The organism is Rhizobium sp. 01T417, assembly GCF_056398905.1.
The window spans coordinates 396,595-452,312 of record NZ_JBFTQH010000001.1 but is presented as its reverse complement, the minus strand read 5'-3'; the positions used below and the strand labels follow the sequence as shown (position 1 = coordinate 452,312).

Here is a 55,718-nt window from a genome sequence, read left to right as displayed (position 1 = left end):
GACAGATTGTCGGGAAAGACGCGACAGGCGCAGGGGCATCGAGCTTGTCGTTTGCACACGCCCGCTGGAGCGAAACACTTCCCGACTGGATCGAGTGCCACCTGCTGGCGCTTGAGGCGTTCGGTGGTGCGCCGGCGCTGCTCGTTCCCGACAATGCCAAGGTGGCGGTGATCAAGGCCTGCCATTTTGATCCGCAGGTCAATCGCACCTATGCCGGGATGGCAGCTCACTACGGAAGCKCKGTTCTTCCSACGCGACCACGCCGGCCGCGGGACAAGGCGAAAGTGGAGGCAGCGGTTCGCATTGTCGAGCGCTGGTTGCTTGGCCGAATGCGCCACCGCGTCTTCTACAGCCTTGCCGACGTCAATGCGGCAATCATGGAATTGCTCGCCGATCTCAACGACACCCGTGTTCTGCGTCGTGTCGGGCGCACACGACGGCAATTGTTTGAAGAGATCGACTATCCCGCTCTGCGGYCGCTTGCCGTCGAACGATACRTCTTTGCTGAATGGAAGATACGCCGGGCCGGCCTCGATTATCATGTCGATATCGATAAGCACTATTACTCCGTGCCCTATCGTTTTGCCCGTGAGCAAGTCGAGGCACGCATCACCGCCAATACCATCGAGATCTTCCACAAGGGTGAGCGGATCGCTGCCCACCGACGCTCGAGTGGCAATGGCAAGCACACGACAACACCGGAGCACATGCCGTCATCGCATCGCCGCTTTGCTGACTGGACGATCGAGCGCATCAGCCGCGAGGCGTCGGCAATCGGATCGGACGTCGCATTGCTCTGCGAGCGTATTCTCGCTGATCGGCCGCATCCGGAACAGGGCTACAGGGCCTGCCTGGGCATTATCCGGCTCGTCAAAGCGTTTGAGCGCGAGCGGGTCAATGCGGCCTGCGGCCGGGCGTTGGAAATCGGTGCGCGAACCTATGGCTCGGTGCGCTCCATTCTCGACAATCACCTCGATCGACCGTCGGCGTCATCAGCCGCATCATCATCTGAGCCGATCAATCACTCCAACATCCGCGGCCCCCGCTATTACCACTGAGGAGACGACATATGCTTGCACATCCCACCCTTGATAAATTGAATGCCATGGGCCTGACCGGCATGGCCAAGGCGTTCAACGAACTGMTKRCCAACGGYGAGAGCGAACAACTCTCCCATGCCGAATGGCTSGGGCTGCTGCTCGARCGAGAATGGAGCTCGCGYCACGATCGCAAGCTTGCCGCCCGTCTGCGGTTTGCCAAACTGCGCCACCATGCTGTGCCTGAGGATGTCGATTACCGCAGTGAACGCGGTCTCGATCGGGCGCTGTTCATGAAGCTGATCGGCGGCGACTGGATCGATGCCCACGACAACCTCGCGATCTGCGGGCCATCTGGTGTCGGGAAAAGCTGGTTGGCCTGTGCCCTCGGGCACAAGGCCTGCCGCGACGATCGCTCGGTTCTCTATCAGCGCGTGCCACGGCTGTTTGCCAATCTCGCTCTTGCCCATGGCGACGGCCGCTATGCTAGGCTGCAGCGAACCCTCGGGCACGTCCGAAATCAACGCCGGAAATCTTGACTCGTCACACGAATGAACTGACAACAATCACAGCCAGCAGGACCCCAGCCTCAAGGGGGCGAGATCATCCCGGAATCCGGGGGCGCAATCATCTCGGAACAAAGGGGCGGCTTCATCGGAATCGGCACCCATCGCCACAAGGCGTAATTGTATTCCTCTAACTAACGCCCTTTAATGGAACCTTCTCCATTGGAGGGTTCGTAAATGGTGGAGGTTGTAGGAAAGGGCGTCGTCAGGGCTGCCGCTGCGTGGCGCTTGAAAAAATGGCATATCGCGTTTTGGATGTCCCACCGATGCTACTATTTAGTAGGCCTTGGCGGTGTGCTGTTATCGTCCATCGCCGCGGGATTTCGCGAACCCCCCTATTCTCAGGGGGCTTCGATCGCGTCGGCCTTCCTCTTTGCCTTTATGGGTTTTGTGAAACCTGACAGGATATATTTCAGGTTCGTTCGCGCGTGGCGCATTCTCTCCCTCGCGGTGATCCAGTTTGACGCTGGCCTAATCGACGAAAGTAAACTCGTGAATGCGATCCGTCAGGGCGAGGCGTTGCTTGGTTCCTTTGAGGAGAGCGATCTATCACGAGCCGAGGTAACCCAAGCAAACGTCGGGCAGCCGACTCAGGAACCAGCAGCCCAGTCAGCGATCGGTAAGCTGAGCAAGTGAACGCCAGCCAGCAGGTCTGAGTATTTCGCGTCGTCAAGGATTGGAAGGACACGACCGCCGTTCTTTCTGATAACCGCGGCGACCTGCTGGGGTGTGCTGCCTACGAGTTGAAGGTAGTCTCCCATCGAAAAGGCAGACTTGACACCATCCCGGCGGAATCCAGGGCTGAGGTGTCTCGGCCCGACCGCGTCAGCGGCATTGAACCAGATTGCTCCAAGCCCGGGAGTTTCAAGCCTATCGAATGTCGGTAGCTCGGCGGCGATAAGCGGTGCCAGGTCCTCTACGCTTTCCTTGACATAGTAGAGATCATCCCAGTCGATCCGAGTTAGCTGAGCCTTGGACTTCTTCCCAAGGGGGTTCTCGACCACGGTCGCTTGCCTCATTCGGGCTACACGTGTTCCGTCAATTTCAACCTGCTGTCCTGTATGAAGAGTAACCGCAATCATTGTCCACCTCACAGGTTGGAAAGCGCAAAAATACGCCAGCAAGTTGAGCCGGTCGAGTTACTCGAAATTGGTACTACCGACCAACTCCAGCCGATCAGAAGGCCCGAGAATGAGCAGACCCAGCAAGTACAATGAAGGGACAGCAGCCAAAATTTGCGAGCTGATCGCGGACGGCAGAAGCCTCCGCAGCATCTGCCAGGACGAAGACATGCCGTCAAAGTCGACGGTGTTCAGTTGGCTTGCTGACGAGCAACACGCCGCTTTCCGGACCAAGTACGCACTCGCGCGCGAAGCCCAAGCCGATGTCCTCGTCGACGAGATGGTCGACATCGCCGACGACGGCTCGAACGACTGGATGGAAAAGCGTTTCGGTGAAGAGGCTCGTTGGGTAGAGAACGGCGAGGCGCTGCGTCGCTCGGCCCTGCGAGTCAGCACTCGCCAGTGGGTCGCCGAGAAGCTGAAGCCGAAGAAGTATGGCAGCAAGCTGGCGCTGACAGACGGCGAGGGCGGCCCGCTCAAGATCGAGGTCGTTCGCTTCTCCGATGAGCGATGACTACAGTACGCATTCCGGCGCTTGGATGGCGCCCGCGTGACTACCAGCTTCCGGCGTGGAACGCATGGGAGCAAGGGTGCAAGCGGCAGCTCCTGTTCTGGCATCGTCGAGCTGGCAAGGACGAGATAGACCTACAGAAGCACGCGGTCAGCGCCATGACGCGGCCGGGAACCTACTGGCACATGCTGCCCGAGGCTTCCCAGGCGCGAAAGGCGATCTGGAACGCAGTGAACCCGCATTCGGGAAAACGCCGGATAGAAGAGGCATTTCCGTCCGAAATCATCTCGAACATGAACGACAACGAGATGTTTATCAGGTTCGTGACCGGCTCGACGTTTCAGGTCGTAGGCTCGGACAACTTCAACAGCCTGGTCGGCTCGCCACCGGTCGGCATCACGTTTTCGGAATGGGCGCTGGCGAACCCGAGTGCGTGGGCATTTCTCTCGCCGATCCTTGAGGAAAACGGCGGCTGGGCATCGTTCATCACCACGCCTCGGGGCAACAACCATGCGAAGAGCATGCTCGATGCGGCAAAGCTGGATAAGTGGGACGGTGCATCGAATCCGAAAGGATGGTTCACCCAGGTCCTGACGGCGGCTCAGACGGGCGCTATCAGCGCGGAAGGCATCGAGCGTCAGCGCGGTATCTATGCGGCTCTGTACGGCAAGGAGATAGCCGACCTCCTGATTGAACAGGAGTTTTATTGCTCGTTCGCGGGCGCGATGGTTGGTGCCTATTGGGGCGCTGAAATCGCGGCCGCTGACGTGGATGGCCGGATCAAGCCTGTGCCGATCGACAGCCGCTATCCCGTCCATACAGCATGGGACCTTGGCAAGGCGGTCAATAACCCGATCTGGTGCTTCCAGACGATCCCGGGCGAGCCTGGCCCTCGCATCGTCGATTTTTACAAGCCGGAATCGGAAGACCTTGAAGACTGGTGCCATTGGCTGAACGAGCGTGGTTACCATGGCAACGACTGCGTACCGCATGACGTCATGCACCCTGTGTGGGGGACCAAGCGTACACGGTACGACATCCTAAAGGGTGCAGGGCGCAAGCCTAAGATGGTCGGCATGACCTCAGTTGCCGATGGGATCACAGCCGGCCGGGAGACGATCAAGGTTGCGGTGTTCCACGATGGCGAGGACGAACGCGGGAAGCGCGTTGAGTACGGCATAGACGGTCTGAAGGCTTATCGCAGGGTCTGGGACGACGACAAGAAGACGTTCCTCGCCAATGCCCATAAGGACTGGGCAGAGCATATCGGATCGTCGTTCCGCTATCTCGGCTTGGCCTGGCGCGAGGAGAAGGCAGAGACCGCACCGCCGCCGAAAAAGGATCAGCCGGTCTATCAGGCAACGGCTGGCGGCGTCATCGTCAGTAACATGACGGTCAGGGAACAGATCGACGCGATGATCAGGCGCAAGAAGCGCGCATCGTAGGAACCCGAACTCATCAACGTTTCAGGATGGCTCGCTTAACGGCGGGCCTTTTTCTGATGGAGCCAAAGTGCCCATGAAGAAGCCAAAGACAAACGAGCAGAGCCGCAAACTCCGTGAGGAGGGCGCCGACTGGATCAAGCGTATCAACGCTTCGACCAAGCTCGAAAAGGAATGGCTGGACGACGCCAGCGTTGCGACCAAGGCGTATACCAACGAGGACAAGGCAGAGAGCGACGAGATCGGGCTCGGCACCAAGTACGATTTCAACATTCTCTATGCCAACGTCGAGACTATCGTTCCTGCCGTCATCAACTCGTCGCCGGTACCGGACATCCGCCGCCGCTTTAACGATGCTGATCCTGCTGCCCGTGTTGTTGCGGACCTCATGGAGCGGGCAATATCGGTCCAGATCGACGACAGCCGCCTGCAGGTGGAGCTTGAGGCCGCGGCGCAGGACGCCTTCCTCGCCGGTCGTGGCATCGTTCGTTTGCGCTTCCGCAGCGACATCGTAGGTGGGGAGCCAACCAAAGAGGAAATAACGGATGCAGCCGAACGCGAAGACGGTGCCAGGGATGAGGATCGCGACGGCGAGGGAGTGTCTGATGCTGCTGACCTGTCGGAGGGCCTCGCTGCGGATGAAGGCCTTGGCGCTGAAGCAGGCAATCGTCTTAGGATGGGCGCAAATGGCGGCCCGCCTCTCGAGCGTCTCGAAAACGAGCAGATCACCTTCGAAGCCGTAAGCTGGCGCGATTATCGCCACGGTCCTGCCAAGCGCTGGGACGAGCGCCCGTGGGACGCCTTCCGCTTCGTCATCGCCAAGGAAGACGAGGAAGCCAGCTTCAACGCCGATCTGATTCGAAGCCAGTTCGATGAGCAGGAGAAGAACGCCTGGTCGAAGAGCACGGCGGACATTTGCGGCTGGGAAGTGTGGTGCAAGAAAACCCGCAAGGTGAAGTTCATCGACGACGCCGGCGTGATCCTGAAGGAAATCGATGATCCGTTGGGCCTGAAGGGTTTCTTCCCGATCCCGACGCCGATGCAGCCGATCGAAATCACCGGCCGCCTGAAGCCGGTCAATCCTTTCGCAATCTACCGCAAGCTTGCCGATCAACTCGACACGATCAGCAAGCGCATCGACGTCATCACCAAGGCCATGAAGGTCTGTGGCTGGTATTCCGGCACAAGCAAGAGCCTGGAGGCGGTCCTGACGCTGGACGACAACGAGTTTGCCCCGATCGAGGACGGCGAACTCTATGCCAACAGCCAGGGTGGCATTGCTGGTGCCATGGCATTCTGGCCCGTCGAGAAGTTTATCGCGGTACTACGCGAACTGTATGTTGCCCGTGATCAAACGAAACAGGCCATCTACGAGATAACCGGCATTTCGGACATTGTTCGCGGCGCCTCGGCCGCATCGGAGACAGCCACAGCGCAGAACATCAAGAGCCAGTGGGGCTCTCTGCGCATCCAGAAGATGCAGCGGATGATGGAGCGCTGCGCTCGCGACCTTTTCGTCATGATGTCGGAAATCATTCCGTCGCGGTTCTCGCTGCGCACTCTGGAGGAGATGACCAGCATTCCGCTTCTGCCGACGCTGGAGGATACACCAGAGCAGCGGCAGGAGAAGGCGAACGTGATAAACCTGCTGAAGCGTCCGATCGCGTCTTATTACCGTGTCGATGTGGAGAGCGATTCCACGATCCGGGCAGACCTCACTCGCCAGAAGGCAGAGGTCTCGCAGTTCCTCACTGGTGCCGCGTCGTATTTCGGCGCCGTCGGCCCGCTGGTGAAGGATGGCACGTTGCCGGCCGACGCGGCGCTCGAAATCTTCATTGCGAACGCCCGCATGTTCAACCTTGGGCGGTCGGTCGAAGAGACACTGGAAAATATGGTCTCGCAGGCAAAGGCGAAGGCGCAGCAGCCGACGCAACCCGATCCGGAGGTGGCGAAGGTACAGGCCGACGCACAAGCCAAGGATCAGGCAGACCAGCGCCGCAACGAGACCGAACTCACCAAGGCGAAGATGGACAACGACACGGAATGGAAGAAAGCCATTCTGGACGCGCTCACCAGGATCGAGACGGCCCGCATTCAGGCGCAGACCGACATGGACAGCGCAACGTTGGCCGCCCAGCTCGAACTGGCGCTTGGGCTTGCTCCCCAGCCTCCCGCCCTTCCGCAACCTCAAGGAATCCCGGTAGCAGCATGACCAAGTATGTGAAGCGCAGTGGTCGGTGGGTGGATGCATCCAGCGGCGAACCGATGCTGACTGAAGCCCAGCGCAACGGACCGATCCCGACGCCGACGATTATCTCCGACATCCAGCCCTATCGGAGTCCCGTTGACGGCCGGCCGGTGATGTCGCGCTCCGATCGTCGCGATGACCTTAAGCGGCACGGCTGTGTGGAATACGAGCCATCTCTTAGCCCGACGAAGGGCAAGATCAGGAACAAGCGCTTCGCTGAAAAGCGCGGCCTGACGGTGTCTGAAGAGTACCGGTAACCACCTCCAAAACCGAACAAGGATTGAACCGCAATGAGCGTCGAAGCACTCAATGCGCCGCAGATCGATTCCGCGGCAGTAATCGATACAGGCAATGCAGCCGAAACAGTCAACGATGACGCCGATCTCGGCGCCGTGTTTGACCGCATGGAGCGCGACAACGGCGCTGCCCGCGACAATGGCCGGTTTGCCAGCCCTGATCCGACCAAGGCCAAGGTGGCAGCGAATAACGAACCACTGGAAGGTGGTGGGGGAGAGGATACCGACGCCGTTGATCCTTCGACGCCTTCGGCCGACGTTCCTCTCCCTTCAAGCTGGCGGGGCAAGGAAGAGCTCTGGGGCAAGATCCCGGCGGACCTGAAGGCAGACCTTCGCACGCACCAGGAAGAGCTCCACAAGACGCTTTCGACACAGGGTCAGGCGCTGTCGGCCTACAAGCCGCTCTCTGACGTACTGATGAGCTACAAGGAGTACTTCGGCGGCGAGATGGGCAACTACAAGCCCCATGAGGCTGTCGACTACCTGTTCAACCTGCAACGGCAGATGGACAGGGACCCGATCAACACGTTGATGCAGATCGCCGACACCTACGAACTTCGCGGCGAGCTACAGAAGATGTTTGGCGCAGGCGCTCCGGCAGGCGAGGGCGGCGCACAGAATACCGAGCAAGCGCTCCTGGCTAAGATCAGCCAGTTGGAAGGCACGATCAAGCAGATGGGGGACCCGTCGCGGATCGATGAGCGCATCTCACAGAAATTGAATGAGGAAAAACAATTCGGCGAAGTGGATGGCCTCATAAGCCGCATCTCGAAAGACATGCCGCTCTATGGGGAAATTCCGGAGCCGGATCTCGTGAGCTTCATTCACATGGCGAAGCAGAAGCTTGGCAGTGCCGCCTCCCAGGAGGCCGTACTCAAGCGCGCTTACGACATGGCAATCAACGCAGACCCCGACCTGAGGGGCAAAGCTGCCGCACTGAAAGCTGCCGCAGTCAACGACCCTGCCCAAGTCGCGGCGGCGAAGAGAGCGAACGACACCAACATCCGTTCAACCTCGACCGGCAAAGCCCGACAGCTCACTCAGGAAGAGGAGCTGGGCGCCGTGTACGACAAACTGAAAGGTTAATCTTCGATGGCGACACCATCTTCGATTTTCTCGGAAATGGTCTCGACCACCCTTCGCAACTCCGCGAAGGACGTGGCCGACAACGTTTCCAAGCACAATGCTCTCCTCAATGTCCTGAAGGAGAAGGGCCGTATCATCGACCTTGATGGCGGCTATGAAATCCAGATCCCGCTGGAATACGGCGAGAACGGCACCTACACCCGTTACGGAGGCTTTGACACACTCAACACCGACGCATCGGATATCATCACCTCTGCCAAGTACGACTGGGCCCAGATCGCGCTGCATGTCGTCGCTTCGGGGGCCGAGATCCGCAAGAACTCCGGCCGCTCGCAGATGATCAACCTGGTCAAGACGAAGAAGTCCAACGCCCTCAAGACGGCAGCGAACAACTTCTCGATCGACGCCTATTCAGATGGCTCTCTCGCCAACCAGATCGGCGGCATGGCTCAGATCATCCAGACGAACGGGCAGGGCACGGTCGGCGGTATCGACTCCGCAACGTGGACCTTCTGGCGTAACAAGTTCCGTGAAATCACGGGCTCGAACGCCTACACGAAGGACACCTTCAAGGGCGAAATGAACGCGCTTTGGCTTCCGCTGAACCGCGGCGCCGACAAGCCGGACCTGATCGTCCTCAGCCACGACTTCTATAGCGTCTACGAATCCGGCGAGCAGCAGCTCCAGCGCTACATGGACGAGAAGAAGGCGCAGGCTGGTTTCGTGGGCCTGAAGTACAAGACCGCTGACGTCATCTTCGATGACAACGCAAACTTCACGACCACGGCCGAGAAGGGCTATTTCCTCAACACCGATTACCTCTACGTCGCCCAGCACAAGGAGGCGAAGTGGTCGCAGGACGAGGAGAAGAAGCCCGTCAACCAGGACGCCGTTGTCATCCCGTACTACTGGATGGGCAACATGGTCTGCTCCAACCGTTCGCTGCAGGGTGTCCTGCTCGACGCTGCATAAGGAGAAAATCCCATGACAGCACTTGTAGGCGCACGCCTCAACGACACGTATACCGCTGCCACTCTTGCCGCTTCCGGCAAGGGTTTCGGCCTTGGTGACCGGTACGTCAACAACCTGGGCAACGAGTTTATCTTTGTCCAGGCTTCCGGCGCCATCGCCCAATACGACGTCGTGCAGCTCACGGCGTCATTCGCTGCGGCATCGCTCAACACGGCGGGTGGCCTTCGTGGCAACCTCGTCGCTGTTGCTCAGGTCGCCTTCGCGGCGAACGAATACGGATGGGTTCAGGTCAAGGGCCCATGCACGATGAACGTCAAGGCCTCGTGCGCGGCGAACGTTCGCCTCAACACGACTGCCACGGCCGGCTCTCCGGACGATGACGGCACGGCGACCACGAAGCAGATCCAGGGCGCGTACCTGACGACTGCTAGAGGCGGTACCGACGGCTCTGCCCCCGGCATCCTGAACTACCCGTTCGTCGACGCAACGCTCTAATCCGAGCACTGGGGGCGGCTTTCGGGCCGCCCTTTCCTCATCTCCACCTTCCAAAAAGCGAGACAATCCCATGGCTGATGATCAGCGCCCACTGGTGCGAGTTATTCGCTTCCACCAGACATTCGAACGCGTGCCCGTCAAAGGTGACGAGCTGCGCGATGACGTAGACGCCCGCGGCTTCAAGGTCGACGAGAAGGGCAAGCGCATCATGGAAAGCGTCGAGGTCGATTGGGTGACCTATGCGCCTTCCCATRCTCCCTTGACGGCAGCCACGACCGACCGAGTCCGGCACCTGAAGCCGACCGACGACATGATCCACGGCGAGCAATCGGAAAAGAGCAAGTTCATGCGAGCCCGCTGGGAAGCGATCGAGCCTGCCTACGACGCATGGAAATCGGGTCATGAAATCCCAACCCACGGCATGCCGCTCGCCCATTGGCCAGGTGTCTCGGCTCCGGCTGCCGAAGAGCTGCGCCGATACGGTATCCGGACGGTGGAAGAGGTTCGTGACCTGACGGACGGCCAGCTCGACAAGATCCGGCTTCCGAACATGCGCGACCTTCGCAAGGCGGCCAAGAGCTTCCTCGACAATGTTGCCACCTCATCGATCGCAGAGCGCGAGGTTGAGCGGGACAATGAGGTTGCGGCGCTCAAGGCCTCGCAAGCCGAGCTACAGGAACGCCTCGATGCCGCGATGGCGCTACTGGAAGAGCAGACGAAGCCCAAGGGCGAGATCGACGATCTGCGTGCACAACTCGATGCCAAGGGCGTGAAGTATCACCACAAGGCGGGTATCGACACGCTTCGCGCCCTCCTGGCCGAGGAAGCTGCCTGATGAGCATTCTGTCAGTCGTTCAAAACGTCTGCCTTGCTGTCGGCCTGGACAAGCCGGATATCGTGCTTTCCTCGACCGACCGCGAAATGCAGGAAATGGTCCGTATCGCCAATGAAGTGGCGCAGCGGATCAGAGACGCGGAGTTCGACTGGCAGACCCTCCAGGCAATCAAGACGCTCAATGGTGACGGGGTGACCGAGGCGTTCGATCTTCCCGACGACTATGCCCGCATGCAGACGACTGCTCGGCTTTGGTCTAGCCGCTGGTCATGGGGCCTTGAGCACATCACCAACACGGACGACTGGCTCGAAACGCTGGTCGTCCCAGTTGTTCCGGTCTCAGGGCAATGGACGATCTACGGCGACCAGATCCATATCCTTCCAATGTGCCAGTCATCGGAGACGGTCCGCTTCTTCTACATCAGCAAGAACGTGGTGAAGCCGGCGTCCGGCTCCAGCAAGCCCTTGTTCACGCTCGACGACGACACCTTCCGTCTTTCGGAGCGCGTGCTCGAGCTCGGCATGATCTGGCAGTATCGCTCGCAGAAGGGCGCCGCTTCTGATGATGACGAGACCAACTTCGACCGCGCTCTCTACACAGCGATGAACAACGACATCGGTTCCAAACCGGTTGTCAGCGGCAATTCCCGCAAGCGGGCTCCCGGCGTCAAGCGAGCTTTCCCCTACACGGTCGGTGGTGTCTGATGTTCCAGAAGAAGCAGAAAGCTGTCAGGCGCAAGGCTGCATCACAGTCCTTCACGTTTCAGCCACCAGTGCGTGGCTGGATCGCGAATGAAAGTCTGGCCAATGCCAAACCAGGCGGCGCGCGCGTTCTCGAAAACTGGTTCCCGACCAAGACGAGCGCTCGCCTGCGCGGTGGTTGCCGCAAGTATGCGACGATATCAAACGGTCCGGTTCTCCGGCAGTGGACCTATAAGAGTGGCAACGCAGAGCAGTTCTTCGCTTCTGACGAGACCCACATCTTCAACATTACGACGGTGGTTGACCCGAACGTTATCCCGGCTGCCGCCGTGTCCGGCCTTACCTCCGGGTATTTCTCAACAGCTCAGTTCGGTACGGCTGGCGGCGACTATCTCTCTGCCGTCAACGGCACAGACACGCCGCGCCTCTATGACGGCTCGACATGGACGACACACGCCTTTACCGGCCTCGTGTCTCCTTCGGAGCTTTCCTTTGTCTGGTCATTCGCCAACCGGCTGTTCTATATCCGCAAGAACACGATGTCGGTCTATTACCTGCCGGTTGACAACATCAATGGCGCGCTTTCCGAATTCAGCCTTGCGGGCGTCTTCCAGGAAGGCGGCTCGCTGCTCTGCGGTGGCAAATGGTCGATGGATTCCGGCGACGGCCTTGACGACAAGTGGGTGGTTATCTCCACGGCCGGCGAGGTTGCTGTCTATCAGGGCACGAACCCCGGCAACGCCGCGGATTGGCAGAAGGTCGGCATCTACGAGATTACCCCGCCAATGGGTGCCAATGCCAACATGCAGGCAGGCGGTGATCTGTTGATCGGCACGGAAGACGGCATTGTCCCGATTTCGGAAGCCGTCAACAAGGACGAGGCGGCGCTCTCGCTGTCGGCCATCACACGGAACATTGAGCCCGAGTGGAAAAACGAGGTCGTCGCGCGTCGCACGCTCCCTTGGGAAATCGTGAAGTGGCCAACCAACAACATGATGCTGGTGTCTCTTCCGGTACCAGATGCCGGCATTGCGGCAGCCATGTTCGTCGCCAACCTCGAAACCGGCGCCTGGTGCAAATTCACGGGCTGGGAAACGCGATCAATCGGTCATTACTCTGGCTCTGGCTACTTCGGCACAAATACCGGCACTATTCATCAGATGGAGATCGGCGGCTCTGACGACGGCCTGCCTTATGTCTGCACCTATGTCGGGCTTCCTGACCATCTGCGCACGCCGGGAGCATTCAAGATCATCCATTCGGCCCGCGCCGTGTTTCTCTCGAACGTGCCATTCATCGCCAAGATTTCTGCATCGGTGAACTATCAGGTGACCCTGCCAACGCCCCCGTCGTCCGTGGCGAACTACTCGACCGACGAGTGGGACAGCGGTCTTTGGGATGTCGCTAAGTGGGATAGTGCCGGCGTTGGTTCGATCTCGACGAAGTGGGTTTCGGTCGGCAAGTCCGGATTTATCGTCTCACCGCAGATCCAGATCACTTGCGGTGTAACTCCTTTCCCGCGAACCGAACTCATGGCCTTTGACGTGCTCTGGGAGCGCGGCACGGTGATGAATTGATCACCTGGGCCATCGCCAAGGGCGAAGAGCGGGCGATGCTCGGTCACTGGGTGGCGGATCATATCTGGCCTGGAACTGGGCGCGATTTCGGCAACTGCCAGGGCATGGCGGTGATCGAGCATGAAGCCGTCATAGCAGGCGCCATCTGGCACAACTACGAGCCGGACAGCGGCGTCATCGAGATATCAGCCGCGGCGACCTCCAAGCGCTGGCTTAATCGCGAAACGCTGGGTGTCCTGTTCGGCGTGCCGTTCAAGGAATGGAAGTGCCAGGCGGTCGTGCTGCGTGTCTCCGATCACGACAAGCCGTTGCACCGGATGCTGAAGGCCTACGGCTTTGATCGGTATCGCATCCCGCGTCTGCGGGGCAGGGACGAGGCAGAGAACGTCTTTGTGCTGACAGAAGAGAATTGGGCGTCGAACAAGTTCAATCGAAAGAATGAGGTCCACTGATGGGCAAGCCCAAGGCGCCGGCCGCTCCAGATCCGCAAAAGACCGCTGCAGCCCAAACGGGCACCAATGTTACGACGGCTTTGGCAAATGCCCAGCTCGGCAATGTCAATCAGTATGGTCCAGATGGCTCTGTCACCTATTCGACCAACGGAGGGCAGACGTTCGTCGATCCGACCAGCGGCGCTTCGTATTTCATCCCACAGTATACCCAGACCACGAAGCTTTCGGCGGCGCAGCAGGCGATCAAGGATCAGAACGACAGGGCAAGCCTCAATCTCTCGCAGATTGGCAACAACCAGTCGGCCTTCCTGAAAGGCTATCTGTCCAAGCCGGTTGATCTGTCTAACGAGGCGACCGAGGCCCGTTTGATGGATCTCGGCCGCAAGCGCCTCGATCCGGTCATCGCCCAGCGCGACGAGGATCTTCGTACGCGCTTGGCCAATCAAGGGATCAAAGCCGGTTCGGATGCCTACTATCGCGAGCTGAACCAGCAGGGGCAGACCAACAACGACGCCTACACAAGCCTTCTGCTTAATGGACGCCAGCAGGCTGTGCAGGAAGCCCTCACGCAGCGCAATCAGCCTCTCAATGAAATAACGGCGCTACTGTCCGGCACTCAAGTCGGAATGCCGCAATTCGGCGCATCGACCAATCAGCCGAGCCTGCCCACGGTCGACTATGCCGGTCTGGTCAATCAGAACTACCAGAACCAGCTTGGCGCCTACAACTCGCAGGTAGCCCAGCGGAATAACATCCTCGGCGGCCTCTTCGGAGTTGGAGCCGCCTTTGCTGGCAACCCGGCACTGTCGGACAAGCGGGCCAAGAAGGATATCAAGCCGGTTGGCAAGCTCATGGGCCACAAGCTCTATGAGTACTCCTACAAGGGCAAGCACGACGACGGCCGAAAGCATATCGGCGTCATGGCTCAGGAAGTGGCCCGCCAGCGTCCCGATGCTGTCTCGACCCGTCCTGACGGCCTCAAGCAGGTTCACTACGGCAAGCTTTTCCAGATCGGTGAAAGGATGGCTGCATAAATGGCAACCGGTTTTCTCTTTGGCGGCAATACTGGCGAAACGGCCGAGTCTCTCGCGCGCAAACGCGCTGTGGCCGAGGCATTGCTGGCTAATGCTAACAGCAGCGTTCCCCAGACCATCGGTGACGGCATCGCCTCGATCGGTCAGGCTCTGTCCGGCCGTCTTGGTCTCAATGCCCTGAACAAGAAGGAAGCTGCCGGTCGTGCCGCTGTCAGCGACCGCATCCGGCAGGCTCTTACAGGCGTTGGCGGATCTTCTTCAGCATCGGCGTCGTCTGGCATTCCGATGACGGACGCCGCATCCGAAATCACGGCCGGCAAACCGATCGATATGACCGGCAACCAGGTCTATTCGGATTTTATCAACACGGTGAAGACTGGCGCGGAAGGCCTTCCCGGGGTCACGAACCCATATGGGCTTGCCGCTGTTGCGGCTACAGGCAACGCGGAAAGTGGCTTTTCGCCTGGTAACGTCAATCGGACGTGGAGCGACCCGAGCCAGAGTGGCCAGCCGGGAACGGCAGGCGGCATCATGTCGTGGCGTGGCCCACGCTATTCCGCGCTTGCTGCAACTGGCGACCTTTCGCCTACTGGACAGGCCAAGTTCTTCCTCAAGGAGGATCCGAACCTTATCGCAGCGCTTAACAACGCCAAGAGCTTAGAAGAAGCGCAGGGGCTTATGAACAGTGCTTGGGCGTTCGCAGGCCACGATCAACCGCGCGGTGCCGAGACCAGGCGACGGATGGGCTTCGCGACATCGTACCTGCCGTCGTTTCAGGGCGGCGGTTCGGAGGTTGCGAGCCTTGATCCCAAGTCAGGCATGAGCAGCCCGCAGGCCGCCATTCAGGCCGTTGCGCCCGCTTCCGGTTATGTCGACCCACAGGTGACGACCGCAGCACGTGCACCGGCTCCAGCTCGCAATCAGCAGGTGGCACAGGCTCTGACTGGTCCGGCGCCTTCGTCCGGCCCGATGGGCGTCAATCCGGCGCTGTTCGACATCCTGAATGACCCGTACATCGCCCCCGGTCAGTCTGCGGTCGTTCGGGCTCTAATCGACAACTCCCTGCAGGAACAGCAGGCGGCTCGTGAGCGCGCGGCAAAGCAGGCAGATCCCGCATATCGGCTCGGCCTCGAAAAGAGCCAGCTTGAAGTCGACGCCTTGAAGAACCCGAAGATATCGCCGACTGATCAGGCGCGCATTGATATCGACAAGGACAAGCTCAAATTTGAGCAAGGTAAGCCGACCGAAGTCGGAGGTCGCCTCGTCGGGCCCGATGGGAAGGTGATCTACGAGGCCCCAGGCAAGTGGCAGAAGCTCGACGATGGCAGCTTGTTCAACGAGAGCACCGGCGAATTCCGTATGGCTCCGAAGCCGGAAGGGCAGTCAGGTTTCCGCTTCAAGGGGTCGTCCGTCGAGGCCCAGGCGCTCAATGGCCTAATGGATAGCGGAACACTCACCGAGGACCAGGCGCAGCAGCTCGGCGCGGGCAAGACGGTGAGCGGCCCGAACGGTGAAATCATCTTCATGACGCCGCAGGGCGTGTTCTCCGGCAACCCGAAGGAGGGAACGGCAAAACCGCTTCAGCCTCAGGCACAGCCAGCAGAGCAGCCGTATGTTGACCTGTTTGGCAACGGCGGCGGTGAGCCCGCACCAGCACCGGTTCCTGCGCCTGCCCCTGCCGCACCTCAGGCTACCGAACCGCCACAGCGTCAGGGCATGATCCCTTTGACTTCCCCCAAGGTGACAATCGACGAGAGCAAGGCCGCTGGCTTTGCTGATCGCATGAATGAAGCCGAGGCGCTCATTCACAAATACGGCGCGGCAGGCGCGGGCGTGAAGGACCAATTCGTCAGCGACAACGCCTATATCCCTGACGTTGCAGAAAACTGGCTGATGAGCGACGACTTCCAGAATTTCGCACAGGCGCGGCGCAACTTCATCAACGCCCAGCTTCGTCGTGAATCTGGCGCTGTGATTGGGCCTTCGGAGTTCGAGAACGCTCGAAAGCAGTATTTCCCTGAGCCGGGAGATAACGACGATGTTCTTAAGCAGAAGGCCCAGAACCGGCAGACGGCAATCCAGGCGATGATCCGAGATGCTGGCCCGACCTACGGGAAGGACAAGAAGGCCACATCCGGCGAAATTCCGGACTTTTCGAAGATGAGCGACGAAGAGCTGCAGAGGTACATCAATGGCAAATGACGATGCGGCAATGGAAGCCGCCAAGCAGGAGATGTTCAAGCGCCTCGCTGCAGCGGAGCACAAGCGTCGTCTCGCTCAATCCCATCCGTCGTTCGAGGAAAGCCAGAAGCTCATCGAGCAACAGGACATGCAGGGAGCCAACGGTGCTACTGGCGCGGCTCTGACTAGCGTTGCCGATGGCGTGCCTATTGTAGGACCGATGATGCTCGGGGCTTCCCAGCGAGGCGCTGCTGCGCTTTCGTCGCTGATCGATGGCGAGAGCTACTCGGACAACCTCAAGCAAGCCCAGCGGATCACCGATGAGGCGAACAAGGCGCATCCCGTCATCCACACCGCCGGCGAGGTGACGGGCGCTGTAGGTGGCACCATTCCAATGATTATGGCCGCGCCTGCAGCGTTTGGTGCCGGTGGCGGTGGTATGCTTGTTCGAAGTGGCTTGTCTGCCCTCACTGGTGGTGCGATAGGCGGCACTGACGCTGCAGTTAGGTCTGGCGGGGACGAAAAGGCGACCCGAAATGGCGCTGCCATTGGTCTTGCCCTTGGAGCAGCTGGACCGTTCGTTGCTAACGCCGTTGGCAAAGGCGTGAAGTCGCTGATTGAGGTCGGTAAGAACCGCTTGGCGGCGCGCACGGCCGGCATCGATCCGGAAGCACTGAAGTTCGTTCGGAGAGCTGTTACGGATGATGCGCTTGACCCTGCGATGGTGCAGCAGAGGCTCACCGACATGGGCCCAGAGGCGATGCTCGCGGATCTCGGCCCGAACCTGCAAAAGCAAGCCGGCGCGCTGGCTGCAACACCAGGACGGGGACAGGAGATTGTGCGCAAAGCCCTTCTTGATCGGTCGACAGGCGCGAACGCACGTATCAACACCACCGTAGACGAAAATTTCGGCCGTGCTCCTCTCGTGTCGGCGCTCGATGCTGAAGCGGTCCACAATCAGGGCGCGCTCTCGCCGGCTTACCGGGAGGCTTTCGCGCAGGCGGGGCCGGTCGACGTGTCGCCGATTGCCGACGATCTGACACGCCAGATCCGAACACTGCGCGGCGACCCGCAAAGAGCCCTCCAGCGCGTCCGCACGATGCTCAATCGTTTTGGTACGGAGGAACTCGACAGCAACCCGCAGACGATGTTCCAGACCCGCCAGGCTATCGACGGGATGCTGTCGACGGAAGCCGATCCCAAGGTGATTGCAGCTCTCACCGATGCGCGTCAGATGATCGATGATGGGCTCACCCGCGCTGTTCCGAACATCAAGGAGGCGGATGCGTCCTTTGCCGAGCTTGCCCGCCAGCGTGAAGCGCTGGGCCGGGGACAGCAGATTCTCGACAGCGGCAGGACAGCGCCGCGACCGGCAGAGCTTGCTACCGAGATCGAGCACGGCGCACAGCCGCAGGGAATGCAGATCGGACCTTCGGCGGTGCCCCTCAGGCTTACGCAGGGTGCTCGTGCTGAGATCGATCGTATCGTTGGTACGAACGCGAACGACATCGTTGCCCTGAACCGGCTGATCAAAGGGGAGGGTGACTGGAACCGCGCACGTCTCGCCTCGCTGTTCGGTCAGGAGAAGGCTGACCGCGTCATCACGGTTCTCGAAAACGAGAAGGCTTTTGCCGATACCGCGAATACCGTCACGCGCAACAGCGAGACAGCAGCTCGACAGGCTGCTCAGTCGGAGCTTGGCGGCGCCGGTGTCGGTTTCGGTGCCGAAGAGGCGTTCAAGGCCGGGGGCGTTCGCGGTGCAGCCAGAGCTGTCGCGCTAGATAAAGCAAAGAAGGTTGCGGCGGCCTTGCTCCCGCAGTCGGGAGACCGCGCTCGAGAAAGCTTGGCGAGCACGCTCGTCAACCAGAACCGGGATGCGGTTATTCGGGCCTTGATGGCGACGGGCGGAACTGCGCAGGTTCCAGCGCTAGTGAACCCGGTCGTTAAAGCGCTTCTGCTCGGAGGCGTTCCCGCGGGGGCGCGATGACGGGTCGACCCACATAATCAGGGCGACCAGGCCCATGATGAACAGGGCACCGACGAGGAAGCCATCTACAAAGCCAGGGCCGCCCCAATCGAACAAGGAAAGCAGCACGGACCGGAAGGCATAGAGGATGCCCGCGGTAATCACGATGCATGCGATCTGAACGAAGCGAAGTGCCATTGCCTGCCATCCGTGGTTGAGGCTCGGAAGATAAGCGAAATCGTAAACCAATGAAAGGGCTCCCATCTCGGGGGCCCTTTTCCGTGCGCGAGGATATTCAATGCCAAGAAACGGATCTGGCGTCATGTCGAAGCCGGCCGGCACCACAGCCGTGCCAAATACGACGATCGAGAGCGCCAAATACAACGCCACGATCGATGACATCATTCAGGACCTCAACAATGCCCGCCCGATCACGTCAGGTGGTACTGGGGCGACATCCGTGGCCGCTGCCCAGACAGCACTATCCACGGTCGGGTACAGTGCTCAAACGCTGACGGCTGCACAGCAAGCCCAAGCTCGATCGAATGTCTCTGCGGCACTCAATGGCCAGCTTTATGGCCTGACGCTCAGCAACAACGCGGGCGATGTCACTAACGACATTGACATAGCGGTCGGGGAGGCGGCGAGCACAGAAGCCAGCCCCGTTCTAATGGTCCTCGCATCGACCATGACCAAGCGCACCGATGCTGCCTGGGCTGGAGGTTCCGGCAATGGCGGTTGGCTGGACGGCGCAGCCATGCCCAACGGTACGGGACACGTATTCCTTATACAGCGTTCGGATACGGGTGCGGTCGATGTAGGGCTGTCGGCATCCCTATCGCCTTCGTTGCCCACGAATTACGACCGCAAGCGGCGTGTCGGCTCGATCATGCGTGAGGCTGGGGCCATCGTACTTTTCGAGCAACGAGGGGACAATTTCAGGCGCGGGGCAGTCTCAATCAGAAGCAGCACGGCCGCAGCCGCCGACGTTCTCCTGACGATGCCAGTTCCGGTTGGGATTGAAGTCTTCCCGATCCTTCGAAGTGCGCTCCGCGTCAACACCAGTTCGAACGTCGCGAACTCGATCGGCTCGGGCTACCAGTCATCGGCTGCCTATGTGTACCAGCAGGAGATCGGCACTTCCGCCGCCGGAACAACCGATAGCCAAATGATCCCGCCGGTGTGGGTGACCAATCTGAGCGCTCAGCTCCGCTTCTCCGCATCGATCAACTCCGGCTCAATCATTTCCAACGACCTACAGCTCTATGGTTGGGTCGACACGAGGGGACGTAGCTAATGCCGTACATAGAACGATCCGAGGGCTCGATTGTCGGTCTCTATGCGGAATTGCAGGAAAACTACGCGACAGAGTGGCTTGCCGACGACGATGTCGAGGTGCTTGCGTTTTGCAGTCCCGCTGCTCCACCGGTTACTAGTGTTTCCGCTCGCCAGTTCAAGCTCCAGCTACTGGCCGCCGGCCTTCTCGATCAGGTCGATGCGTGGATAGCAACTCAGTCGAAGGCGGTTCAGATCGCCTACGAGTATTCCGGCACGTTCGTCCGCACAGAGCCGATGATGGCGGCTGGCTTTGCCGCCATGGGTTTCACGGACGAGCAGATCGACGGATTCTTCGTGGCTGCTTCGAAGCTTTAAGGATCGCGCAATTCAATTACAGGAAGACCTGGCAGCCAAACGAAACGACGGCAATGGCCAATGGCATCGTTAGCGCCATAACCACGCTCTGCCAGTTTATTTGATACGCTTCAGCGCGCGATTCCAAGTTCATTCGAGTTACTCCCCACATGAGTTGGAACCTAGCGAAGTCGGGGGCAATGTCGTCTCAAAATAAGTTTCTGGCTGTAACATTCAGCAGCGGGCTCAAGGCGCGACAACCGTAGTTCTAATGGCGGCATTTTGCGCACTTTCGCATTTTCGGGGGCTGAGGCCGCCCCCGTGTGGGAGAGGCGCACTGGCCTTGTTTGGGGTTCCGCATGGCAGTGCGCCTCTCCGCTTGCGGAAGAGTTTGCAAGCTATGCGAAAATATCGCCCCATGGTGAAAGTGCGACGCCACGTTAGCATTAGTACGATTAGATAATTTGGGGGAATTAAGAGGTCCGCAGGGGTTCGCGGACCTCCGAGCATTGTTACAGAGGCCGAATTTGGGCCGCGCCCATAAGAGCACAACCAACCATCCATCGCACGTACTGCAATAGTGGTATCAGAACCTACCGCTAGTAGAAAACTCTAACGGGATAGGCGTAGCGGCCGACCGAGAGTCGAGTGCGGGAACTGCAACACTCACTTTCCGACAAATCTGGAGCTTTCAATGGACCGTACAGCGTTCTTCGCTGCGCTACGCCGTCGCACGTCTGGTGTTTTCGGCACGTCTCTAAGCCAGTCGCAAGTGGACGGCATCAACGGCATTCTCGACGCCTCCGCCACCCATGGGGACGGTCGAGACAAAACGCTCGCGTATGCCCTCGCCACAGCCTACCACGAGACTGGCGCCCGCATGGTCCCGGTCAGGGAGGGCTTCGCGAAGGATGACGCCAGCGCCCGCCGTGTCGTCGCCAAGCGCGAGTATGGCAAGTCAGCGGGGAAATATGGCCATGTCTACTATGGGCGCGGACAGGTGCAGCTAACGTGGCTGAAGAACTACGACACGTCGTCATCCGACGCTGCCTATGATCTCGTCGCCTATCCCGACAAGATGCTCGATCCAGTCATCTCTGCTCGCGTGATGATCAAAGGCCTGCTGGACGGCCGATGGAACGGAGCAGGGAAGGGCATTGCCACCTACCTGCCCACAAACGGCCCTGACGACCTCAAGAACGCACGCCGCACGATCAACGTGACCGACAAGTGGGAACTGATCGGCGGCTACTACACGGCCTTTCTGTCGGCAATCAAAGAGGCTGGCGGCGTTCCTGTCGTCACACCCGCTCCAGCGCCTGCACCAACTCCCAAGCCTGTCGCCACCATCGAACCGCAGCCGGTCGCTAAAGGCAACTGGCTCGACGCTCTTCTCAAGGCACTTTCTGCCATCTTCACGAGGACAGAAGCATGACCGTCTGGATCCGCATTGCTCTGTATATTTTCGCCGGCTGGCTGGCGTCCTCGGGACTGATCAGCGAGAAGGTCGAGGGCATCCTCACGACAGACCCTTCCGTCGCCGACTCCATCAATCTCGCTGTATCCGCGGCCATCGCCGGTTTGTCTGTCGGTTGGTGGAAGCTCGCCAAGCGAATGGGCTGGAAAACCTGATGTTCGGCTTTGGTCTTCTGGATTGGCTCAAGCTTGGCGCAGGAGCCGCGCTAGGGGCATCTCTAGCCTTCTACCCCGCCAAGCTCATCGGACGCAGTGAAGGGCGCGCCGCGATCCAAGCAGAGGCTGCCAAGGAAGCCTTGGACCGCATCGATAACCTGGAGAAGAGCAATGCGAGTTTCCGCAAGCTTTCGGATCGCGACCGTTGTCTTGTTTTCATGCGCGATAGCGGGTTGCCGGACAGCGCCTGCGACTAACGGGGCAGGCTATCAGTTCATCCGGTTCCAGAATGCAGAGGCGGCAAGGGCGGCGTCTCAGGACGTTCTAGCGGGCCCTGCCATCTCGTCAAACAATAAGCAGTGCCGGGCTGATGTCGCCTGCCGGAAGTAAGCAAGGGTCCGACCCTCACAGGCAGATCGGACCCTCCTAGTGCCGCCTCGGGGCATATGAGCGCGGCCGCGGCCGAATAATCGATCGGAGCTCTCCGGTCAATCATGAAACCAGTGCAAGGCATGCGCATTTGAAGGGGCATAGGGGTGGCGGCAGAGGCAAGCGATATGACGGTGCAGATCGAGAAAACGCGGTTCAATCTTTGGCATCTAGGCGGGATAGTCCTCGCAATGATCATGAATGCCGCCACGGCTGGCGGAATCTGGGTGAGCCTGACGAGAGACGTTTCCGATCTGCAGAAACAGGTGTCCGAGACCAGCGACACCCTTCACCAATTCCAGGCTGACCTCAACGCCACAAAGACCCTCCTACCTCCGATCCAGTTCAAGCAGGAGCAACAGGAGCTTATAGGCGCCGAGAACAAAGCGGGGATAGGCGAGACGAACAAGCGGATAGATCGCGTCGTCGAATCCTTCGGGGGTAAGCTGGATACCGTGATCGAGAGCATCAACAAGATTGCAACTCGGGTCGAAGTGTTGGGCAGCAAGCTCGATGACGCCAACAAGACCGACAAGACGGTCTACCGGACGCCGATCGTCAGGCCCTGAAATGAAAACCCCACCTCGGAAGGTGGGGTGTCAACTACCGGAGCTTGGTATCGCGAGGCAGCCCGCCATCCCTCTCGGGGTGGACTTGAGGCGCATTACGGTTTCCCGCAAGCGCGATCACGCAAAGATATGGTTGGTTAAATGTGCTTAGTCAAGGGGCCCAAACCAGCGCGAAAAGCATGGCTTCTCGCACTTTGGTGAGTTCATTCTCTACCAATATGATTTGCAAATACTTTCTCTTACCGGTTGCACGGTCTCGCTCAGTGTAAGGCAATGAGAGTCTTTCAAAGCCCACGGTAGCCATCATGTCCGCCTTCGCCCATTTGAACCTCCCGGCATAGGGAGACGGCGCTTCCATGGGCAGTTCGATTCGCACTTGATAAAGTAAATGATCTTTCGGAGGGGACGCGCTGAGCGGAACGACCGTACAAAGATTGTCCCGGTGGGGCAGACGAGGGGAGACAACCACGGCTAGTCGCTCTTTGACCATTTCCGGGGGACGGAAACCTGTCCTGTAGTCGCAAATGACGATTGTTCCGACCGTCGGAGGAAATTTCAAAGCCAAGTAAGCTGCTCGGGTTGGTTGATCTCAATGAGTCGCGACGTTACTCATCATCGTTAGCGGAAAGCAAGCTGCCCGCTTCGGTGGGCCGAACCGATTCGGAACCCGCATTCACGTGGATATTGGCGGCTTCCGCTGCCGTGATGAACCCGGATGGCGCGACTACCTCGTCGACGCCGACAAGGTCGCACGATGGGCGAGCGGAAGGCACACAGTATTCCGCGCGGATGGTGGCAATCCAAGTGGAACACAGTTGAGAATCGGACTACACGCCGGATTCTATTTGCTTGCTGTTTATAGGAATCCAGATGGCTCCGGGTAAGTTGGTCGGCACTTCGGTCGAGAACAAGATGACTATCCCTACTGATCAATTGGGATGGCCAGGGTCGAACGGAGTCTTGACCGTCTCTGCCATGTTCAGCGATGATCGTTTTGCGGGCAAGGATCGGCACAATGATTCAAGCACGAGGATTTTCGAGTGTAAGGCCCGACTCTCAGATAAGCCTGGCGAGACACGCAACGTCATTGGCAACTTCGGTAAAGAGGATGGATCAACTCACCTGTTGTTCGGCAACCCGTCCGCGAAAATCCAATTAACGGCTCGAACGACAGACATATTCCTTGAGATTAACAGCGCTGGGGAAATCTCTCTAGCAACGGCCGAAATCACTGCGAATCATCCGCTTCACGCGAAGTATCTTTTTGAAGACGCGCTCTCCCCTTGGCTGGATAAAATGAGTTTCACTCATCAGGTTCCAGTTCAGCTCTCGCAGATCGTCATCCGCGATGTCGTAAACGAGGTGCAACACATTTTTTTCGTCTCACCTCCACGCCATTCGTATATCAAGGAAGGCGAGGACCAAATAGAAGAACGCATGATGCCTATCTACGCACTTTATCGTGAGTGCCAGAATGTATCGACGCCGTTCTATAAGGTCTTGAGTCTCTTCAAAATAATGGAAGGGCTGCTAAATCCGTTGCGGTCGGAGGTCCTTCGAGAGCTACGGAGAATGCGTAGAGATCAGACGGTGCCAAAGTCGGTAGTGCCGGACCATCCAGACATTGCTGAGTGGTTGAAGCCTCATATTGGCAAGCCAATCGGCGCTTTTGTTAACGGCTTCCTCACTAACGAATACCGGAACGCAATCGCGCATTTTGAGCTTCGCGATAAAAGTGTGATGAACGTGGGCAGCGCCCAAGCGCGTAGCAAGGCGCTTGACGTCGCGTTTCTAGCGGACCTTTGCGCGCGGATTTTGATCCAAACGCATGAGGCGCTGTTGGCGCGATTAAACGAATCTGGAAACGGCCCTGGTTGAAAGATGTGAAGAAGGGAAGCCTCGGGTTGGGCTTACCGCTGAGGCTCCCTTCTTTTCCTGCCAAGCCGCTCAGCTACCAGAGGACAACGAATGTTCTCCGATCAAGGAGTAGGCTCAGCGGCGTTCCCGGCCTCTAGGTTGTAACGGCTTCAATAATCGCCCGACCCGATAACCTTCTCTTCCCATTTCACCCCGGCTTCGATTTTTTTGCGTTTTGGCACACTAAAATTGCATGCTGTCAAGCGGTGGGCCGAAAGGGAGTTCATCGCTAGCTGCCATGAATTCATCGAATTCCTTTAGGTCTTGAATGCTCGGGGCCGGCAAGTGAGCTATAGCTCGGATCTCATCCGCTATGTCCCGCCGGCTGATATTGTCCAGAATAACCGGGCCCGTCGTCATCTGAAAATCGAGCGCCCCGCAATATGAGTTGATGCGACCGTAGCCAGGGGCGTATGCAATGGCCTTGGGCTTTCCGCTTACCTCGTGCTTCGCAAGCGAAACGCGAATGAACTCCATGCGCTTGAAGGGGATGTGAGTTCGTCGGATGTCCTCTTCAATTGTGCCGATAAGGGCCGGATTGGCGATGATTTCACGCAACTCTCTCGCGCGGGACTCACGCCCGTGATGCATGAAACCTTTACTGTCCTCCAGCGCATTGATCTTCAATTCAAGACCGCCGTTGCGATACCACTTCACTGTTTCAGTCGCCCGTTGGCGCCAAGTCCTCATGAGCTCGTATGCGGCAAATATCCACATTTGAGATTGGGCGGAGACGAACATGGCCAGATCAATTGGGGTTCTGTCCTCCCTCCTGTATCTTTGGAGCAGCTCAGTTTCCTGTTGCATGATGAATTGATCAACGATGGCGAGGTTGGTCACCTGCATGTTAAGGAACATGTCACCACCCAGGAGATGTAACCCTCGCAGTGCCTGCGGGATCTCGTTGAAATCGATCTCGTCGGGATTCCTATAGGGCATCTCACCGTAGTAGTCGCTGTCGTCAATACCTTCTGCTTGCTCGTTCAGGTCGTCATTCACACCAGTTTACCTTTCCATCTGGGGCTAGCGCGAAGCTCATCGCGACAAGTGCCTCACCATCAAGCGCGCGCCCTTGTGCCCACACTTGCACCGCATGAGGCCTGCGAGTTGACCCAGCGTCAATCCCTTCCCAACCTGCCAATGTATTCCCCGTTGATCGATAGGTTTCCGCCTGGCCCGCGCGTTTGTCCCTTGGTGAACAAATTAGAAAAATCCTAAAAACGTGTCTTGACTGGCCGGAGTTAATGCTCACCTGATTCGGCCAGAGGTGGCGGCATGACTGCATACGTAGGTGAACACATCAGCATTAGAGACTGCATCGTCTGCGTCGAGAAGCGCAAGGGCATAACCATGCGCCGGCACGCAACGTTGTCGGATCTGGCGTACAGCCTGCTTTACCGGTGGCCGGAAGAGCACCGGGGCAAGGAGTGGGACCGTGCCAAGACCAAGTGCCTGGAGGCCATGGAAGGCATCCTTGATCCGGAGAAGGCTCGTGCGGCATTCGTAGCCGCTGCAATCGCCGCTGAGATGCTGATGGTCAAGGAAGAGTACATCCAGGTTCGGGGCGAGAAGCGGCCCAAGGCCAAGCGCGGGCAGGGGGCGTCAGCCTCTCCGAACCTCTGATCGGTTCTAGTAGACTGGCCTTCCGTATTGGTCCATGCCCACTCCCAAACCATAGGCATTGGGCTGCACCTGAAGCGAAGGGTCCGGCTGCCGAACGGGCCGGCCATACTCATCCATCCCGACGCCAAGCCCGTACGCGTTCGGTTGGTAATTGCCGCCAGCGCCTGTCATCCGGTGTGGATGGGCCATCCGGTAGGCAAGAGCATCTTGAACGGCGCCGTTTGTGCCTGTGCATGCCGTCAAAGCAGCCAGACTTGCGACTGAGAGTATTGCCTTCATTCCCTGTTTATCGAAGATGCTCATTCTCGGCCCTTAGCCCATTGTATTCGAGCAGCCTATCATAGTACTCCTCAACCCTCTGCATCGCCTCCCTGCCTTCGGCTTCGTAGCCTTGATGTGGTAGTAGCCTCTTAGCCACCCTCGGCCCATGAGCTGACCAGAGCCATTTGCCTTTCATCGGGCCGTGCGGCTGTAGCTGAATCCTCCCAACGTCAATCTCTCCGTCATACCCGGACCAGTCGTTGTCCGTCGGCACGTCGTGTTCGTCGATCTTCGTTCGGCGCCATTTGTATTTGGGTTGGTACGCTGACACGCGCATAGCGCCTCTCCTTGAAGAGGTTGCCGACAGCCGCATGTTGTCGATGATTTTGGTTTCTGCTCCCGCCCGAGCACAAAGACATGTGGCCTTGAGGGCTGGCCGCGTAAAGCTCGGATTCAATCACCTGACCCGGACATGAAACCGCTTCGGCCCCTCAAAAGCCTGAGTTGTTTTCTGCACCATTTCCTATCAAATAAACTGCTCCGGTGAGGATCGCTCAGGCAGAGGGGGAATTCCATGAATGCGCGTTTTCTTGCTGCAACCGTTCTCAGTTTCTCTTCGTGTCTCGACGTTGCATCCGCAGGGGGATGGGGGAATGGTCCGAGCTTCGAACAAATGGAGAAGGATCTCAACCAAGCTCAGAAAAACATCCAGGACGCTGTCAATACGGTCACTCCTTTCGTCAAAGGCGCCGCCCAGGGGATCATTCAAGGCGGCGTTAAACAGATGACAACACCCGGACCAACGAGCATGCCAGCGGACAAGGAGCAGACCGACGAATCTGACGAGGCTGCAGTAGCGAAGGCAGATAGCTCAGGCGATCAAGCGGCGGCTTCTGCCTCTAATGAGCTTCCAAATGAGGGGCGTGCAACAACCTTCTTTGGAGCATTTGGCGAAGCGTTTGGCAAAAGTGCGGGCGCCTGGATAACGTTCGGAATGGCCCATGAAGCAGGCAACCTGTCGACAAGCCAATCGGCCGGCGCGGCCATCGCTGCGAGTGCGGCCCAGGTAGATACGATTTTTGAAAAGGGTGGCCGTGCGGCTGGCGAGGCTATAGGCAGGAAGGTGGATTCTGCGGTCGATCTGTACAGGAGAGAGACCGGATACGACTCACGCAGCGATCCTCGATTCAATCCCCTTGGCTTGAATGACTAATTAGAAGGACCACTACGGTCCTCCGCGATTTCGCGCCGGCTTCAAGGATGCTCGTCGCGTTTGCTGCTGTTTCCCGGCCGGACATGTTTAGGTAAATTCTTCCCGTCAAGAGAACAATGGAACAGCCGACAAGATGAGTCCGACTAGGCCAAGAACAAAGGACCACGCGCCAATCCAAGCGGGAACGTGGACCGCAGGGTCGGTTGCGAAGAGGTACCATCGAATCTTGCCAAACCAGCCGGCCCGCTCCAAAGTCAACTCAATCTCCTGGTCGGGTTCAACTTCGAAAGCAGCTCGCAGATCGATATCCATCTGGACAACGCTCTGGTCTTTGTCCAATCCAAGGACACATAGAATGGCGCTATGCCGAGGACTGGTTACCCGCATGATTGCGAAGCGCTTTGCGCCATTCCGATGGCTATAGTGTATTCGGATACGATCCCTGCCGATGTCCTCTTCGGGAGCCTTCTGCACTATAAATTTAGTCATCGGACCGACCCAGCCTTGCCCACAAGTCGGACGCCAGGTCCGCCATCGCTCAGCCCTTCGTCGACGATGACCACGCCGGCCCCTTTGAGCGCGTCGATTACGGCATCCAGAGTATCGGTCCTTACTCTAATGCGCTCCGCTCCTGATCCCTCCATGTTCCGTACCGTGTTGATACCGATCTTCGCAGCATCAGCCAGAGCTTGCTGATCCATGTTCACGAGGGCGCGAGCGGCACGAATTTGATTTCCTGTAATAGCCAAAGATGGTCTCCCGAAATCGCTAGTTGGATAAAATACACAAATAATAGTTGACAGCAAATCATTTACGTATGATGGTTAATAAACACTAAATAGTGTTGTTGATACCCAACTAAAGGATACGACAATGCCGAAAACACCGATTCCGGTCACCGGCGAAGCTATGCCTACCAAGCGTCCAAGTTCAAAACAGCACGCATTTCAAGTTGTCCGGTGGATAGAAGGGAAGATTTTACGCTCTTGCGCCACAGCGTTTGTCCGAGCTCCAGTGTTTCGGAATCTCTCGCGCCCAGTTGATCGGCTCCTTTCAATGTGGAGCGACAAAAGGGAAAGGGAGCAAGATATGACTGCCGCAGCTCGCAATGCATATAAAGGGGAGGCCAGCCTTTCCGATGAAGCCCGGCTTGCCCGGAGCTTTGCAAAGATGGAAGCGGCGGTCGAAGAGGCCGTTTCCGCGGCTGATGCCCCGTGGGTGAGAGCCAAGCGTCTCGGCGTCGAGCTTTCTAAGGTGCTTGCTGAAATCGGCGGGAATGATTTCGCGTACATCCAGCCCTCAGGAATTCCATTAGCTGTATTTTTTGGATCTCTGTCGGCGAACGAAAGCGACCTTGCGGACCTTGAGTTAGTGATCGAGGCCCATCGGAACGCTCTCCAAGCTTGGAAGGACACATCCCGGAACGGTGATCTAGAAGCAGATGGTCCGGCATATGACGCCTTCTGCGAAGCAGAGATGGCGTTTGTAGCCTACAAGTGCATGTCAAACGTCGAAGCCCAGCGCAAAATCTTCTATGCAACGGAATGCAGAGAGGTCACGGAAGCCCTCAAGAACGACTATGACAGCGATGGTAGGTCGTTCCTCTCAATATTCCTCGAGTCTGTGCGCCAGGAGCAGAATACAGGCGATGAGTTCGGGCGTGATGCAGCCGAATACGACCCAGTGGAATCATCGAGAGTCAACCCAAGGCCCATCGCTGCCCTTTATGCAGAATGGGAGCGGCAACTTGCTACCGCGACAACGGATCGATCTGTGGAACAGGCTTTTCAGCTCAAGAAGCTCATAATGCCTAAACCTGCGACGACCTTGCAGGAATTTGCCATGAAGGTGCTTGTCGACACCGGGTACGGCGAACACATTCTGGACGACACTATGATCCAGGAGGCGAGAGAACTGGTCGCGTCTACCCCGTCCGCCGTCGCCGAAGCTAAGACGAAGCCAATCCCAACGGACAAACGGATCATCAGCGCGCTCTGCGACCTCGAACATGAAATCTGCAGCCTTCGCAGCATGGTCAACATCCTCGGCGATTTGCTTGATGACAATCTGGTTGATGTAGAGACGGGCTCGCAGAGCAATCAGGGCCTCTTCAAGATTTGGCTTACGGGCGGCACGATGAACATGCTGTCTTTCTCGTGGAATGATGTGATTGGCCGCGCCAACCGCCTTGAGCGCTCTTTCTACGCGGCTATTGATGGGGAGGGCGGTCAATGAGTGACTTCGTTGCTCCGGCAATGCCTGCCAATCGCATCATGTCTAACGGGCTACGTGTCCATCCGGTTCAAGGCGACGCAATGTTTCCGCTCCTGCGCGGTGGCCGAGACTACGTCCTCATCGCGCCGGTCACTTCTTACAAAGGCGAGGGCATCTATTTGCTCGATGTGGGGCTCGGGGTCGATCTTTTCCGCGTCTGCAATGTCTTTGATGGCAAAGGAGGTCTCCGACTCTCTCGAGAGAACCCGATCTATCAATTGCACGATATAAGCCGCGAGCGTTTCGAGGAGCAGGTGGTTGGAATTGTTGTGGCAGACATCAAGGTCCGCGACGAACGATTCCTGCATCACTGAGACTAACCAACTATCCCCGCCCGCCCCGCTTCGCGAATGGAGCCGGCCGTATTCCTCACCAAATGCCCGTTCCAGCGGCAAAAGCGAGTGGGGAGAAAAGTGGGGAAGCCCACTTTTGTTCTTTGAATTGCGCAGCAAAAGCAATCGGATAAATGGGAAACTTGGCGGAAGAGGTGGGATTCGAACCCACGGTACGGTCTCCCGCACGCCGGTTTTCAAGACCGGTTCCTTAAACCACTCGGACACTCTTCCATGCAGTTGATTTGAAGCGGGCTCGAAACCCGCGCACCTGCGGTTGCCTGACGCCATCAGCTCAGGCTATGCAGCGTTTAAAGCCGTTCGGCGGCAGCGTCAACTGGTTCTGTACGGTACCCGAAGGGCCGCGGAGGGGAGAAGCTCCCCGTTGCTGAAACGCCCAGCCGGGCTGAACCGACTGCGTTATTCAGAATCTTAAATTAGTGAATTATTAACCATATTAATTAGAATTGTCCCTATCTTGGCGAAATGCTTCGCAAATTTGCCATGAAGGCCGCATGATTAAAGTCTCGTTAGGTTGGTGGGATTAGGGGTGTCTTGCCCGGATCGGGCAGATTTCTTAACCATAACGGTCTTGAGCGGCGTGGGACATATGAAACGAGAGTACGGGGCGGCGTCATTCGCAACGGGAATGCGATGGGTAGGGCTGTCGCTGATCTGCGCAACGGTTACGGCTTGCGGTTCCTCGCCTACGCCCACAAAGCGCACTCACGGCAAGGAGTATTTCTCGGAGAAGGAATACGGCGTCAAGGCCAGCCCCCGTGTTGCCACCGGCAACAACATCCCGAAGGGCGGCGGCCGCTATATGGTCGGGGACCCCTACGTGGTGAAGGGGAGGTGGTACTACCCGAAGGAAGATTTCTCCTACAACAAGGTTGGTGTTGCGTCGTGGTACGGCTCGGCCTTTCATGGCCGTTTGACGGCGAACGGCGAAGTCTATGACCAGATGCACCTTTCCGCCGCGCATCCAACGTTTCCGCTGCCGAGCTATGCACGCGTGACGAATACGGAAAACGGCGCGTCCATTATCGTGCGTGTCAACGATCGTGGTCCGTATCACGAAGGGCGCATTATCGACCTGTCCAATAAGACGGCGGATATGCTTGACCTGCAGCACAGCGGTACCGGAAACGTCCGCGTCCAGTATGTGGGGCGTGCCCGGATGGATGGGCATGATATGCCTTATCTGATGGCCTCCTATGTGCCGAAGGGCAGCCGCATTCCGGGCATCAACCCGGGTGGCGGGCAGATTGCCACCGGTGTCATGGTCGCCTCCAACAGCAAGCGCATAACCGCAGACCAGCTCCTGAGCTTCGGCGGTTTCGCGCCCGAGCCGGAGAATGTTCCTGTGCCGGTCTCGGCGACGTCCTATGCCGGCTCGACTCCGAGCGCGCGCTACAATGCTGCGCCTGTCCCGACGCCGATGCCGTCACCGTCTTTTGGCGGCGTCGCGCCCCTGGCGGAGCCGGCGGCCACTCAGATGATCGTCCTCCCGGAATTTGGCCCTTTCCCATATGAACGCCCCTATGGAGGGCAGCGCTCTCTCGCAATGGGGTATCAGGAACAGGGCGCCAAGACTGTTACCGTCGAACTCGCTTTCGACGCCGTGATGGTTCGCAACGACGGCCTCACGCAGGACTCGATCCTGGCATCCGTCAAGCGTCAAAAGACAGCCGCCGCGCGCGGCGAGTAACGGCGGCCATTGCGTCGCTCCAGGTCCGTTGTTAGCATCGTCGAGCTCGACCGAGCTGTGGGGTTTTTCGGTGTTCAAGCGTTTCGTTGGCCTCTGTGTTTGCCTTCTGCCTTTCGCAACGGTTGCCGCTGCCGCGAGCGGTGATGCCAACGCTTCATTCGTGACCAAGGCGGCCCAAGCCTACATGGTCGAGGCGTCTACCCGGACCGTGCTTCTTGCCAAGAACGAGAATCAGACCTTCTCGCCGGCGTCACTCGCGAAGCTGATGACGGTGGATCTCGTCTTCGACGCCCTTTCGAAGAACCAGATCACCCTCGACACGCAGTATCCGGTTTCGGAATACGCCTGGCGAACTGGGGGGGCGCCGTCGCGCACGGCAACGATGTTTGCCGCGCTCAAGTCGAACGTCCGCGTCGAGGATCTGATCAAAGGCATTGCCATTCAGGGCGCCAACGACAGCTGCATCGTTCTCGCTGAAGGCATGAGCGGCAGTGAGCCGGCCTTTGCGGCTGCTATGACGCGGCGTGCTAAAACGCTCGGTATGGAGCGGTCCATCTTCGGGAATTCGACCGGGCTGCCTGACGGCAAAAGCAGGACGACGGCGCTCGACATGGTGACGTTGGCGGCGGAACTGCAAATGTCCTATCCGAACCTCTATTCCTATTTTGCGCAGCCTGATTTCGAGTGGAACAGGATTTTCCAGCGCAACCGCAATCCTTTGCTTGGTTTCGGCATGGGTGTTGATGGCCTGGCGACCGGCTTTGCCGAGGGAGAGGGCTATTCCATCGTCGCCTCCGCCGAACGCGATGGCCGGCGGCTCTTCATGGCCCTGGGCGGCATTGCCTCCGACAAGGAGCGCACCGAAGAGGCCAAGCGCGTGCTCGAATGGGGGCTGACCGCCTTCGAAAGCCGTCAGATTTTCGCCGACGCCGAGGTGATCGGCGAAGCAAGCGTCTACGGTGGAACCTCGCGAAGCGTTGATCTCGTCGCAAAGACGCCCGTGAGTGTCTATGTACCGATCAGCAATCCCGAGCGGCTGTCGGCGCGCATCGTCTACCATTGGCCGTTGATGGCTCCCATGGAGGCCGGCCATGAAATAGGGTCGCTGCGCATCTTCGCGGGCGGTCGCCTGTTGCGTGAGGTACCCCTTTATACGAAGGAGACCGTGGAGGTTGGCTCTTTGAGCAGCCGTGCCGTCGACGCGCTGATGGAACTCGGCGAGACGCTGTTGTTCTCCTGGCTGTGGGATAAGCCCGAACCCACCTGATCGCCGAATTCGCTATTCAGGGTGAGAGTTACCGTCGAGCGGTTTCGCTTTTCGCTGCCTTCCGTTAAATGTACGGCAGTGGTGCGGGTGACCGCCGTAATGCAGGAATTAGTCATTGCCATCCGGTACTGGGTTGTTTGTAACGTTTGAAGGCGGGGAGGGCGCGGGCAAGTCGACGCAGATCCGCCGCCTTGCTGAGTCTCTCCGTGCCCGCGGTCATGACGTGCTTTTGACACGGGAGCCGGGCGGTTCTCCGGGCGCCGAGGCTGTGCGTCACGTGCTTCTTTCGGGTGCTGCCGAAGCCTTTGGAACCCGCATGGAGGCAATCCTCTTCGCAGCGGCACGCAATGATCACGTCGAGGAAGTCATCCGGCCGGCTTTGATGACCGGCAAGGTGGTCCTTTGCGATCGCTTCATGGATTCGTCGCGGGTCTATCAAGGCGTGACCGGGAATCTTGAGTCGGAATTCATCGAGGCGCTGCAGCGCGTCGCGGTCAATGGTATCGTTCCCGACTGCACGCTTGTCTTCGATCTGCCGGCGCTGGCGGGTCTCGAGCGCGCCCGGAGGCGAGGCGTTGCTGGCGACGTCGCCCCGGACCGCTTCGAGAAGGAGGAGCTCGAAACCCACGAGAAGCGCCGAGAAGCGTTTCTCGATATCGCCGCCCGGGAGCCTGACCGTTGCCACGTCATCGATGCAACGCGGTCCGAAGAGGTCATTGCCGCCGAGGTTCTGGAGACCGTCTGGCGGCAACTGCCGCATGCGACAGCGACCAAGTTAGCGGAAGCAACTCATGAACGATGAACGACCGGGATTGCTTGACGGTGCCATCTGGCCAGCCGAAAACATGAAGCTATTCGGCCATGATGACGCCGAGGCCTTCCTCGCGCAGTCGTATCGGTCGGGCAAGGGCCACCATGCGATCCTGATCGAGGGACCGCCGGGCGTCGGCAAGGCAACGCTTGCCTTCCGCTTCGCCAATCATGTCCTGACGCATCCGGATCCGGCCGGCGCGCCGGATCGGTTGGAGGATCCGGATCCAGCCTCTCCTGTCAGCCGCCAGATCGCCTCGGGCGCCTCGCATAACCTGCTGCACCTGGCGCGGCCCGTCGATGAAAAGACGGGGAAGATGAAATCCGCAATCACGGTCGATGAGGTCAGGCGGGCAGGGCGCTTCTTCTCGCAGACGTCGGGCACCGGCAATTGGCGCATTGTCATCATCGATCCTGCCGATGACATGAACCGCAATGCCGCGAATGCGATCCTGAAAATCCTCGAGGAGCCGCCGAAACGCGCACTGTTCCTGCTTATCTCCCATGCGCCCGGCAAGCTGCTTCCAACCATTCGTTCGCGCTGCCTGCCGCTGAAGCTCGCGCCGCTTGACGACAGTGCTCTCGGTGCGGCGCTCGCCCATCTCGGTATCGAGGCCAACCGCGACTTGCTTGCGGCGGCAAATGGCAGCGTAGGCGAGGCGCTGAAGCTGGTGAACTACGGCGGCAGCGATATCATCGCTGCTTACAACGATGTATTGGGTGCGCAGGGGGCATCTGCCCGCAGGGCTATGCATCGGCTGGCGGATGCGCTTTCCGGGAAGGACAGTGACACAATCTTTGAATTTTTCACCGGCCACGTCGGCGAGGACTTGATGCAGAAGGCACGGGCTGCGGCGATGGCAGGGCAGGTGGCTGCCGCGGAGAGGCTGGCCCGCCTGCATTCAGACATTGGCGAGCGGCTGACCGTTTCGGATGCCTACAATCTGGATCGCAAGCAGACGATCCTCAGCATCCTTGGAGATATCAAGCAGCCCGGCCCCTGATCAGGTTGCCAGCAGCTTCCATGCGACGACGGCAAGCGTCAGCGCCAGCACGATGCGGATTGTCCGTTCGTGGAGCTTAGGTGCGATCAGGCTGCCCGCGATAATCCCGGGGATCGAGCCGACCAGCAGGGCAAACAGCATTCCCCAGTTGATCTCGCCGATCACCCAGTAGCCCATCCCGCCGATCAGTGTCAGCGGGACGGCGTGAACGATATCGGAGCCAACAATTTCTCGAACATCGAGGCGCGGGTAGAGGACCAGCAGTACCGTCACGCCGAGCGCCCCTGCGCCCACCGACGTCAGCGTCACGAGGGTGCCTAGCACCAGCCCGAGGACCATTGTCCAGATGGCGATCGTGAGCGGCTTGGGCGGAGAGCGCTCTCCAATCGAGCGAAGCGCGAGCGCGAGGACTTGCTTGCGAAAGACCAGCATAAACGCGGTCATGACAAGCAACCAACCAAGGGCCATTGTAATCGTGTGGGCGACCTCGACGCTCCTACGATCGACTCCCGCCATCAGCCAGAGCGTCAGCAGGGCGGCCGGGACGCTTCCGGCAGCCAGGCAGCCTACAATGCGCCAATTCACCCTGCCATGCATGCCGTGAACTGCTGTTCCGGCTGTCTTGGTCACAGCTGCGTAGAGCAGATCGGTTCCGACGGCTGTCGCTGGATGAACCCCGAAGAGAAGTACCAGCAACGGCGTCATCAGCGACCCGCCACCGACACCCGTAATGCCGACCAAGGCGCCGACAAGAAGCCCGGAGAGGGAATAGAGGGGATTGAAGCTGAAAAGGTCGGTCAAATAGGAGACCTCGAGCCCTGCGCGTGAATGGTGCTGCCGAGTGCTGAATATGTCACGTCGCTGATGCCCGCCCTTTGAATTTTCTTTGGGTAGAATGCGCCCAGAATCGAGTCAAGTGCAGGCACGCCGGCGAACGGCAAATCGCCTGCTTTCGAAACTTGCTGTTTCGCTTCGCCATGACTTGCGCTAAGAGCGGCTGACAAATTTTATAGAGTAAGCCGGACACGAATGGCCGCCATGACAGAGAAGACACCGTTTTACATCACCACCGCGATTTCATACCCGAACGGCAAGCCGCACATCGGCCATGCCTATGAGCTGATTGCGACGGACGCAATGGCGCGCTACCAGCGCCTCGACGGCAAGGATGTCTTCTTCCTGACGGGTACCGACGAGCACGGCCAGAAGATGCAGCAGACGGCCCGAGCCGAGGGTATGTCGGCCCAGGAGCTTGCAGATCGCAATTCCAGTGCGTTCCAGTCGATGGGGCAGCTCCTCAACGCCTCGAACGACGACTTCATTCGCACGACGCAGGAGCGTCACCACGAGACGTCGCAGAACATCTGGAACCTGATGGGTGACAATGGCGACATCTACAAGGATTCTTATGCCGGCTGGTACTCGGTTCGCGACGAAGCCTACTATCAGGGAAGCGAGACGGAGCTGCGCGCCGATGGCGTGCGCTACGGACCGCAAGGCACGCCTGTCGAATGGGTGGAAGAGGCCAGCTACTTCTTCAAGCTTTCCGAATATCAGGACAAGCTGCTCGCGCACTACGAAGCCAACCCTGACTTCATCGGGCCTGCCGAGCGGCGCAACGAGGTCATCTCCTTCGTCAAGTCGGGACTGAAGGATCTCTCGATTTCACGCACGACCTTCGATTGGGGCATCAAGGTGCCGAACGACCCTGATCACGTCATGTATGTCTGGGTCGATGCCCTAACCAACTACATTACGGCGACCGGGTACATCGAGGATCGCAACGGTCCCCGCGCCAAGTACTGGCCGGCGGACGTTCATATCATCGGCAAGGACATCATCCGCTTCCACGCGGTCTACTGGCCGGCCTTCCTGATGTCCGCCAAGCTGCCGCTTCCCAAGCGCGTCTTCGCGCACGGCTTCCTGCTCAACAAGGGCGAGAAGATGTCGAAGTCGCTCGGCAACGTCGTCGATCCCGTCAATCTGGTGAACCATTTCGGCCTCGACCAGGTGCGCTATTTCTTCCTCCGCGAAGTCTCCTTCGGTCAGGACGGCAGCTACAGCGAAGAGGCGATCGGCACGCGCATCAACTCCGACCTTGCCAACGGCATCGGAAACCTTGCCAGCCGCTCGCTGTCGATGATCGTCAAGAACTGCGACGGCAAGGTCCCGGAATGCGGTCCGCTGACGGACGAGGACAAGACCATGCTGGCGCAGGCCGACGCGCTGCTCGCGTCGACGCGTGACGACATGAACAAGCAGCTGATCCATCGCGCGCTCGCGTCGATCATCGCTGTCGTTTCCGAGACCGACCGCTACTTCGCCGGCCAGGAGCCCTGGGCGCTGAAGAAGACCGATCCGGCGCGCATGGGCACCGTGCTCTACGTCACGGCCGAGGTCGTCCGCCAGATTGCCATCCTGTTGCAGCCTTTCGTGCCTGAATCGGCCGGCAAGCTGCTTGATCTGGTTGCGGCTCCTGCCGACAAGCGCGACTTCGCGGCGCTCGGCGAAGCCGGCCGCCTCATCGCAGGCACGGCGCTCGAAGCGCCGAAGCCAGTGTTCCCGCGCTACGTCGCGCCGGAAGCGTGAGGACCTCATGCTGATCGATACGCATTGCCATCTGGATTTCGCCGACTTCGAGGAGCAGCGGGACGAGATCGTCAAGCGCGCCCACGACGCGGGTGTCAAGCAGATGGTGACGATCTCGACGCGGGTGCGCAAGCTGGACGCGCTGCTGGCCATCACCGAGAAATATCCGTCTGTTTTCTGTTCCGTCGGCACGCATCCGAATAATGCAGGCGACGAGCTCGATATCCAGACGGAAGATCTCGTGCGTCTGGCCAATGCCCACGAGAAGATTGTCGCGATCGGCGAGGCCGGCCTTGACTATTTCTACGATACGCAAAAGCCGGAGGACCAGCAGACCGGGCTGCGGCGCCACATTGACGCTTCGCGCGAGACGCAGCTGCCGCTCGTAATCCATAGCCGCAGCGCCGACGGAGACATGGCTGCGATCCTGACAGAGGAAATGGGGAAGGGGGCGTTTCCCTTTATCCTCCATTGCTTCTCGTCTGGCGCTGAACTCGCAAGGATCGGCGTCGAACTGGGCGGCTACGTGTCCTTCTCCGGTATCCTGACCTTCCCGAAGTCGGAGGAACTTCGTGATATCGCCAAAACGGTGCCGCAGGATCGGCTTCTTGTCGAGACCGACGCGCCCTACCTTGCGCCAAAGCGCTGGCGCGGCAAGCGCAACGAACCGTCCTATGTCGTGAACACGGCCGAGGTTCTGGCCGAGACGCTCGGCCTCAGCCATGCCGAGATGGCGCGGATCACCACCGAAAACGCATTCCGCATTTTCTCAAAGATGCCGAGGATCTGACAGCGTGGGCTACAGGCGGCGTTTCACCATTCTCGGCTGTTCGTCGTCGCCCGGCGTTCCACGCATCACTGGCGATTGGGGTGCCTGCGACCCGACCAATCCGAAGAATCGCCGCACCCGCGCGGCGTTCATGGTCCAGCAATATGATGACAACGGCGGCGTCACGACCGTTGTCATCGATACCGGGCCGGATTTTCGCGAGCAGATGATCGCGGCCCGCGTCACTCACATCGACGCTGTCCTCTATACTCATGCCCATGCCGACCACATCCATGGCCTCGACGATCTGCGTGGCTATTTCTATGGCGCGCAGCAGCGGGTTCCGATTCACGCCACGCGTGAGACGATGGACCGCATTCGACAAGGGTTCGGCTACTGCCTTGAAACGCCGCCCGGCAGCAACTATCCGCCGATCGTCGAAGCAAAGGTCATCGGAAGCCTCGACGTCCCGGTTCGGATCAGCGGCGGGGGCGGAACGATCTCGATCCGACCGCACCTGCAGCAGCATGGCGACATATACTCGCTTGGCATTCGCGTTGGCGACGTCGCTTATTGCAGTGATATCAGTGACTTTCCGCCTGAAACTGTCGAAAAACTTCAAGAGCTCGACGTCCTCATCATCGATGCCTTGCAATATCGCTATCATCCGAGCCATCTGTCGCTCGAGCAATCGCTCGACTGGATTAAGCGCCTGAATCCGAAACGGGCGATCCTGACCCATATGCATACGCCGCTCGACTATGACACGGTCATGGCCGAAACGCCCGATCATGTGGTTCCGGCTTATGATCAGATGAGCTTCGATATTGAACTGGTCGAACTGGAAAGCGGCTGACGACCTGCATGATGTCGCGCGGTTCTAGAATGAAGTGCGACTTGCTAATGATCCCAATGGGTTATCAATTGCAAGGACGATGCAATGAAGCGCACCTACTCTCAGATTGGATTGGACGAACGCCGTAAGATTGCCCGTTGGAGGTTGGCTGGGCTCAGTATTGACGCCATTGCAGAGAAGCTCGGAAGGCATCGTTCGACGATCTTTCGCGAAGTCCGGCGCAACATATTCGTCGACAAGGAAGTTCCTGATCTCAGCGGCTACTACTGCGTGAACGCGCATCAGATGGCCTGTGATCGCCGTTTAAAGCTGCGCAAGCTCGCGCGCTTCTCGCATGTCCGGCAATCGGTGATCGAGCGGATCGTACACGGCTGGTCACCGCAGCAGATTGCCGGTCGGATGCGCCTGGAGCACCATCCGATCTCGGTGAGCCACGAGACGATCTACAAATTCGCATACTCGGCCGACGGCCAGGCGATCAAGCTGTGGCGACATCTGCCGGAGCGTCGTGCCAGGCGCAGGCCAAGACATGCCAGACGCAAGCACGGTCAACGCTTTAGCTCGGATCTGAACATTATGCGTCGTCCCGACACTGTCGCTGACCGCAAACAGTTTGGGCACTGGGAATGTGATCTTATCCAGTTCCGCAAGAAGTTTGGAAAGGCCAACGTCACGTCGCTCGTCGAGCGCGTTAGCCGATTTGCGATCTTCCTGCGTAACAACGACCGTCAGTCACGTCCGGTCATGGACGGCCTCATACAGGCCCTCAAGGCCCTACCCCATCTAGCCCGTCGCTCGATCACCTTCGACCGTGGCACGGAGTTTACGGATTGGCCGTATCTTCAGGCGAGCATCGGCACCCAAACCTGGTTCTGCGACCCGCAATCGCCGTGGCAGAAAGGCACCGTCGAGAATACCAATGGCCGCGTCCGGAAATGGCTTTCGAGAGAGGTCGATCCATTATCGGTCACAGATGCCGATCTGATCGAGATCTGCAACCGGCTTAACGCAACACCCCGCAAATGCCTTGGCTATCGAACCCCAGCCGAAGTCTTCCGAAAGAAACTGCTCGCGCAGATCAGACATGCCGGCTAGCTTGATGAGCCACAAAAGTCGCGGTTCAGCATGAACTCACAATCTCCCGTAAGGAATAGCGCACGAAGGACGCCTACCAACACCCCGCCTGCTGATCTATGCTCTTTCCTTGTGCGTAGACTGCCCTAGAATTCCTAGGACAGCCGGAGCCGTTGCCATGCGCGCCTTCCTCGCAGTTTTCATTCTGTGTGCCGCGTCCTTCGTTTTGTTTGCGACCGCTCAAGCCGAAGATCCGATCGACGCGACGCGAACGATGATCGAGGCGCAGATCAAGGCGTTCCTGAACGACGACGTCGACACGGCCTATTCCTTCGCCGCACCCGGGATCAAGGCGATCTACCCCGACAAGAACGTCTTCTTCGCCATGGTCAAGAAAAGCTACGAGCCGGTTTACCACCCTGGCAATTATGCCTTTGGGCGCAGCCGCTCGATCGACAATGGCGCGATGATCTATCACGAGGTGCTGATATCAGGCCGTGACGGCAAGGATTGGACTGCCGTCTACCAGCTGGCGCGTCAGCCTGACGGAAACGACAAGATCAACGGTGTGCAGATCGTGCCAAATACCGAAAGCAAAGGCATCTAAAGAAATGCCGCGGAAAGCCTCTCGCGATTTTTCGTTTGGAATTCAGATCAGGCTGGCTGGTTCCAAGGCATCAGGTTGAGCAGCTTCGCCATCCCGCACCAGCCGGATATGCCGGCAAAGGCAAGCGCCGCGCCAAACAGGCCGGCAACGACGAAGCCAGCTGGGCTGATGAAGAAGCCGGCAAGCACCGACAGCAGCACGAGGAAGCCGACGACGATCTGGACCTGACGGAAGATCGTTAGGCGCGGGACGGCTGTGCCGACCACCGGCAGGCCTTCCGCTTTCCAAGCAGTGATGCCGCCCTCAAGATTGAAGACCGGATACTCGCTTCCCTCCTGGGCTACCAGCCGCTCGCAGGCTTGCTGGCCGCGACCGCCCTTCAGGCACTGGAATACGACTTTGCGTCCGGCCGGGACGGAAAGGACTCGGGTGAGGTTTCCGACCTCGGACAGAGGCAGGGAAAGGGCCGAAGCGATATGCTCGCTGCGGAACTCCTCCGGCTCGCGGACGTCGATAAGGACCGCCTCGCCCGCACCTATCCACTCTTTCGCCTGGCGCGGTGTCACCACCTTCATCGACTGCGTCATTGCTCAAACCTTCCTGCAGAAGCGGTTGTAGAGAATTTCCATGATCTCCAGAGCCGCCGGATCGTTTATAAAATAATAGAGCGTACGGTGGTCCCGCCGGAAATCGACGAGGCCTTCCTTCTTCAATTTCGCCAGATGCTGCGACATTGAGGTCTGGCCGATGCCTGTCCCCTCGACCAGCGTACCAACGCTCTTCTCGCCGGCGGCAAGAAGACAGAGGATCAGCAGCCTGTGCGGGCTTGCAAGTCCACTCAGGAACTCCGCAGCCCCTTCCGCCTTGCCGCTCATCTCCAGCGTGAAGTCCGTCATCGGCGCCTCTTTACATTTCGTATTTTACTGATATCACATTTTTACGAAATGAAAAGCAAGAAATACGGAAACAGAATGATGAGCAAGGATTACAAGCAGATCACCCGTGATATCGCCGCCTATACCGGAGAACTGAGAAAGCTGGCGCCGGAGGCCATGCAAGGCTTCTACGCACTAGCGAAAGGCGCAAGCGCCGATGGCGCCCTCGACAAGAAGACGAAGGAACTGATCGCGTTGGCGATCGGCGTCACTCAGCGCTGCGACGGCTGCATCGGCTTTCACGCCAAGGCATTGAAAGAACTCGGCGCCACTCGTGAAGAGGTCGCCGAGGTCATGGCGATGAGTGTTTATATGGGCGGTGGCCCAGCGTTGATGTATGCCGCAGACGCGCTGCGCGCCTATGACCAGTTTGCCGAAGCTTAAGGCGGCTCAGACTGGATCGAGATCGCCCCTCGCCCATTCCTCCATGGTCTCGGCCATGAAATCGGCGAAACGGCCTTCGGCGATTGACTTGCGGATGCCCTGCATCAGCTCCTGGTAATAGGCGAGATTGTGCCAGGAGAGCAGCATGCCGCCGAGGGCCTCATTGGCACGCACGAGGTGGTGCAGGTAGGCACGGGAGTAGTCGCGCGATGCCGGGCAGTTCGATTGTTCGTCGAGCGGCCGCATATCCTCTGCGTGACGGGCATTGCGGATGTTGACCTTGCCGCGACGTGTAAAGGCAAGCCCGTGACGGCCAGAGCGGGTCGGCATCACGCAGTCGAACATGTCGATGCCGCGAGCGACGGACTTCAGGATATCGTCAGGCGTACCGACGCCCATGAGATAGCGCGGCTTCTCCGTTGGCAATACCGGAAGGGTCTCCTCGAGCATCTTCAGCATGACCTCCTGCGGCTCGCCAACGGCGAGACCGCCGACCGCGTAGCCCTTGAGATCGAGATCGGTCAGTGCCGCGGCCGACCGGACGCGCAGCGCGGGTACATCCCCGCCCTGCACGATGCCGAACATGGCTTTACCCGGCTGGTTGCCGAAGGCGACCTTGCAACGCTCCGCCCAGCGCAGCGACAGCTCCATGGCGCGCTCGATTTCCCGCGGTTCCGCCGGCAGCGCCACGCACTCGTCAAGCTGCATCTGGATGTCGGAACCGAGCAGTCCCTGGATCTCGATCGAGCGCTCCGGCGACATGTGATGCAGGCTGCCGTCGACATGCGACTTGAAGGTTACGCCCTGCTCATCGAGCTTGCGGAGACCCGAGAGCGACATCACCTGGAACCCGCCGGAATCGGTCAGGATCGGATGCTCCCAGCGGATCAGCTTGTGCAGACCACCGAGCCGGGCCACGCGTTCCGCTGTAGGGCGCAGCATGAGATGGTAGGTGTTGCCGAGGATGATGTCGGCGCCCGTGTCGCGAACCTGGTCGAGATACACGGCCTTAACGGTACCGACGGTGCCGACGGGCATGAAGGCCGGCGTGCGGATCGTGCCCCGCGGCATCGAGACCTCGCCCAGGCGAGCACCGGCGTCAGTCTTCTTGAGGGTGAACTGAAAGTTCTCGGTCATTTAGTCTTTCCGGAAAAGAAGGCTGGAATCGCCATAGGAATAGAAGCGGTAGCCCGTCGAAATCGCGTGCTGATAGGCTGCATGCATGGTCTCGAAGCCGGCAAAGGCCGAAACGAGCATGAACAGGGTCGATCGGGGCAAATGGAAGTTCGTCATCAGCATGTCAACCGCCTTGAAGCGGTAGCCTGGCGTGATGAAGATACCCGTGGCGCCGGCCCAGGCCCGGATCTCGCCATTGTCCTGCGCAGCACTTTCGATCAGCCGTAGCGAAGTCGTGCCCACACAGATGATGCGCCCGCCCCTCGCCTTCACGGCATTGAGGCTCGCAGCCGTTTCGGCGCTGACATAGCCGCTTTCGAGATGCATCTTGTGGTCGTCGGTATCGTCCACTTTGACTGGCAAGAAGGTGCCGGCGCCGACATGTAGCGTCACGAAATGGCGCTCGACCCCAGCCTTGTCGATCGCGTCGAAAAGCGCGGGCGTGAAGTGAAGTCCGGCCGTGGGAGCGGCGACGGCGCCTTCCTCGCGCGCATAGATGGTCTGGTAGTCGGCGCGGTCGCGTTCATCCTCGGCGCGTTTGGCGGCGATGTAGGGTGGCAGCGGAATATGTCCGACGGAATGGATGGCCTCGTCGAGCATCGGCCCAGACAGGTCGAAGGCAAGGGTGACTTCGCCGCCGTCGCCTTTTTCCTCGACCGTGCATTCGAGCTTGCCGAGCAGGCAGCTGGTGCCGTCATGGCCAAATGAGATGCGATCACCGATCTTGATGCGCTTACCGGGCTTGGCAAAAGCCTTCCAGCGGCTGGTGCCGGTGCGCATATGCAGCGTTGCCGAAACCTGCTGACCGCCGGCGCCCTCACGATAACGGATGCCCTCGAGCTGCGCCGGGATCACCTTGGTGTCGTTGAAGACGAGCGCGTCCCCTGCCCTTAGAAAGCTGAGCAAATCGCTAACCCGATAGTCCGACAGCTGCACTTCGCCCGCCGGGTCGACGACGAGCAGGCGCGCGCTATCGCGCGGCTCGGCGGGCCGCAGGGCGATCCGTTCATCCGGCAGGTCGAAATCAAAGAGGTCTACGCGCATCACTCAAATCCAGGCAAAGCGAAACCCGCCCCACGCTTTCGCGCAAGGGCGGGTTTCAGCAAAAATCACAATCAGACGTCAGCGGCAACCCGCATCGAGACGATCGAGTCCGGATCGACGACCGGCTCGCCCTTCTTGATCTTGTCGACGTTGTCCATGCCTTCGATGACCTGACCCCAGACGGAGTACTGCTTGTTCAGCCAAGGAGCATCGGTGAAGCAAATGAAGAACTGCGAATTGGCAGAGTTCGGGTTCTGGGAGCGGGCCATCGAGCACGTGCCTCTGACGTGGCTGACCGCCGAGAACTCAGCCTTGAGGTCGGGCTTCTCGGAACCGCCCATGCCGGCGCGGCTCGGGTTGAAGCTCTCGCCGCCCTTCTTGCCGAACTTCACGTCGCCGGTCTGCGCCATGAAATCGTTGATGACGCGATGGAAGACAACGTTGTCATAGGCCTTCTCGCGAGCGAGTTCCTTGATGCGGGCGACATGTTCCGGCGCTACTTCCGGCAGCAACTGGATGACAACCTTACCCTTGGTGGTTTCCAGGATGATGGTGTTTTCGGGATCCTTGATCTCGGCCATTCTTCTTCTCCTACTTGTCTTGAAACTTACTTGCTGCCGACGGTGACCTTGATCATCCGGTCGGGATTGCTGACTTCGCCGTTCTGGCCCTCGCCGCGCTTGATTTTGTCGACATTCTCCATGCCGGAGACGACCTTGCCAACAACCGTGTACTGGCCGTTGAGGAACGAGCCATCAGCAAACATGATAAAGAACTGGGAGTTCGCCGAGTTCGGGTCCTGCGAGCGGGCCATACCGACAGTACCGCGCACGAAAGGCGTCTTCGAGAATTCGGCCGGCAGGTCAGGCAGGTCGGAGCCACCGGTACCGGCACGGCTCGCATCGAAGCCCTTTTCCATGTTGCCAAACTTCACGTCGCCGGTCTGGGCCATGAAGCCTTCGATGACGCGATGGAAGGCGACGTTGTCATACGCGCCCTTCTTGGCGAGCGCTTCGATCTGCGCGACGTGCTTCGGCGCGACGTCCGGCATAAGCTGGATCACGACCGGACCGTCTTTCAGCTGGATCGTCAGCGTGTTGCCGGACTGCGCGAATGCAGCGCTCGCGAACGAGGCAAGGGAAAGCACGGCTGCAAATGCGAAAGAGAAAAGTTTCATAATGGCTCCGTTGCGGCGAAAAGGTCGCCTAGGATTTGCGCTTGGATTGAAGAGCTTTCAAGACGGCAGCCGGCACAAAGGCGCTGACGTCGCCTCCCATGGCAGCGATTTGCCGGACCAATGTGGCGGTTATGGGCCGCGAGGCCGTTCCGGCTGGCAGAAAGATCGTTTGAATGTCGGGCGCCATCTGGCGGTTCATCCCGGCCATCTGCATTTCATAGTCGAGATCGGTGCCGTCCCTGAGGCCGCGGATCAGTAGGGTCGCGCTATGGGATCGCGCCGCGTCGACGACGAGATTGTCGAATGCAACGACTGAGATGTCGCCGGTCTTTTCAGGCATTGCTTCCGCGAGCGACTGGCGAATGAGATTCGCCCTCTCATCGAAGGAAAAGAGCGGTGCCTTGCCGGGATGAACGCCGATCGCGACGATAACCTTGGACGCAACGCTCAGCGCCTGGACAAGAACATCCAGATGTCCGTTGGTGATCGGGTCGAACGACCCCGGATAAAAAGCTGTCGTCATTGGCCTAGCCATTTGTTTCGACGCCCTTTTGTCATGGATGACGGTTGCCCGCAAGTCATTTGCCCATCGCTGAACGGCGGATGAATGCAGCATTCAAGGCGGCTTCAGACCGGCTCGCTATAGTTGAGACCGTCAACACCCGATGTCATTCCGGCATCGGTCAGCCCCGGAAAACGCCCATGCTGATCATCCTTGTTGTATTCGCTGTCATCGTCTCGCTGCTTGCCGAATTTTTCTACGGCTACGTGCGGGAAATGCAGGATGCAAGTTGGGTGCGGCCAAGCGTACGGGAACATAATGCAATCGTGCGTAAGACAGGAAATGTGGCGTTTAAACCGATTAAGGATTCTGAATGCCAGATGAACGGCGCATTCAAGGTCGCTTCAGAACGGCCTTGCTAAACGACCCGTCAATGTCCCTGGAACCATTTTCGCACGCATGCGTTCACTCAACCAGCGTAACGCGATACGCGCCGGACAAGGAAGAAGATATGCCCAATAAAATTACCATGATTAATGCTGTCTGGATGGTAATGATGACTGGTATGCTTGCAGCGACTGTCGCGCTTTACGATCACAAAGTGGATGCGTCCAAGGTATATGGCCCTTATGCGTCGGCTCGTGCGGCGGTAATGAGCCAGTACTAAGGGACGTGAACGCAAAGCCCAGGAGGATTGCTCATGTTCACGATACTAGCTGTGCTCACCGCCCTTATCAGCATAATGTTTATCGTGTCCGTGGCTTCCACCATCTCTGCCCTTCGCCATGAAAGCGAAGAACTGAAGAAGACCGATGGAAAACACAGCTGGTTCTAGCCGCTGTCGAGATCTGGGATTGCATGTTTTCAATCGAAATAGGCCGGATGAACGAGGTTTGTCCGGGCTATTTCGTGCCTAGAGATGGCGCTGGCGGCCCCCTCCTGCCGGCATCCGCGCGAGCCTTCCTAATCCCCGATGCGACGAACCATGATGACGTCATCAATCTCCCTGCCCTCAAGATGAATCCGCCAGGAATCCGCCCGGCCTGATGGAAGCCCTCGCGTTCATAAAACCGTGTGGCAGCCTTATTCTCAACGCTGACCACGAGCTCCAGCAGTCGGTTTCCGTTCTCTCGCGCATAGCTTAACGTCGCTTCTAGCAGAGCCTTGGCATAGCCGCCGCCCGTTCACTTCGACGCACATAGACCATGATGAGCGTTGCCCGATGCACCATCTTACTGGCACGCTGGCGGCTCAGCCCCATCATCCCGACGGGCTCACCCTGCTTAAGGGCCACGAGAACAGGCCCGTCGACCAATCGCCTACGCCATTCATCGTCTGAGAGCGCTTCCCAGTCGCCGACGGTGCTGGCAAAGGCTGCGGGTTCGGTCCGCAGCGCGCTTCCAGCCGAATGGCTTTGAAGATGGCAACATCGTCAATACCGAGAATCCGGATCACTCTGCCCTCCATTTCGGCTGCAGCACCGCCAGCCGGTTCCCGCAGTCAAGATGCCCAAAAAGAAAACCGGGCAGTCGCCCGGTTTTCAAGATCAAACGCCTAGAACATCACGCTTCCGTTTCAGGCTCACCTTCCGGAACCGAGGCAATGTCGTCGCCATTCTCGGCAACGTCTTCAGCCTCCTCCTCTGGCTCGCTAATGCGCTCGACGGATACGACCTTTTCATCCTTGGCAGTCGAGAAGATGGTGACGCCCTTCGTTGCTCGGCTCGCGATACGGATGCCCCCCACCGGAACGCGGATGAGCTGGCCGCCATCGGATACGAGCATGATCTGGTCGCCTTCGTTGACCGGGAAAGCGGCCACGAGTTCGCCGATCTCCCCCGTCTTCGACGTATCGGTGGCGCGAATGCCCTTGCCGCCACGGCCGGAAATGCGGAAGTCGTAGGAGGAGGATCGCTTGCCGAAGCCCTTCTCGGAAACCGTCAGGACGTACTGCTCGCGCGCCTTCAGTTCCTCATAGCGCTCGTCGCTCAGTTGACCTTCCTCGGTCACTTCCTCGCCAACCAGCGAGATTTCCTCGGCGTCACCCGTCGCGAGGCGGCGTTCGCTCGCGGCCCGCTTCAGGTAGGCTGCGCGTTCCCAAGGTTCGGCATCGACATGACCAACAATCGTCATCGAGATGATGCGGTCGCCGTCACCGAGGTTGATGCCGCGAACGCCGATGGAGTTGCGGCCAGCAAAGACGCGGACGTCATCGACGGGGAAGCGAATGCACTGACCGAGCGCCGTGGTCAGAAGCACATCGTCATGCTCGGTGCAGGTCTCGACTGAGAGGATTTCGTCGCCTTCTTCCTCGAGCTTCATCGCGATCTTGCCGTTGCGGTTGACCTGAACGAAGTCGGAAAGCTTGTTGCGGCGAACTGTCCCGCGCGTCGTCGAGAACATGACGTCGAGCTTATCCCAGCTGTCCTCATCCTCCGGCAACGGCAGGATCGTGGTGATGCGTTCGCCGGGCTCCAGTGGCAGCATGTTGATGAGCGCCTTGCCGCGCGCAGTCGGCGTGCCGATCGGCAGGCGATAGACCTTTTCCTTGTAAACGATACCGCGCGAGGAGAAGAACAGAACCGGCGTATGCGTGTTGAGAACGAATAGCTGGCTAACAAAATCCTCGTCGCGCGTCGTCATGCCGGAGCGGCCCTTGCCGCCACGGCGCTGGGCGCGATAGGTCGTCAGCGGCACGCGCTTGATGTAGCCGAGATGGGAGACCGTCACGACCATGTCTTCGCGGGCGATGAGATCCTCATCGTCCATTTCAAGGCCGCCGTCCATGATCTCGGTGCGGCGCGGCGTGCCGAATTCGTCGCGAACGGCTGCAAGCTCTTCTTTGACGATCGTCTGGATGCGAACCCGCGACGACAGGATTTCAAGGTAATCCTTAATCTCTTCGCCTATCTTGTTGAGTTCGTCACCGATTTCGTCACGGCCGAGTGCGGTCAGACGGGCCAGACGCAGTTCGAGGATGGCGCGCGCCTGCTCTTCCGAGAGGTTGTATGTCAGGTCCTCATTGATGCGGTGACGCGGATCGTCGATCAGGCGGATCAGGCTTTCGACATCGGCGGCCGGCCAGCGGCGCGTCATCAACTGCTCGCGTGCGGTCTGCGGATCCGGCGMCTGCCGGATCGTGCGGATGATCTCGTCAATATTGGCGACAGCGATCGCCAGGCCGACCAAGACGTGAGCGCGCTCGCGGGCCTTGCGGAGAAGAAATTTCGTTCTCCGGCTAACGACTTCCTCTCGGAAGGAGACGAAGGCGCGCAGCATATCGAGTAGCGTCAGCTGTTCCGGCTTGCCGCCGTTCAGCGCCACCATGTTGCAGCCAAAGGAGGTTTGCAGCGGCGTGTAGCGGTAGAGCTGGTTCAGGATGACATCGGCATTCGCATCGCGCTTCAACTCGACGACGACGCGATAGCCCTGACGGTCGGATTCATCGCGTAGGTCGGAGATCCCTTCGATACGCTTGTCGCGCACCAGTTCGGCCATCTTCTCGATCATCGTCGACTTGTTCACCTGATACGGGATCTCGGTGATGATGATCTGTTCGCGATCGCCACGCATCGGCTCGATGGTGGCAACGCCGCGCATGATCACCGAGCCGCGACCGGTCTCGTAGGCCGAGCGAATGCCGGCGCGACCAAGGATCTTGGCGCCGGTCGGGAAGTCCGGACCCGGAATAATCTGCATGATGTCAGGCAGTTCGATCGCCGGGTTGTCGATCAGCGCAATGCAGCCGTCGATGACTTCGGACAGATTGTGCGGCGGAATATTCGTCGCCATACCCACGGCGATGCCGCCTGCCCCGTTCACTAGGAGGTTCGGGAACTTTGCGGGAACAACGACGGGCTCGGACAGCGTGCCGTCATAGTTATCGCGGAAGTCGACCGTTTCCTTGTCGAGATCGTCGAGCAGCGAATGCGCGGCCTTCTGCAGGCGGCACTCTGTGTAGCGTTCGGCCGCCGGCGGATCGCCGTCGACGGAGCCGAAGTTGCCCTGGCCGTCGATCAGCGGAAGGCGGAGCGACCAGTCCTGCGCCATACGCGCTAGCGCGTCGTAGATCGCTGCGTTGCCGTGCGGATGGTATTTACCCATCACATCCCCGGTAACGCGGGCGCATTTGACGTATTTCTTGTTCCAGTCGATGCCGAGTTCGGACATGCCGTAAAGGATGCGCCGGTGCACGGGCTTCAGGCCGTCGCGGACATCAGGCAGGGCGCGGCTAACGATAACGCTCATGGCGTAATCGAGATACGACCGCTGCATTTCCTCCATGATGGAGATGGGCTCGATGCCTGGCGGGAGCTTCCCGCCGCCGGGGGGTGTTTGCTCAGTCAAAACAGATCACGATCTCTTCTAGAATCACTTGAAGATTTATAGCGGAAAGCCTGTTCCTACGCTAATTTTGGCACGCGTTTTGAACAGACTTTTGCGGTCTTATGAGGGCAATGGGAGCCTCTGGGACGGTTATTTGCACCGCCCTAATAACACCATTTGCCAAAATGGTCTCTCCGCATCACAATCGCGCAAAAACCAAGTGTTTATATGGGCTCACGGAGAGACAATGGCAAGCGTCGACCAACTGATCAACGCCTTCACGACGCTGCTTGTCACGATCGACCCGCCTGGTCTTGCTCCACTCTTTCTCGGGCTCACGACCGGCATGAGCCGCAGCCAGCGAAAACAGGTGGCACTGCGCGGCTCGATCATCGCCTTTGTCATTCTTGCCGCTTTCGCCCTGTTCGGGGCCAGCGTGCTCGGGGTGCTCGGAATCTCGATCGGCGCCTTCCGCATTGCCGGTGGTCTTCTGTTGTTCTGGATCGCCTTTGAAATGGTATTCGAGAAGCGGCAGGACCGTAAGGAGAAGACGAGCACAGCCGCAATCACCGTCGATCATATCCATAATATCTCGGTCTTTCCGTTGGCGATCCCTCTGATCGCCGGTCCCGGTGCCATTTCGGCGACGATCCTAATTGCCGGATCGATGCAGGCTTCGCTCGAGCGGGCGCAATTGATCATTGTCATCGCATTGAGCCTGCTGCTGCTGTTTCTCTCGCTGCTCATCGCCGAAAGACTTGATCGCTTCCTCGGCGTAACGGGGCGCGCAATTCTGACACGCCTTCTCGGTGTCATCCTGGCGGCGCTTGCCACGCAGTTCGTCGTCGACGGTTTGAGATCTACCCTCATCACGACGCCAGCCGGCTAGGTCAAAAAGCCGGTTACCTGCACGGCTTCCATCGCGGCAAGCTCGGGGGACGTCCAATCCCGGAGATTGAAAAGCAGACGGCGCACCTTGCGGCGCGCCGTCCAACTTATGCCACGAATACTCTGCGATCAGAACGGGATATCGTCGTCGAGATCGCGCGAGAAGTTTCCACCGCCGCCGCCACCGCTGCTGCGGCCAGATGATTGCGACGGCGCGCCGTAATCGTCGCCGTAGCCACCGCCGCCACCGAAATCGTTGCCGCCGGCATTACTGCCGCGACCACCGCCGAAGCCGGAGCTTGCGCCGCCACCCTCGCCGCGACCGTCCAGCATCGTCAGCGTCGAGCCGAAGCCCTGCAGAACGACTTCCGTCGAATAGCGGTCCTGGCCGTTCTGGTCTTGCCACTTACGCGTCTGCAGCGCGCCTTCGATGTAGAGCTTGGCGCCCTTCTTCACATACTGCTCGACGACCTTGCAGAGGCCTTCGTTGAAGACTACGACCGTATGCCATTCCGTCTTTTCGCGGCGTTCGCCGGAGGTGCGATCACGCCAGGTCTCGGACGTCGCGATGCGAAGGTTGGCGATCGGCCGGCCATCCTGGGTCCGCCGGATTTCGGGGTCAGCGCCCACGTTCCCGATCAGAATTACCTTGTTTACGCTGCCAGCCATACTTTCACCTTACCTGCCGCCCTGCCCGGCGGCGCTTGAAACAATCGGTGCACCTTAAACCATAGAGCGCCGGCGATGGGTGTCCATCGCCGGTTCATCCACAAGGAATTTTGTTCTTTATTTGTTCTAGTTTATCCCTATGATCCTGTCAACCGAATCGAAAACCTTGCAGCAGACGGACATTCAGCCTCGACTCGCCAGCCGGCATCACTAAATAAGGGGCTTGTTCCAGCACAGAAGCAGAAGACGATGAGCGAACTGAAGACGATTTCCATCCGCGGCGCGCGCGAGCACAATTTGAAGGGCATCGATCTCGATCTGCCGCGAAACAAACTCATCGTCATGACCGGCCTTTCGGGATCCGGCAAGTCGTCTCTTGCCTTTGACACGATCTATGCCGAAGGACAGCGACGCTATGTCGAAAGCCTTTCGGCCTATGCGCGCCAGTTCCTTGAAATGATGCAGAAGCCTGACGTCGATCAGATCGACGGCCTGTCGCCAGCGATTTCGATCGAGCAAAAGACGACCTCGCGCAACCCACGCTCGACGGTCGGTACGGTGACTGAGATCTATGACTACATGCGCCTGCTCTTTGCCCGCGTCGGCGTACCCTATTCGCCCGCGACCGGGCTGCCGATCGAGAGCCAGACGGTCAGCCAGATGGTCGATCGCGTGCTGGAATTCGGAGAAGGCACGCGTCTCTATATTCTCGCCCCGCTCGTGCGCGGGCGTAAGGGGGAGTACAAGAAGGAACTGGCAGACCTGATGAAAAAGGGTTTCCAGCGCGTCAAGGTCGACGGCCAATTCTACGAGATCGCCGACGTGCCAGCCCTGGACAAGAAGTACAAGCACGATATCGACGTCGTGGTCGACCGTATTGTGGTGCGGCCGGATACGGCGTCGCGCCTTGCCGACAGCTTCGAGACCTCGCTCAAGCTCGCCGATGGCCTCGCCGTTGCGGAATTCGCCGACAAGCCGCTGCCGCCGGAAGAAACTGCCGCCGGCGGCTCCGCCAACAAGTCGCTTAACGAAACGCATGAACGCGTTCTCTTCTCCGAGAAGTTCGCCTGCCCGGTATCGGGCTTCACCATTCCCGAGATCGAGCCGCGGCTTTTTTCCTTCAACAATCCAGCCGGCGCCTGCCCGACCTGCGACGGTCTCGGAGCGCAGCAGAAGATCGACGCCAACCTGATCGTGCCGGAGCCCGAGCGCACGCTGCGCGATGGCGCCATTGCGCCGTGGGCGAAGTCGACCTCTCCCTATTACAATCAGACGCTCGAAGCTCTCGGTAAGCACTATGGCTTCAAGCTCGGCGCCCGTTGGAACGATCTTTCGGACCAGGCGAAGGATGTCATCCTGAATGGTACCGACGAAAAGATCGAGTTCCACTATGCCGATGGCGCGCGGTCCTATACCACGCACAAGAATTTCGAGGGCATCATCACCAATCTCGAGCGTCGCTGGAAGGAGACGGATTCCGCCTGGGCGCGAGAGGAAATCGAGCGCTATATGTCGGCAGCCCCCTGCCCGTCTTGTGGCGGTTTCCGCCTGAAGCCGGAGGCGCTTGCCGTCAAGATCAATACGCTGCATATCGGCCAGGTGACCGACATGTCGATCCGCGTCGCCCGAGACTGGTTCGAGGTCCTGCCGCAGTCGCTGAGCGCCAAGCAGAACGAGATTGCCGTTCGCATTCTCAAGGAGATCCGCGACCGCCTGCGCTTCCTCAATGACGTAGGCCTGGATTATCTCAGCCTGTCGCGAAACTCCGGCACCTTGTCGGGCGGCGAGAGTCAGCGCATCCGGTTGGCGTCGCAGATCGGTTCCGGCTTGACCGGCGTATTGTATGTCCTCGACGAGCCATCGATCGGTTTGCATCAGCGCGACAACGCCCGGCTGCTTGATACGCTGAAGCACCTTCGCGATATCGGCAACACCGTGATCGTGGTCGAGCATGACGAGGACGCGATCTTGACCGCCGACGATGTCGTCGACATCGGTCCCGCCGCCGGCATTCATGGTGGCCAGGTGATCGCCCATGGCACGCCACAGGAGATCATGGCGAACCCTAAGTCGCTGACCGGCAAATATCTGTCCGGTGAACTCGGCGTTCCGGTTCCCGACGAGCGCCGTAAGCCCAAGAAGGGCAAGGAAATCAAGGTCGTCGGCGCCCGCGGCAACAATCTGAAGAATGTCACCGCCTCCATCCCGCTCGGCGTCTTTACGGCGGTCACCGGCGTATCAGGGGGCGGTAAGTCCACGTTCCTGATCGAGACGCTGTATAAATCGGCTGCTCGGCGCGTCATGGGCGCCCGCGAAATCCCGGCTGATCACGATCGCATCGACGGCTTCGAACACATCGACAAGGTCATCGATATCGACCAGTCGCCGATCGGCCGCACGCCGCGTTCCAACCCAGCGACCTACACGGGCGCGTTTACCCCGATCCGTGACTGGTTTGCCGGTCTGCCGGAAGCGAAGGCGCGCGGCTACCAACCGGGACGCTTCTCGTTCAACGTCAAGGGCGGACGCTGCGAAGCCTGCCAAGGCGACGGCGTCATTAAGATCGAGATGCACTTCCTGCCTGATGTGTACGTCACCTGCGACGTCTGCCATGGCAAGCGCTACAACAGGGAGACGCTCGACGTTACGTTCAAGCACAAGTCGATTGCCGACGTGCTCGACATGACCGTCGAGGAAGGCGTCGATTTCTTCGCTGCCGTCCCGGCTGTGCGCGACAAGTTGCAGGCCCTGAAGGATGTCGGCCTCGGCTACATCAAGGTCGGACAGCAGGCGAATACGCTGTCCGGTGGCGAGGCGCAGCGCGTCAAGCTGGCAAAGGAACTGTCGAAGCGATCGACGGGCCGCACCCTCTACATCCTCGACGAGCCTACGACCGGCCTGCATTTCCACGACGTCGCCAAGCTCCTGGAGATGCTGCAGGAGCTGGTCAACCAGGGGAATTCGGTCGTCGTCATCGAGCACAATCTCGAAGTCATCAAGACGGCGGACTGGATTCTCGATTTCGGTCCGGAAGGTGGCGATGGTGGTGGGGAGATCGTCGCCGTCGGCACGCCGGAAGCTATCGTCAAGGAGAAGCGGTCCTATACCGGGCAATTCCTGAAGGAGCTGCTTGAGCGGCGTCCCACACGAAAAACTGTAGTGGCAGCCGAGTGATGTTGAGAGCGGCGTCGCTCGATGACCTGCAGGCGGTCGAGGCGCTGACCGCCGAAGCCTATGCTCCATACACGCGTCTCCTTGGCCGCCCGCCGATTCCCGTTACCGAAGACTACACACCGCGCATCGGTCGCGGTGAGGTCTGGTTGCGGGAGGTGCAAGGAGAGCTTGCCGGCCTGGCCGTCGTTGAACGGCACCCAGACCATGTGATGCTCTTCAGCATTGCTGTCTCCCCGAAATTTCAGGGCGCCCAGTACGGCCTTGCCATTCTGAGATGGGTGGAAGAGACGGCGCGGGAATGGGGGCTTCCGGAAGTTCGTCTCTACACGAATGCTCGCATGGAACGGAATATTGC

The 55,718-nt window shown here is 59.1% G+C and carries 58 protein-coding genes, 1 tRNA gene and 3 pseudogenes (2 of these 62 only partly in view); 44 read left to right on the top strand and 18 right to left on the bottom strand.

Translation table 11 applies throughout. The features are described 5' to 3' along the window. From istA to AC1DPR_RS02215, 3 genes and pseudogenes are all read left to right on the top strand, one after another. Positions 1-1,058, top strand: a pseudogene (gene istA, locus AC1DPR_RS02225) (IS21 family transposase) (it extends 453 nt beyond the left edge of the window). An 11-nt stretch (positions 1,059-1,069) separates the two neighbouring features. Continuing rightward, positions 1,070-1,555 (top strand): annotated as a pseudogene (gene istB / locus AC1DPR_RS02220) (IS21-like element ISRel16 family helper ATPase IstB); the annotation flags it as partial. A gap of 225 nt (positions 1,556-1,780) precedes the next feature. Beyond that, a complete protein-coding gene (locus AC1DPR_RS02215) occupies positions 1,781-2,239 on the top strand; it encodes a hypothetical protein (RefSeq protein WP_477815709.1) in 459 nt (152 codons plus the stop codon). Here AC1DPR_RS02215 and AC1DPR_RS02210 read toward each other — a convergent pair. Then, the gene (locus AC1DPR_RS02210) at positions 2,194-2,685 is read right to left on the bottom strand and encodes a hypothetical protein (protein ID WP_477815708.1); all 492 of its coding nucleotides are present in this window, start codon (positions 2,683-2,685) and stop codon (positions 2,194-2,196) included. The genes AC1DPR_RS02215 and AC1DPR_RS02210 overlap by 46 nt on opposite strands. Before the next feature lie 109 nt (positions 2,686-2,794). Here AC1DPR_RS02210 and AC1DPR_RS02205 point away from each other — a divergent pair, with 109 nt between their 5' ends. From AC1DPR_RS02205 to AC1DPR_RS02140, 14 genes are all read left to right on the top strand, one after another. Then, the gene (locus AC1DPR_RS02205) at positions 2,795-3,238 is read left to right on the top strand and encodes a terminase small subunit-like protein (RefSeq protein WP_477815707.1); all 444 of its coding nucleotides are present in this window, start codon (positions 2,795-2,797) and stop codon (positions 3,236-3,238) included. Beyond that, positions 3,235-4,680 carry a hypothetical protein gene (locus AC1DPR_RS02200; RefSeq protein ID WP_477815706.1) on the top strand — a complete coding sequence of 482 codons (1,446 nt, stop codon included), beginning with the start codon at positions 3,235-3,237 and terminating at the stop codon, positions 4,678-4,680. The genes AC1DPR_RS02205 and AC1DPR_RS02200 overlap by 4 nt, the downstream gene beginning before the upstream one ends. A 73-nt stretch (positions 4,681-4,753) precedes the next feature. Next, a complete protein-coding gene (locus AC1DPR_RS02195; RefSeq protein ID WP_477815705.1) occupies positions 4,754-6,889 on the top strand; it encodes a hypothetical protein in 2,136 nt (711 codons plus the stop codon). Next, the gene (locus tag AC1DPR_RS02190) at positions 6,886-7,182 is read left to right on the top strand and encodes a hypothetical protein (protein WP_477815704.1); all 297 of its coding nucleotides are present in this window, start codon (positions 6,886-6,888) and stop codon (positions 7,180-7,182) included. Before AC1DPR_RS02195 ends, AC1DPR_RS02190 begins: the two co-directional genes overlap by 4 nt. Before the next feature lie 33 nt (positions 7,183-7,215). Further along, positions 7,216-8,307, top strand: coding sequence for a hypothetical protein (locus AC1DPR_RS02185; protein ID WP_477815703.1), 1,092 nt, complete (start codon positions 7,216-7,218; stop codon positions 8,305-8,307). Positions 8,308-8,313: 6 nt separating this feature from the next. Then, positions 8,314-9,279 (top strand): phage major capsid protein, encoded by a 966-nt coding sequence (locus tag AC1DPR_RS02180; protein WP_477815702.1) that lies wholly within the window; start codon positions 8,314-8,316, stop codon positions 9,277-9,279. 12 nt (positions 9,280-9,291) lie between these two features. Next, the gene (locus AC1DPR_RS02175) at positions 9,292-9,774 is read left to right on the top strand and encodes a hypothetical protein (RefSeq protein WP_477815701.1); all 483 of its coding nucleotides are present in this window, start codon (positions 9,292-9,294) and stop codon (positions 9,772-9,774) included. Positions 9,775-9,844: 70 nt separating this feature from the next. Continuing rightward, the gene (locus AC1DPR_RS02170; RefSeq protein WP_477815700.1) at positions 9,845-10,609 is read left to right on the top strand and encodes a hypothetical protein; all 765 of its coding nucleotides are present in this window, start codon (positions 9,845-9,847) and stop codon (positions 10,607-10,609) included. After that, positions 10,609-11,313 (top strand): phage adaptor protein, encoded by a 705-nt coding sequence (locus AC1DPR_RS02165; protein ID WP_477815699.1) that lies wholly within the window; start codon positions 10,609-10,611, stop codon positions 11,311-11,313. Before AC1DPR_RS02170 ends, AC1DPR_RS02165 begins: the two co-directional genes overlap by 1 nt. Further along, a complete protein-coding gene (locus tag AC1DPR_RS02160; RefSeq protein WP_477815698.1) occupies positions 11,313-12,887 on the top strand; it encodes a hypothetical protein in 1,575 nt (524 codons plus the stop codon). The genes AC1DPR_RS02165 and AC1DPR_RS02160 overlap by 1 nt, the downstream gene beginning before the upstream one ends. Beyond that, positions 12,884-13,339 carry an N-acetyltransferase gene (locus AC1DPR_RS02155; RefSeq protein ID WP_477815697.1) on the top strand — a complete coding sequence of 152 codons (456 nt, stop codon included), beginning with the start codon at positions 12,884-12,886 and terminating at the stop codon, positions 13,337-13,339. Before AC1DPR_RS02160 ends, AC1DPR_RS02155 begins: the two co-directional genes overlap by 4 nt. Continuing rightward, positions 13,339-14,373, top strand: coding sequence for a tail fiber domain-containing protein (locus AC1DPR_RS02150; protein WP_477815696.1), 1,035 nt, complete (start codon positions 13,339-13,341; stop codon positions 14,371-14,373). The genes AC1DPR_RS02155 and AC1DPR_RS02150 overlap by 1 nt, the downstream gene beginning before the upstream one ends. Continuing rightward, positions 14,374-16,575, top strand: coding sequence for a hypothetical protein (locus AC1DPR_RS02145; RefSeq protein WP_477815695.1), 2,202 nt, complete (start codon positions 14,374-14,376; stop codon positions 16,573-16,575). Continuing rightward, on the top strand, positions 16,565-18,541 hold the full coding sequence (locus AC1DPR_RS02140; RefSeq protein WP_477815694.1) for a hypothetical protein: 1,977 nt from the start codon (positions 16,565-16,567) through the stop codon (positions 18,539-18,541). The genes AC1DPR_RS02145 and AC1DPR_RS02140 overlap by 11 nt, the downstream gene beginning before the upstream one ends. On the opposite strand, the gene AC1DPR_RS02135 is transcribed toward AC1DPR_RS02140, so the two are convergent. After that, positions 18,482-18,769, bottom strand: coding sequence for a hypothetical protein (locus tag AC1DPR_RS02135; RefSeq protein WP_477815693.1), 288 nt, complete (start codon positions 18,767-18,769; stop codon positions 18,482-18,484). The genes AC1DPR_RS02140 and AC1DPR_RS02135 overlap by 60 nt on opposite strands. 49 nt (positions 18,770-18,818) lie before the next feature. Here AC1DPR_RS02135 and AC1DPR_RS02130 point away from each other — a divergent pair, with 49 nt between their 5' ends. The 6 genes from AC1DPR_RS02130 to AC1DPR_RS02105 all read left to right on the top strand — a co-directional run bounded on the left by AC1DPR_RS02130 (position 18,819) and on the right by AC1DPR_RS02105 (position 22,782). Beyond that, positions 18,819-19,817 carry a hypothetical protein gene (locus AC1DPR_RS02130; protein WP_477815692.1) on the top strand — a complete coding sequence of 333 codons (999 nt, stop codon included), beginning with the start codon at positions 18,819-18,821 and terminating at the stop codon, positions 19,815-19,817. Beyond that, positions 19,817-20,173, top strand: coding sequence for a hypothetical protein (locus tag AC1DPR_RS02125; protein WP_477815691.1), 357 nt, complete (start codon positions 19,817-19,819; stop codon positions 20,171-20,173). The genes AC1DPR_RS02130 and AC1DPR_RS02125 overlap by 1 nt, the downstream gene beginning before the upstream one ends. Positions 20,174-20,846: 673 nt before the next feature. Then, positions 20,847-21,587 (top strand): glycoside hydrolase family 19 protein, encoded by a 741-nt coding sequence (locus tag AC1DPR_RS02120; protein WP_477815690.1) that lies wholly within the window; start codon positions 20,847-20,849, stop codon positions 21,585-21,587. Continuing rightward, positions 21,584-21,784 carry a hypothetical protein gene (locus AC1DPR_RS02115; protein ID WP_477815689.1) on the top strand — a complete coding sequence of 67 codons (201 nt, stop codon included), beginning with the start codon at positions 21,584-21,586 and terminating at the stop codon, positions 21,782-21,784. The genes AC1DPR_RS02120 and AC1DPR_RS02115 overlap by 4 nt, the downstream gene beginning before the upstream one ends. After that, entirely contained in the window at positions 21,784-22,041 is a 258-nt protein-coding gene (locus AC1DPR_RS02110; protein WP_477815688.1) for a hypothetical protein, read from the top strand. The genes AC1DPR_RS02115 and AC1DPR_RS02110 overlap by 1 nt, the downstream gene beginning before the upstream one ends. A gap of 300 nt (positions 22,042-22,341) precedes the next feature. Then, positions 22,342-22,782 (top strand): hypothetical protein, encoded by a 441-nt coding sequence (locus tag AC1DPR_RS02105; RefSeq protein WP_477815687.1) that lies wholly within the window; start codon positions 22,342-22,344, stop codon positions 22,780-22,782. 151 nt (positions 22,783-22,933) lie between these two features. Here the strand turns inward: AC1DPR_RS02105 and AC1DPR_RS02100 are convergent, their stop codons facing one another. Next, a complete protein-coding gene (locus AC1DPR_RS02100) occupies positions 22,934-23,341 on the bottom strand; it encodes a type II toxin-antitoxin system PemK/MazF family toxin (RefSeq protein ID WP_477815713.1) in 408 nt (135 codons plus the stop codon). A gap of 311 nt (positions 23,342-23,652) precedes the next feature. On the opposite strand from AC1DPR_RS02100, the gene mauJ reads away from it, so the two are divergent. After that, a complete protein-coding gene (mauJ, locus tag AC1DPR_RS02095; RefSeq protein WP_477815686.1) occupies positions 23,653-24,660 on the top strand; it encodes a methylamine utilization protein MauJ in 1,008 nt (335 codons plus the stop codon). 222 nt (positions 24,661-24,882) lie between these two features. Here the strand turns inward: mauJ and AC1DPR_RS02090 are convergent, their stop codons facing one another. Then, the gene (locus AC1DPR_RS02090; RefSeq protein ID WP_477815685.1) at positions 24,883-25,698 is read right to left on the bottom strand and encodes a hypothetical protein; all 816 of its coding nucleotides are present in this window, start codon (positions 25,696-25,698) and stop codon (positions 24,883-24,885) included. 276 nt (positions 25,699-25,974) lie between these two features. On the opposite strand from AC1DPR_RS02090, the gene AC1DPR_RS02085 reads away from it, so the two are divergent. Then, a complete protein-coding gene (locus tag AC1DPR_RS02085; RefSeq protein ID WP_477815684.1) occupies positions 25,975-26,322 on the top strand; it encodes a DUF982 domain-containing protein in 348 nt (115 codons plus the stop codon). A 286-nt stretch (positions 26,323-26,608) separates the two neighbouring features. Here AC1DPR_RS02085 and AC1DPR_RS02080 read toward each other — a convergent pair whose 3' ends face one another. Then, complete coding sequence (locus AC1DPR_RS02080) at positions 26,609-26,920, bottom strand: hypothetical protein (RefSeq protein WP_477815683.1); 312 nt, start codon at positions 26,918-26,920, stop codon at positions 26,609-26,611. A 237-nt stretch (positions 26,921-27,157) separates the two neighbouring features. Between AC1DPR_RS02080 and AC1DPR_RS02075 the strand changes: the two genes are divergently transcribed. Next, positions 27,158-27,796, top strand: a complete 639-nt coding sequence (locus AC1DPR_RS02075) for a hypothetical protein (RefSeq protein ID WP_477815682.1) — start codon at positions 27,158-27,160, stop codon at positions 27,794-27,796. A gap of 485 nt (positions 27,797-28,281) precedes the next feature. Here the strand turns inward: AC1DPR_RS02075 and AC1DPR_RS02070 are convergent, their stop codons facing one another. Then, positions 28,282-28,545 (bottom strand): hypothetical protein, encoded by a 264-nt coding sequence (locus AC1DPR_RS02070; RefSeq protein ID WP_477815681.1) that lies wholly within the window; start codon positions 28,543-28,545, stop codon positions 28,282-28,284. Positions 28,546-28,885: 340 nt separating this feature from the next. Here AC1DPR_RS02070 and AC1DPR_RS02065 point away from each other — a divergent pair, with 340 nt between their 5' ends. Then, on the top strand, positions 28,886-30,031 hold the full coding sequence (locus AC1DPR_RS02065) for a hypothetical protein (RefSeq protein WP_477815680.1): 1,146 nt from the start codon (positions 28,886-28,888) through the stop codon (positions 30,029-30,031). Beyond that, positions 30,028-30,384 carry a hypothetical protein gene (locus tag AC1DPR_RS02060; RefSeq protein WP_477815679.1) on the top strand — a complete coding sequence of 119 codons (357 nt, stop codon included), beginning with the start codon at positions 30,028-30,030 and terminating at the stop codon, positions 30,382-30,384. Before AC1DPR_RS02065 ends, AC1DPR_RS02060 begins: the two co-directional genes overlap by 4 nt. 162 nt (positions 30,385-30,546) lie before the next feature. On the opposite strand, the gene AC1DPR_RS02055 is transcribed toward AC1DPR_RS02060, so the two are convergent. After that, a tRNA-Ser gene (locus AC1DPR_RS02055) sits at positions 30,547-30,636 on the bottom strand. 376 nt (positions 30,637-31,012) lie between these two features. Between AC1DPR_RS02055 and AC1DPR_RS02050 the strand changes: the two genes are divergently transcribed. From AC1DPR_RS02050 to AC1DPR_RS02035, 4 genes are all read left to right on the top strand, one after another. Continuing rightward, positions 31,013-32,113: a septal ring lytic transglycosylase RlpA family protein gene (locus AC1DPR_RS02050; RefSeq protein WP_477815678.1), complete on the top strand. Its 1,101-nt coding sequence runs from the start codon at positions 31,013-31,015 to the stop codon at positions 32,111-32,113. 70 nt (positions 32,114-32,183) lie between these two features. After that, complete coding sequence (locus AC1DPR_RS02045; protein WP_018855063.1) at positions 32,184-33,380, top strand: D-alanyl-D-alanine carboxypeptidase family protein; 1,197 nt, start codon at positions 32,184-32,186, stop codon at positions 33,378-33,380. 115 nt (positions 33,381-33,495) lie between these two features. Further along, entirely contained in the window at positions 33,496-34,182 is a 687-nt protein-coding gene (gene tmk / locus AC1DPR_RS02040) for a dTMP kinase (RefSeq protein ID WP_477815677.1), read from the top strand. Further along, entirely contained in the window at positions 34,172-35,194 is a 1,023-nt protein-coding gene (locus tag AC1DPR_RS02035) for a DNA polymerase III subunit delta' (RefSeq protein WP_113472154.1), read from the top strand. The genes tmk and AC1DPR_RS02035 overlap by 11 nt, the downstream gene beginning before the upstream one ends. On the opposite strand, the gene AC1DPR_RS02030 is transcribed toward AC1DPR_RS02035, so the two are convergent. Beyond that, positions 35,195-35,995: a sulfite exporter TauE/SafE family protein gene (locus AC1DPR_RS02030; protein ID WP_018855060.1), complete on the bottom strand. Its 801-nt coding sequence runs from the start codon at positions 35,993-35,995 to the stop codon at positions 35,195-35,197. Between the two features lie 237 nt (positions 35,996-36,232). Between AC1DPR_RS02030 and metG the strand changes: the two genes are divergently transcribed. From metG to AC1DPR_RS02005, 5 genes are all read left to right on the top strand, one after another. Continuing rightward, positions 36,233-37,783 carry a methionine--tRNA ligase gene (gene metG / locus AC1DPR_RS02025; RefSeq protein ID WP_477815676.1) on the top strand — a complete coding sequence of 517 codons (1,551 nt, stop codon included), beginning with the start codon at positions 36,233-36,235 and terminating at the stop codon, positions 37,781-37,783. Between the two features lie 7 nt (positions 37,784-37,790). After that, complete coding sequence (locus AC1DPR_RS02020; RefSeq protein WP_477815675.1) at positions 37,791-38,573, top strand: TatD family hydrolase; 783 nt, start codon at positions 37,791-37,793, stop codon at positions 38,571-38,573. A gap of 4 nt (positions 38,574-38,577) precedes the next feature. Continuing rightward, complete coding sequence (locus AC1DPR_RS02015) at positions 38,578-39,408, top strand: MBL fold metallo-hydrolase (protein WP_018855057.1); 831 nt, start codon at positions 38,578-38,580, stop codon at positions 39,406-39,408. An 84-nt stretch (positions 39,409-39,492) separates the two neighbouring features. After that, complete coding sequence (locus AC1DPR_RS02010) at positions 39,493-40,503, top strand: IS30 family transposase (RefSeq protein ID WP_477815674.1); 1,011 nt, start codon at positions 39,493-39,495, stop codon at positions 40,501-40,503. Positions 40,504-40,660: 157 nt separating this feature from the next. After that, the gene (locus AC1DPR_RS02005) at positions 40,661-41,089 is read left to right on the top strand and encodes a DUF4864 domain-containing protein (protein ID WP_477815673.1); all 429 of its coding nucleotides are present in this window, start codon (positions 40,661-40,663) and stop codon (positions 41,087-41,089) included. A 47-nt stretch (positions 41,090-41,136) separates the two neighbouring features. Here AC1DPR_RS02005 and AC1DPR_RS02000 read toward each other — a convergent pair whose 3' ends face one another. Together AC1DPR_RS02000 and AC1DPR_RS01995 are read right to left on the bottom strand one after the other, a co-directional pair. Then, complete coding sequence (locus AC1DPR_RS02000) at positions 41,137-41,676, bottom strand: rhodanese-like domain-containing protein (RefSeq protein ID WP_477815672.1); 540 nt, start codon at positions 41,674-41,676, stop codon at positions 41,137-41,139. Between the two features lie 3 nt (positions 41,677-41,679). Beyond that, positions 41,680-41,985: an ArsR/SmtB family transcription factor gene (locus AC1DPR_RS01995; RefSeq protein ID WP_477815671.1), complete on the bottom strand. Its 306-nt coding sequence runs from the start codon at positions 41,983-41,985 to the stop codon at positions 41,680-41,682. 78 nt (positions 41,986-42,063) lie between these two features. Here AC1DPR_RS01995 and AC1DPR_RS01990 point away from each other — a divergent pair, with 78 nt between their 5' ends. Continuing rightward, the gene (locus AC1DPR_RS01990) at positions 42,064-42,408 is read left to right on the top strand and encodes a carboxymuconolactone decarboxylase family protein (protein ID WP_026371502.1); all 345 of its coding nucleotides are present in this window, start codon (positions 42,064-42,066) and stop codon (positions 42,406-42,408) included. Positions 42,409-42,414: 6 nt separating this feature from the next. Here AC1DPR_RS01990 and tgt read toward each other — a convergent pair whose 3' ends face one another. The 5 genes from tgt to coaD form a co-directional block, all read right to left on the bottom strand. Then, complete coding sequence (tgt, locus tag AC1DPR_RS01985) at positions 42,415-43,545, bottom strand: tRNA guanosine(34) transglycosylase Tgt (RefSeq protein ID WP_018855051.1); 1,131 nt, start codon at positions 43,543-43,545, stop codon at positions 42,415-42,417. Continuing rightward, positions 43,546-44,628 carry a tRNA preQ1(34) S-adenosylmethionine ribosyltransferase-isomerase QueA gene (gene queA, locus AC1DPR_RS01980; protein WP_018855050.1) on the bottom strand — a complete coding sequence of 361 codons (1,083 nt, stop codon included), beginning with the start codon at positions 44,626-44,628 and terminating at the stop codon, positions 43,546-43,548. A 71-nt stretch (positions 44,629-44,699) separates the two neighbouring features. After that, entirely contained in the window at positions 44,700-45,209 is a 510-nt protein-coding gene (locus AC1DPR_RS01975; protein WP_018855049.1) for a peptidylprolyl isomerase, read from the bottom strand. 26 nt (positions 45,210-45,235) lie between these two features. After that, a complete protein-coding gene (locus AC1DPR_RS01970) occupies positions 45,236-45,805 on the bottom strand; it encodes a peptidylprolyl isomerase (protein WP_018855048.1) in 570 nt (189 codons plus the stop codon). 28 nt (positions 45,806-45,833) lie between these two features. Next, entirely contained in the window at positions 45,834-46,328 is a 495-nt protein-coding gene (gene coaD / locus AC1DPR_RS01965) for a pantetheine-phosphate adenylyltransferase (protein ID WP_018855047.1), read from the bottom strand. A 179-nt stretch (positions 46,329-46,507) separates the two neighbouring features. Here coaD and AC1DPR_RS01960 point away from each other — a divergent pair, with 179 nt between their 5' ends. The 3 genes from AC1DPR_RS01960 to AC1DPR_RS01950 all read left to right on the top strand — a co-directional run bounded on the left by AC1DPR_RS01960 (position 46,508) and on the right by AC1DPR_RS01950 (position 47,142). Further along, positions 46,508-46,729, top strand: a complete 222-nt coding sequence (locus tag AC1DPR_RS01960) for a hypothetical protein (protein WP_477815670.1) — start codon at positions 46,508-46,510, stop codon at positions 46,727-46,729. A gap of 89 nt (positions 46,730-46,818) precedes the next feature. Continuing rightward, positions 46,819-46,974 (top strand): hypothetical protein, encoded by a 156-nt coding sequence (locus AC1DPR_RS01955; protein ID WP_018855045.1) that lies wholly within the window; start codon positions 46,819-46,821, stop codon positions 46,972-46,974. Between the two features lie 33 nt (positions 46,975-47,007). Then, positions 47,008-47,142 (top strand): hypothetical protein, encoded by a 135-nt coding sequence (locus tag AC1DPR_RS01950; protein WP_018855044.1) that lies wholly within the window; start codon positions 47,008-47,010, stop codon positions 47,140-47,142. A gap of 128 nt (positions 47,143-47,270) precedes the next feature. On the opposite strand, the pseudogene AC1DPR_RS01945 reads toward AC1DPR_RS01950, so the two are convergent. Then, a pseudogene (locus AC1DPR_RS01945) lies at positions 47,271-47,774 on the bottom strand (N-acetyltransferase family protein). A gap of 95 nt (positions 47,775-47,869) precedes the next feature. Continuing rightward, positions 47,870-50,653, bottom strand: coding sequence for a DNA gyrase subunit A (gyrA, locus tag AC1DPR_RS01940; protein ID WP_477815669.1), 2,784 nt, complete (start codon positions 50,651-50,653; stop codon positions 47,870-47,872). A 226-nt stretch (positions 50,654-50,879) separates the two neighbouring features. Here gyrA and AC1DPR_RS01935 point away from each other — a divergent pair, with 226 nt between their 5' ends. Then, complete coding sequence (locus AC1DPR_RS01935) at positions 50,880-51,521, top strand: MarC family protein (RefSeq protein ID WP_018855040.1); 642 nt, start codon at positions 50,880-50,882, stop codon at positions 51,519-51,521. 128 nt (positions 51,522-51,649) lie between these two features. Here AC1DPR_RS01935 and AC1DPR_RS01930 read toward each other — a convergent pair whose 3' ends face one another. Continuing rightward, entirely contained in the window at positions 51,650-52,189 is a 540-nt protein-coding gene (locus tag AC1DPR_RS01930) for a single-stranded DNA-binding protein (protein ID WP_018855039.1), read from the bottom strand. 249 nt (positions 52,190-52,438) lie between these two features. Here AC1DPR_RS01930 and uvrA point away from each other — a divergent pair, with 249 nt between their 5' ends. Together uvrA and AC1DPR_RS01920 are read left to right on the top strand one after the other, a co-directional pair. Next, on the top strand, positions 52,439-55,363 hold the full coding sequence (gene uvrA, locus AC1DPR_RS01925) for an excinuclease ABC subunit UvrA (RefSeq protein WP_477815668.1): 2,925 nt from the start codon (positions 52,439-52,441) through the stop codon (positions 55,361-55,363). Further along, positions 55,360-55,718, top strand: the 5' portion of a protein-coding gene (locus AC1DPR_RS01920) for a GNAT family N-acetyltransferase (protein WP_026371499.1). 106 nt of this gene lie beyond the right edge of the window; 359 of the gene's 465 nt are visible here — the first part of the coding sequence; it begins with the start codon at positions 55,360-55,362; its stop codon lies beyond the right edge, outside the window. Before uvrA ends, AC1DPR_RS01920 begins: the two co-directional genes overlap by 4 nt.

Coding starts and splice junctions, on each gene's coding strand:
- uvrA (WP_477815668.1), top strand. CDS start 52,439: ATGAGCGAACTGAAGACGATTTCCATCCGCGGCGCGCGCGAGCACAAT.
- AC1DPR_RS01930 (WP_018855039.1), bottom strand. CDS start 52,189: ATGGCTGGCAGCGTAAACAAGGTAATTCTGATCGGGAACGTGGGCGCT.
- AC1DPR_RS02175 (WP_477815701.1), top strand. CDS start 9,292: ATGACAGCACTTGTAGGCGCACGCCTCAACGACACGTATACCGCTGCC.
- AC1DPR_RS01995 (WP_477815671.1), bottom strand. CDS start 41,985: ATGACGGACTTCACGCTGGAGATGAGCGGCAAGGCGGAAGGGGCTGCG.
- tgt (WP_018855051.1), bottom strand. CDS start 43,545: ATGACCGAGAACTTTCAGTTCACCCTCAAGAAGACTGACGCCGGTGCT.
- AC1DPR_RS02115 (WP_477815689.1), top strand. CDS start 21,584: ATGACCGTCTGGATCCGCATTGCTCTGTATATTTTCGCCGGCTGGCTG.
- AC1DPR_RS02060 (WP_477815679.1), top strand. CDS start 30,028: ATGAGTGACTTCGTTGCTCCGGCAATGCCTGCCAATCGCATCATGTCT.
- AC1DPR_RS02130 (WP_477815692.1), top strand. CDS start 18,819: ATGCCAAGAAACGGATCTGGCGTCATGTCGAAGCCGGCCGGCACCACA.
- coaD (WP_018855047.1), bottom strand. CDS start 46,328: ATGACGACAGCTTTTTATCCGGGGTCGTTCGACCCGATCACCAACGGA.
- AC1DPR_RS02080 (WP_477815683.1), bottom strand. CDS start 26,920: ATGCGCGTGTCAGCGTACCAACCCAAATACAAATGGCGCCGAACGAAG.
- AC1DPR_RS02110 (WP_477815688.1), top strand. CDS start 21,784: ATGTTCGGCTTTGGTCTTCTGGATTGGCTCAAGCTTGGCGCAGGAGCC.
- AC1DPR_RS02145 (WP_477815695.1), top strand. CDS start 14,374: ATGGCAACCGGTTTTCTCTTTGGCGGCAATACTGGCGAAACGGCCGAG.
- AC1DPR_RS02065 (WP_477815680.1), top strand. CDS start 28,886: ATGACTGCCGCAGCTCGCAATGCATATAAAGGGGAGGCCAGCCTTTCC.
- AC1DPR_RS02200 (WP_477815706.1), top strand. CDS start 3,235: ATGACTACAGTACGCATTCCGGCGCTTGGATGGCGCCCGCGTGACTAC.
- AC1DPR_RS01960 (WP_477815670.1), top strand. CDS start 46,508: ATGCTGATCATCCTTGTTGTATTCGCTGTCATCGTCTCGCTGCTTGCC.
- AC1DPR_RS01950 (WP_018855044.1), top strand. CDS start 47,008: ATGTTCACGATACTAGCTGTGCTCACCGCCCTTATCAGCATAATGTTT.
- queA (WP_018855050.1), bottom strand. CDS start 44,628: ATGCGCGTAGACCTCTTTGATTTCGACCTGCCGGATGAACGGATCGCC.
- AC1DPR_RS01990 (WP_026371502.1), top strand. CDS start 42,064: ATGAGCAAGGATTACAAGCAGATCACCCGTGATATCGCCGCCTATACC.
- AC1DPR_RS02160 (WP_477815698.1), top strand. CDS start 11,313: ATGTTCCAGAAGAAGCAGAAAGCTGTCAGGCGCAAGGCTGCATCACAG.
- AC1DPR_RS01970 (WP_018855048.1), bottom strand. CDS start 45,805: ATGAAACTTTTCTCTTTCGCATTTGCAGCCGTGCTTTCCCTTGCCTCG.
- AC1DPR_RS01935 (WP_018855040.1), top strand. CDS start 50,880: ATGGCAAGCGTCGACCAACTGATCAACGCCTTCACGACGCTGCTTGTC.
- AC1DPR_RS02010 (WP_477815674.1), top strand. CDS start 39,493: ATGAAGCGCACCTACTCTCAGATTGGATTGGACGAACGCCGTAAGATT.
- AC1DPR_RS02125 (WP_477815691.1), top strand. CDS start 19,817: ATGCCGTACATAGAACGATCCGAGGGCTCGATTGTCGGTCTCTATGCG.
- AC1DPR_RS02035 (WP_113472154.1), top strand. CDS start 34,172: ATGAACGATGAACGACCGGGATTGCTTGACGGTGCCATCTGGCCAGCC.
- AC1DPR_RS02205 (WP_477815707.1), top strand. CDS start 2,795: ATGAGCAGACCCAGCAAGTACAATGAAGGGACAGCAGCCAAAATTTGC.
- AC1DPR_RS02215 (WP_477815709.1), top strand. CDS start 1,781: ATGGTGGAGGTTGTAGGAAAGGGCGTCGTCAGGGCTGCCGCTGCGTGG.
- AC1DPR_RS02075 (WP_477815682.1), top strand. CDS start 27,158: ATGAATGCGCGTTTTCTTGCTGCAACCGTTCTCAGTTTCTCTTCGTGT.
- AC1DPR_RS02085 (WP_477815684.1), top strand. CDS start 25,975: ATGACTGCATACGTAGGTGAACACATCAGCATTAGAGACTGCATCGTC.
- AC1DPR_RS02180 (WP_477815702.1), top strand. CDS start 8,314: ATGGCGACACCATCTTCGATTTTCTCGGAAATGGTCTCGACCACCCTT.
- AC1DPR_RS02185 (WP_477815703.1), top strand. CDS start 7,216: ATGAGCGTCGAAGCACTCAATGCGCCGCAGATCGATTCCGCGGCAGTA.
- AC1DPR_RS02005 (WP_477815673.1), top strand. CDS start 40,661: ATGCGCGCCTTCCTCGCAGTTTTCATTCTGTGTGCCGCGTCCTTCGTT.
- AC1DPR_RS02210 (WP_477815708.1), bottom strand. CDS start 2,685: ATGATTGCGGTTACTCTTCATACAGGACAGCAGGTTGAAATTGACGGA.
- metG (WP_477815676.1), top strand. CDS start 36,233: ATGACAGAGAAGACACCGTTTTACATCACCACCGCGATTTCATACCCG.
- AC1DPR_RS02120 (WP_477815690.1), top strand. CDS start 20,847: ATGGACCGTACAGCGTTCTTCGCTGCGCTACGCCGTCGCACGTCTGGT.
- AC1DPR_RS02020 (WP_477815675.1), top strand. CDS start 37,791: ATGCTGATCGATACGCATTGCCATCTGGATTTCGCCGACTTCGAGGAG.
- AC1DPR_RS02150 (WP_477815696.1), top strand. CDS start 13,339: ATGGGCAAGCCCAAGGCGCCGGCCGCTCCAGATCCGCAAAAGACCGCT.
- AC1DPR_RS01955 (WP_018855045.1), top strand. CDS start 46,819: ATGCCCAATAAAATTACCATGATTAATGCTGTCTGGATGGTAATGATG.
- AC1DPR_RS02190 (WP_477815704.1), top strand. CDS start 6,886: ATGACCAAGTATGTGAAGCGCAGTGGTCGGTGGGTGGATGCATCCAGC.
- AC1DPR_RS02000 (WP_477815672.1), bottom strand. CDS start 41,676: ATGACGCAGTCGATGAAGGTGGTGACACCGCGCCAGGCGAAAGAGTGG.
- AC1DPR_RS02165 (WP_477815699.1), top strand. CDS start 10,609: ATGAGCATTCTGTCAGTCGTTCAAAACGTCTGCCTTGCTGTCGGCCTG.
- AC1DPR_RS01975 (WP_018855049.1), bottom strand. CDS start 45,209: ATGGCCGAGATCAAGGATCCCGAAAACACCATCATCCTGGAAACCACC.
- AC1DPR_RS02195 (WP_477815705.1), top strand. CDS start 4,754: ATGAAGAAGCCAAAGACAAACGAGCAGAGCCGCAAACTCCGTGAGGAG.
- AC1DPR_RS02050 (WP_477815678.1), top strand. CDS start 31,013: ATGAAACGAGAGTACGGGGCGGCGTCATTCGCAACGGGAATGCGATGG.
- AC1DPR_RS02105 (WP_477815687.1), top strand. CDS start 22,342: ATGACGGTGCAGATCGAGAAAACGCGGTTCAATCTTTGGCATCTAGGC.
- mauJ (WP_477815686.1), top strand. CDS start 23,653: ATGGCTCCGGGTAAGTTGGTCGGCACTTCGGTCGAGAACAAGATGACT.
- AC1DPR_RS02140 (WP_477815694.1), top strand. CDS start 16,565: ATGGCAAATGACGATGCGGCAATGGAAGCCGCCAAGCAGGAGATGTTC.